Annotated in this window: 49 protein-coding genes (1 of these 49 running past the window's edge); 19 read left to right on the forward strand and 30 right to left on the reverse strand. The window is 68.7% G+C overall.

Annotated features, from left to right (window positions below; all coding sequences use genetic code 11):
* Window positions 1-153: 153 nt before the first annotated feature.
* The 5 genes from LLH23_17115 to LLH23_17135 form a co-directional block, all read right to left on the reverse strand.
* Window positions 154-1,062: an alpha/beta hydrolase gene (locus tag LLH23_17115; protein ID MCE5240185.1), complete on the reverse strand. Its 909-nt coding sequence runs from the start codon at window positions 1,060-1,062 to the stop codon at window positions 154-156.
* 16 nt (window positions 1,063-1,078) lie between these two features.
* Window positions 1,079-2,119 carry a Gfo/Idh/MocA family oxidoreductase gene (locus LLH23_17120; protein ID MCE5240186.1) on the reverse strand — a complete coding sequence of 347 codons (1,041 nt, stop codon included), beginning with the start codon at window positions 2,117-2,119 and terminating at the stop codon, window positions 1,079-1,081.
* Between the two features lie 288 nt (window positions 2,120-2,407).
* Entirely contained in the window at window positions 2,408-3,601 is a 1,194-nt protein-coding gene (locus LLH23_17125) for a hypothetical protein (GenBank protein ID MCE5240187.1), read from the reverse strand.
* A 79-nt stretch (window positions 3,602-3,680) separates the two neighbouring features.
* On the reverse strand, window positions 3,681-4,277 hold the full coding sequence (locus tag LLH23_17130) for a DUF1559 domain-containing protein (protein MCE5240188.1): 597 nt from the start codon (window positions 4,275-4,277) through the stop codon (window positions 3,681-3,683).
* Between the two features lie 257 nt (window positions 4,278-4,534).
* On the reverse strand, window positions 4,535-5,125 hold the full coding sequence (locus LLH23_17135) for a DUF1559 domain-containing protein (protein MCE5240189.1): 591 nt from the start codon (window positions 5,123-5,125) through the stop codon (window positions 4,535-4,537).
* 161 nt (window positions 5,126-5,286) lie between these two features.
* On the opposite strand from LLH23_17135, the gene LLH23_17140 reads away from it, so the two are divergent.
* The 5 genes from LLH23_17140 (at window position 5,287) to LLH23_17160 (ending at window position 10,952) form a co-directional block, all read left to right on the forward strand.
* Complete coding sequence (locus tag LLH23_17140) at window positions 5,287-6,360, forward strand: discoidin domain-containing protein (protein MCE5240190.1); 1,074 nt, start codon at window positions 5,287-5,289, stop codon at window positions 6,358-6,360.
* Window positions 6,361-6,495: 135 nt separating this feature from the next.
* Window positions 6,496-7,161, forward strand: coding sequence for a LysE family translocator (locus LLH23_17145; protein ID MCE5240191.1), 666 nt, complete (start codon window positions 6,496-6,498; stop codon window positions 7,159-7,161).
* 108 nt (window positions 7,162-7,269) lie between these two features.
* Window positions 7,270-8,148 (forward strand): ATP phosphoribosyltransferase, encoded by an 879-nt coding sequence (gene hisG, locus LLH23_17150; GenBank protein MCE5240192.1) that lies wholly within the window; start codon window positions 7,270-7,272, stop codon window positions 8,146-8,148.
* 10 nt (window positions 8,149-8,158) lie between these two features.
* Window positions 8,159-9,532 (forward strand): sulfatase-like hydrolase/transferase, encoded by a 1,374-nt coding sequence (locus LLH23_17155; GenBank protein MCE5240193.1) that lies wholly within the window; start codon window positions 8,159-8,161, stop codon window positions 9,530-9,532.
* Between the two features lie 40 nt (window positions 9,533-9,572).
* Window positions 9,573-10,952 (forward strand): sulfatase-like hydrolase/transferase, encoded by a 1,380-nt coding sequence (locus LLH23_17160; protein MCE5240194.1) that lies wholly within the window; start codon window positions 9,573-9,575, stop codon window positions 10,950-10,952.
* A gap of 94 nt (window positions 10,953-11,046) precedes the next feature.
* Here LLH23_17160 and LLH23_17165 read toward each other — a convergent pair whose 3' ends face one another.
* Both LLH23_17165 and LLH23_17170 read right to left on the reverse strand, forming a co-directional pair.
* Window positions 11,047-12,681: a B12-binding domain-containing radical SAM protein gene (locus LLH23_17165; GenBank protein ID MCE5240195.1), complete on the reverse strand. Its 1,635-nt coding sequence runs from the start codon at window positions 12,679-12,681 to the stop codon at window positions 11,047-11,049.
* Window positions 12,682-12,767: 86 nt separating this feature from the next.
* The gene (locus tag LLH23_17170) at window positions 12,768-13,835 is read right to left on the reverse strand and encodes a hypothetical protein (GenBank protein MCE5240196.1); all 1,068 of its coding nucleotides are present in this window, start codon (window positions 13,833-13,835) and stop codon (window positions 12,768-12,770) included.
* Between the two features lie 239 nt (window positions 13,836-14,074).
* Between LLH23_17170 and LLH23_17175 the strand changes: the two genes are divergently transcribed.
* Window positions 14,075-15,121, forward strand: coding sequence for a Gfo/Idh/MocA family oxidoreductase (locus LLH23_17175; GenBank protein MCE5240197.1), 1,047 nt, complete (start codon window positions 14,075-14,077; stop codon window positions 15,119-15,121).
* A 205-nt stretch (window positions 15,122-15,326) separates the two neighbouring features.
* Here the strand turns inward: LLH23_17175 and LLH23_17180 are convergent, their stop codons facing one another.
* From LLH23_17180 to LLH23_17200, 5 genes are all read right to left on the reverse strand, one after another.
* Window positions 15,327-16,526: a hypothetical protein gene (locus LLH23_17180; protein ID MCE5240198.1), complete on the reverse strand. Its 1,200-nt coding sequence runs from the start codon at window positions 16,524-16,526 to the stop codon at window positions 15,327-15,329.
* Window positions 16,527-16,688: 162 nt separating this feature from the next.
* On the reverse strand, window positions 16,689-17,465 hold the full coding sequence (locus LLH23_17185; GenBank protein MCE5240199.1) for a methyltransferase domain-containing protein: 777 nt from the start codon (window positions 17,463-17,465) through the stop codon (window positions 16,689-16,691).
* Window positions 17,465-18,460: a response regulator gene (locus LLH23_17190; GenBank protein MCE5240200.1), complete on the reverse strand. Its 996-nt coding sequence runs from the start codon at window positions 18,458-18,460 to the stop codon at window positions 17,465-17,467. Before LLH23_17190 ends, LLH23_17185 begins: the two co-directional genes overlap by 1 nt.
* A 19-nt stretch (window positions 18,461-18,479) precedes the next feature.
* Window positions 18,480-18,761 (reverse strand): acylphosphatase, encoded by a 282-nt coding sequence (locus LLH23_17195; protein ID MCE5240201.1) that lies wholly within the window; start codon window positions 18,759-18,761, stop codon window positions 18,480-18,482.
* Between the two features lie 21 nt (window positions 18,762-18,782).
* Window positions 18,783-19,169, reverse strand: a complete 387-nt coding sequence (locus LLH23_17200; protein ID MCE5240202.1) for a hypothetical protein — start codon at window positions 19,167-19,169, stop codon at window positions 18,783-18,785.
* A gap of 291 nt (window positions 19,170-19,460) precedes the next feature.
* Here LLH23_17200 and LLH23_17205 point away from each other — a divergent pair, with 291 nt between their 5' ends.
* The 6 genes from LLH23_17205 to LLH23_17230 all read left to right on the forward strand — a co-directional run bounded on the left by LLH23_17205 (window position 19,461) and on the right by LLH23_17230 (window position 25,808).
* Complete coding sequence (locus LLH23_17205) at window positions 19,461-20,243, forward strand: hypothetical protein (protein ID MCE5240203.1); 783 nt, start codon at window positions 19,461-19,463, stop codon at window positions 20,241-20,243.
* 62 nt (window positions 20,244-20,305) lie between these two features.
* Complete coding sequence (locus LLH23_17210; protein ID MCE5240204.1) at window positions 20,306-21,259, forward strand: DUF4382 domain-containing protein; 954 nt, start codon at window positions 20,306-20,308, stop codon at window positions 21,257-21,259.
* A 224-nt stretch (window positions 21,260-21,483) separates the two neighbouring features.
* A complete protein-coding gene (locus LLH23_17215; protein ID MCE5240205.1) occupies window positions 21,484-22,203 on the forward strand; it encodes a DUF1559 domain-containing protein in 720 nt (239 codons plus the stop codon).
* 91 nt (window positions 22,204-22,294) lie between these two features.
* Window positions 22,295-24,034, forward strand: coding sequence for an ankyrin repeat domain-containing protein (locus LLH23_17220; GenBank protein ID MCE5240206.1), 1,740 nt, complete (start codon window positions 22,295-22,297; stop codon window positions 24,032-24,034).
* Window positions 24,035-24,123: 89 nt separating this feature from the next.
* On the forward strand, window positions 24,124-24,999 hold the full coding sequence (locus LLH23_17225) for a PDZ domain-containing protein (protein MCE5240207.1): 876 nt from the start codon (window positions 24,124-24,126) through the stop codon (window positions 24,997-24,999).
* A 26-nt stretch (window positions 25,000-25,025) separates the two neighbouring features.
* The gene (locus LLH23_17230) at window positions 25,026-25,808 is read left to right on the forward strand and encodes a hypothetical protein (GenBank protein ID MCE5240208.1); all 783 of its coding nucleotides are present in this window, start codon (window positions 25,026-25,028) and stop codon (window positions 25,806-25,808) included.
* 98 nt (window positions 25,809-25,906) lie between these two features.
* Here the strand turns inward: LLH23_17230 and LLH23_17235 are convergent, their stop codons facing one another.
* The 13 genes from LLH23_17235 to LLH23_17295 form a co-directional block, all read right to left on the reverse strand.
* Window positions 25,907-28,690, reverse strand: a complete 2,784-nt coding sequence (locus LLH23_17235; GenBank protein ID MCE5240209.1) for a right-handed parallel beta-helix repeat-containing protein — start codon at window positions 28,688-28,690, stop codon at window positions 25,907-25,909.
* 251 nt (window positions 28,691-28,941) lie between these two features.
* Complete coding sequence (locus LLH23_17240) at window positions 28,942-30,864, reverse strand: hypothetical protein (protein MCE5240210.1); 1,923 nt, start codon at window positions 30,862-30,864, stop codon at window positions 28,942-28,944.
* Between the two features lie 142 nt (window positions 30,865-31,006).
* Window positions 31,007-32,155 (reverse strand): hypothetical protein, encoded by a 1,149-nt coding sequence (locus LLH23_17245; GenBank protein MCE5240211.1) that lies wholly within the window; start codon window positions 32,153-32,155, stop codon window positions 31,007-31,009.
* Between the two features lie 2 nt (window positions 32,156-32,157).
* Window positions 32,158-33,732 carry a family 10 glycosylhydrolase gene (locus tag LLH23_17250; GenBank protein ID MCE5240212.1) on the reverse strand — a complete coding sequence of 525 codons (1,575 nt, stop codon included), beginning with the start codon at window positions 33,730-33,732 and terminating at the stop codon, window positions 32,158-32,160.
* Window positions 33,733-33,836: 104 nt separating this feature from the next.
* Window positions 33,837-34,514 (reverse strand): hypothetical protein, encoded by a 678-nt coding sequence (locus LLH23_17255; GenBank protein MCE5240213.1) that lies wholly within the window; start codon window positions 34,512-34,514, stop codon window positions 33,837-33,839.
* Between the two features lie 38 nt (window positions 34,515-34,552).
* A complete protein-coding gene (locus tag LLH23_17260; protein MCE5240214.1) occupies window positions 34,553-36,550 on the reverse strand; it encodes a hypothetical protein in 1,998 nt (665 codons plus the stop codon).
* Between the two features lie 33 nt (window positions 36,551-36,583).
* Window positions 36,584-37,357: an SDR family oxidoreductase gene (locus LLH23_17265; protein MCE5240215.1), complete on the reverse strand. Its 774-nt coding sequence runs from the start codon at window positions 37,355-37,357 to the stop codon at window positions 36,584-36,586.
* Between the two features lie 37 nt (window positions 37,358-37,394).
* A complete protein-coding gene (locus LLH23_17270) occupies window positions 37,395-38,519 on the reverse strand; it encodes a HigA family addiction module antitoxin (protein ID MCE5240216.1) in 1,125 nt (374 codons plus the stop codon).
* Entirely contained in the window at window positions 38,512-38,847 is a 336-nt protein-coding gene (locus tag LLH23_17275) for a killer suppression protein HigA (protein ID MCE5240217.1), read from the reverse strand. The genes LLH23_17270 and LLH23_17275 overlap by 8 nt, the downstream gene beginning before the upstream one ends.
* A gap of 108 nt (window positions 38,848-38,955) precedes the next feature.
* A complete protein-coding gene (locus LLH23_17280; protein MCE5240218.1) occupies window positions 38,956-39,291 on the reverse strand; it encodes a hypothetical protein in 336 nt (111 codons plus the stop codon).
* 346 nt (window positions 39,292-39,637) lie between these two features.
* The gene (locus LLH23_17285; protein ID MCE5240219.1) at window positions 39,638-40,630 is read right to left on the reverse strand and encodes a hypothetical protein; all 993 of its coding nucleotides are present in this window, start codon (window positions 40,628-40,630) and stop codon (window positions 39,638-39,640) included.
* 27 nt (window positions 40,631-40,657) lie between these two features.
* On the reverse strand, window positions 40,658-41,344 hold the full coding sequence (locus LLH23_17290) for an HAD-IA family hydrolase (protein ID MCE5240220.1): 687 nt from the start codon (window positions 41,342-41,344) through the stop codon (window positions 40,658-40,660).
* 5 nt (window positions 41,345-41,349) lie between these two features.
* The gene (locus LLH23_17295; protein MCE5240221.1) at window positions 41,350-42,315 is read right to left on the reverse strand and encodes a GNAT family N-acetyltransferase; all 966 of its coding nucleotides are present in this window, start codon (window positions 42,313-42,315) and stop codon (window positions 41,350-41,352) included.
* 155 nt (window positions 42,316-42,470) lie between these two features.
* Here LLH23_17295 and LLH23_17300 point away from each other — a divergent pair, with 155 nt between their 5' ends.
* Both LLH23_17300 and LLH23_17305 read left to right on the forward strand, forming a co-directional pair.
* Window positions 42,471-42,953, forward strand: coding sequence for a hypothetical protein (locus LLH23_17300; protein MCE5240222.1), 483 nt, complete (start codon window positions 42,471-42,473; stop codon window positions 42,951-42,953).
* A gap of 108 nt (window positions 42,954-43,061) precedes the next feature.
* A complete protein-coding gene (locus LLH23_17305) occupies window positions 43,062-43,784 on the forward strand; it encodes a hypothetical protein (protein MCE5240223.1) in 723 nt (240 codons plus the stop codon).
* 75 nt (window positions 43,785-43,859) lie between these two features.
* Here LLH23_17305 and LLH23_17310 read toward each other — a convergent pair whose 3' ends face one another.
* On the reverse strand, window positions 43,860-44,669 hold the full coding sequence (locus LLH23_17310; GenBank protein MCE5240224.1) for an AAC(3) family N-acetyltransferase: 810 nt from the start codon (window positions 44,667-44,669) through the stop codon (window positions 43,860-43,862).
* 154 nt (window positions 44,670-44,823) lie between these two features.
* On the opposite strand from LLH23_17310, the gene LLH23_17315 reads away from it, so the two are divergent.
* The 5 genes from LLH23_17315 to LLH23_17335 all read left to right on the forward strand — a co-directional run bounded on the left by LLH23_17315 (window position 44,824) and on the right by LLH23_17335 (window position 52,775).
* The gene (locus LLH23_17315; GenBank protein ID MCE5240225.1) at window positions 44,824-46,812 is read left to right on the forward strand and encodes a beta-galactosidase trimerization domain-containing protein; all 1,989 of its coding nucleotides are present in this window, start codon (window positions 44,824-44,826) and stop codon (window positions 46,810-46,812) included.
* Between the two features lie 63 nt (window positions 46,813-46,875).
* On the forward strand, window positions 46,876-47,241 hold the full coding sequence (locus tag LLH23_17320; GenBank protein ID MCE5240226.1) for a hypothetical protein: 366 nt from the start codon (window positions 46,876-46,878) through the stop codon (window positions 47,239-47,241).
* A gap of 83 nt (window positions 47,242-47,324) precedes the next feature.
* On the forward strand, window positions 47,325-48,722 hold the full coding sequence (locus LLH23_17325; protein MCE5240227.1) for a hypothetical protein: 1,398 nt from the start codon (window positions 47,325-47,327) through the stop codon (window positions 48,720-48,722).
* 186 nt (window positions 48,723-48,908) lie between these two features.
* A complete protein-coding gene (locus tag LLH23_17330; GenBank protein ID MCE5240228.1) occupies window positions 48,909-49,829 on the forward strand; it encodes an amidohydrolase family protein in 921 nt (306 codons plus the stop codon).
* Window positions 49,830-49,856: 27 nt separating this feature from the next.
* Window positions 49,857-52,775: a hypothetical protein gene (locus tag LLH23_17335; GenBank protein ID MCE5240229.1), complete on the forward strand. Its 2,919-nt coding sequence runs from the start codon at window positions 49,857-49,859 to the stop codon at window positions 52,773-52,775.
* Between the two features lie 15 nt (window positions 52,776-52,790).
* On the opposite strand, the gene LLH23_17340 is transcribed toward LLH23_17335, so the two are convergent.
* The 4 genes from LLH23_17340 to LLH23_17355 all read right to left on the reverse strand — a co-directional run.
* Window positions 52,791-55,022 carry a DUF5060 domain-containing protein gene (locus tag LLH23_17340; protein ID MCE5240230.1) on the reverse strand — a complete coding sequence of 744 codons (2,232 nt, stop codon included), beginning with the start codon at window positions 55,020-55,022 and terminating at the stop codon, window positions 52,791-52,793.
* Window positions 55,023-55,051: 29 nt separating this feature from the next.
* Window positions 55,052-55,582, reverse strand: coding sequence for a hypothetical protein (locus LLH23_17345; GenBank protein ID MCE5240231.1), 531 nt, complete (start codon window positions 55,580-55,582; stop codon window positions 55,052-55,054).
* 410 nt (window positions 55,583-55,992) lie between these two features.
* Window positions 55,993-56,733, reverse strand: coding sequence for a hypothetical protein (locus tag LLH23_17350; protein ID MCE5240232.1), 741 nt, complete (start codon window positions 56,731-56,733; stop codon window positions 55,993-55,995).
* Window positions 56,734-56,762: 29 nt separating this feature from the next.
* Window positions 56,763-57,455, reverse strand: partial view of a hypothetical protein gene (locus LLH23_17355; protein MCE5240233.1) — the 3' portion only. Its footprint extends 1,572 nt past the window's final position; only the last 693 of its 2,265 coding nucleotides appear in the window; its start codon lies off the right edge, out of view; the stop codon is at window positions 56,763-56,765.

Here is a 57,455-nt window from a genome sequence, read left to right on the forward strand (position 1 = left end):
CGACGCCGTACCCACGGCCCCGACAACCCGGCCGGAAGACATCATGGGCGCCAATCGGTCGTGGGGCCCCGCCCCCAGTCGTGGGGCCCGTCGCACACGACGCGACACCCACGACCTATCTCCCGTTAGTGCGCGAACTCACGCAAGTCAGTACTAGACGCTGGCGGCACGCGACCGCACGAACGCCGCCAGGTGCTCGATCGCCTCGCGTGCCTCGGGCACCAGCGGCTCGTGCGACTGGAACACGTGCCACATGCCCTCCCAGATCTCCAGTGTGACGTCCACCCCATCAGCCTGCGCCCGGGCTGCCACTCTGACGCTGTCATCCCGAATGATCTCGCGCTCGCCGACCTGGATGAGCAGGGGAGGCAGATCGGTGTAGTCGGCGAACACCGGTGAGACCAGGGGGTCGTGCGCCTGTGTCTCCGGGACGTAGCAGTTCACGAAGTCCGGAAGACAGCGGGGGTTCATGATGGGGTCGAGGCCATCCTCTGATCGGATCGAGTCGCCCGACAGCGTGCAGTCGGCAAAGGGCGACAGTGGCAGGGCGCCATCCGGCGGGCGCTGCCCCCGGTCGCGCAACACCAGCAGCACGGACAGCGTCAGGCCGCCGCCCGCCGAGTCGCCCCCGATGAACATGGCGCGGGCTGGCGTCGGCCCGATGGGACCGTGGGCCGCAAGCCACTCATACGCCTGGACGCAGTCCTCCAGGCCCGCCGGGAAGGGATGCTCAGGGGCCAGACGGTAGTCCGGCAGCAGCACGGCACATCGCGCCGCCGCCGAAAGGTGCGCCGCGAGCGGGAGATAGAAGGCTCCCGACCCTGAGACGAAGCCGCCGCCGTGCAGGTACAGCAGCCGCACCTCCGGGTCCGCTCCGGGGGCCAGCACCCATGTGGCGGGCACGCTCCCCGCGGCGGTCGGCACGCACTGGACCGCTGGGTCAACGGGCTCGCGTCGCGTCGCCATGCCCTGCCGCAACCCCTGCAGGTCGAACCCGTTGGTGCCAAAGGGAGTGCCCTCGCGCAGAAGGCGGTAGCGTTCGCGGCTCTCACTCGATACCATGGGTGTTGCTCTCTCCTCAGTCGCGACTGAAGTGCGGCACCGTTAGCACCTGCCCCGTCTCCACCGCCTCGGTCGCCACGATCATCGCCGCCGCGCTGTTGGCGCCCTCGAAGGCGTCCACCAGCGTCGGCTTGTCGTGGATGATGCAGTCCAGGAAGTGCTCGATCTCCGGCTCGTACGGATGGCCGGCGATCTGCTTGTCGGCAATGTCAAACTCCTCGTCCACGTCGTGCCCGTGGCCCAGCATCACCTTCGCCCCGCGCACCGTGCCCTGCGTGCCGTAGACCTCCAGGTTGTTGAAGGCCGGTCGTGGGCCCACGATGCCGTACGCCCCCGTGAGCTTGCACACCGCGCCGCTGGCGAGTTTCACCACCGCGCACATGCAGTCCGGGTGCTTCATCGCCGGGAAGGCGATGCTGTTGCCATAGCCCATGGCCTCGATCGCATAGGAGTTGGCGAACCAGCGGAGTAGGTCGAACTGGTGGCTGCACCCGCCGACGAGTACCTTCTCGTGTTCGAGGTACCAGTTGATGTTGCCGATGAAGGGATTGAGGCGCGCGGGGTCGGCCTGGCCCTGCAGGGCGTGGATGTAGTCGGACTCCAGATAGAAGATCTCCCCGAGCTTCCCCGAGGCGCACAGGTCGTGGACGGCGTTGTAGTAGGGATTGAAGCGCAGGATCTGCCCGACCATCGTCTTGCGGTCGGACTGGCGCGCGGCCTCCGTCATCGCGTACAGGTCGTCCAGCGTGTTGCCCATGGGCTTCTCGACGATGACATGGCACCCGGCCTCCAGGCCCTGCACGAACGGCCCGGCGTGCAGATGATCGGAGGTGTTGACCGACAGGGCATCCAGGTTCGCCTGGTCGAGCATCTCCTCCAGGCTGGTGTACATCCCGACGCTGTCGTCGAGGCCGAGGGAGTCCTTGGCCCACTGCAACCGCTGGGGGTTCAAGTCGCAGATACCGACCAACTCCGCGTTCGGGCTATGCCAGTAGCTCTGGGTATGCCCCGAGCCGTTGCCCCCAAGCCCAACGACACCGACGCGCACCTTGCTCATCTCGCCCTCCGTAGGAGCGCCAGCTTCCAGCTGGCAGCCGTTGTCGTTCCTGGGACCGCGGGCTTCCAGCCCGCGCCTTGGCCGTTCCGTCATTCGTGACAGGGCGCACCCGCGCCAGCGTGCCCAGGGCCAGCAGCCCCTCGCGGAGGCTCCGGCGGCCCCTGCGGGGCGCGCGATGAGAAGAGGGCTGTGCCTCCCCCCGGCGGGCTCCCGCCCGCCGCTACACACGTCGGCGCCTTCGGCGCGCACGGCCCCCATCACCTGTCACCTGTCACCTGTCACCTGCCGCTACAGCCACCCATACTCGTCCGAGAACTCGAAGTACCACTTCACGCTCTCGGCCGGGACGTTCCAGGGGATGTGGTTGCCGATGCACATGAAGTAGCCGGGGCACTCGCGGCCCAGTTGGCACATCCGCTGGGTCATCTGGCGGATGGCTTCGCGGTCGTGGGTCTGCAGGATGCGGTTGTCGCCCTCGCCGGCGAGAATCTTGTCCGGGTGGCGGCGGTTGATGTCGTGGTAGTCGGCGAAGGGCTCGGAGATCAGGCCATCGGCGCCGCAGGCGAAGATGTCGTCCACGATGGTCTCGGGGTTGCCGTCGGTCATGAAGATGACCTTGATCCCGCTGGCCTTCATCAAGCTCCAGAACTCTTCGTAGTACGGGTAGACGAACTCGTGCATCCACGCTGGCGAGCAGACCGGCCCGCGCGCCATGCAGACGTCGTCATGGCAGACGCAGTAGTTGACATCGGTGAGCGTCACCGCGGTGAAGTACTTGCGGGACAACTCGGAGAAGTCACGCATCAGGCGCCTGAGTTCGGCCTTGTGGCCGCCGGCCAGCTCCAGGAAGACCTCCCACCCGAAGGTCAGCAGCGGCCACATGAAGATGGTGTTGTAGAAGCCGGCGCCCTTGAGGTGGTCGGCCCGTGGCGGCGGCGCGTAGGCGGGTGCCGGGCCAGCGGGGGTCGCGTGGGCGGGCGTGTCCTCACGCCCGCTGCCGGCGTGGGGACACGCCGGCCCACGCGGCACTTCCCCCCGCGGCAACTCCCCACCCTGGATCTCCTGCGCCCAGTCCTCCACCGACTTGCGGAAGTCGAAGTTGCACACCACCTGCGCCTCGCGCAGGTCCAGGTGCTCCAGGGGCTGATAGGCGATCGCCTGCTCGACGCTGGTGAAGGCCTTGCCCCATTCCCAGTGGCTGGTCATGCCCCCGCCCCAGCGGACGCACTTGCGCCCATCGGCGTTGACGAACGACGACTCGCCCTCCGGCAGGCGCTCGATCGGGTCGTCGGTGGCGGGGATGCCCACGCCCATGTCGAGGGGGTACAGTTCGGCGACCTTCTGCGCCGCCAGGCGCGGGTGCTGCCAGGCGTCAATGCCAGACAGCAGCGTGAAGGCGTCGGGGTTGGAGAAGTGCTCCCAGTGGGGGATGCGATCCACGGGCTGCAGGCGGATGCGCTTCAGGGCGCGGTTGGGGTCCATGGCGCGGCTATTCGCCGCATGGAGAAAGGGCTCCTCTTCGCGCGAAGAGGAGCCCCCGGGAGAGCCCGCGACGACGCGGCTAGTCCGACTGGTACGTGTAGAGGTTTGCCTTCAGGAGGCTCTGGCGGTTGAGCCACTTGGCGTGGCCGTCGGTGAAGGCGACGTTCGAGCCGCCGTTGTGGCAGGCGAAGCGCCCGAAGTCATCGGTCGGATAGCCGGCTGCGTCATCGCACTGCGATTCCTCGAACAGCGCCGTGCCGGACACATCATCCAGCACGGCCAACGTCACCGCTGAGACCAGCTGGTTCATCTCGTAGCTGCAGCCCGGGTAGGCCTCGCTCTTGCGCGACGGACACACGAACAGCTGCGCGTTCCTAACGTAGGGGTACAGCGATCCGCCACTGGGCTCCCAGACCCCAACGGTCTGCGTCGTCATCCACGCTCCGTAGCCGAGAGGGGCCAGTCCCGCGTTACCGGGGTCGGCCCTGGGCAGCATCTCGTCATAGTCCTGGCCGTACGCGAGGGCGGCCAGGCCGAGTTGCTTGAGGTTGGACATGCAACTGGTCTGGCGGGCCTTCTCTCGGGCCCTGGCAAACACAGGGAAGAGGATGGCAGCGAGTATCGCGATGATCGCGATCACCACCAACAACTCAATGAGTGTGAAGCCTCTACGCATGGTCGAGCCTCCCCTGCTCGCATGGTCTCGGCGAAAGCCGAGGACGCCCATATGCTATATACATTCCTCGTGCCCTCGCCGGAATCCCCCTCTCATGTTCCAGAATCGTCACCAGCCTCGATCTCGCCACTGCGTCGGGTGTACACCGGGCCAAAAGAAAGGCTCCCTTCCGCATGGAAGGGAGCCTTCACGACTGCCCGAGGTCATGACTCGGAGGCATGCCCCGGCCAAACCCCTGGGCCGCTGAACCGCCGATCCTAGTCGCTGGCCGGCGTGAACAGGCTCGGCAGCATGTTGGTGCTCTTGAGCCACTTGGCGTGGCCGTCAACGAAGCAGACATTCGAGCCGTCGTTGTGGGTCGAGTAGCCACCGCCACCGTCGGTCGAGGTGCACGAGCCGTCATCGTTGACGGCCTCGGTGACCAGGGCCGTGCCGGAGACATCGTCTATGGCGCCCAGCGAGGCCCACGACACGCTGCCATTCATCTCATAGGTGCAGTTCGGCCGCGGGTCCGCCCGACGCGACGGGCAGATGTAGAGCTGGGCGTTCTTGATGTACGAGTAGATGGCGCCATTGGCGACATCCCATGAGTTCGCGCCGTTGGTCTTGACGATCCAGTAGCCCCACGGATACGGGTCAGCGAACGTCGCGCCCGAACCAGGGAACCTCTCGTCATAGTCCTGCGCGTACGCCTGGAACGCGATGCCGAGCTGCCGCATGTTGGAGTTGCAGCTCGACTGACGCGCCTTCTCGCGGGCCTTGGCGAACACCGGGAAGAGAATGGCGGCGAGGATCGCGATGATCGCGATGACGACCAACAACTCGATGAGCGTGAAACCCCTGCGCATAGACGTACCTCCTGATCTGTGTGCCCCGGCCCAAGCCGGGGTGGCGAACCACCATTATACGGACTGCTACCAATCAGGGGAAGCACTTCTGCACAGCATCGGAGGTGATTCCGTACCCGCCACCGAAGTGACGCCCCACACTCTCTGCCGGCAGGTGCCCCATGCGCTTTCTGACGATTCTGTGCTGCTTTCTATTCCTTACTGCCGCCTCTGCGGCTGGCCTGTATGCCGCCAGCTTCACTGGCCCGGTCCTGCTGCAGTTGCCCGGCTGCGGTGAGGCGAAGCCGCAGGTGTTCATCCGCGCCGGCGCGGGCAAGTGGCAGCCGGCTGACGTGGAGAGCCAGGATGGTCGCCTGCTCTTCCGCCTCGATCCCGCGAAGCTGGGATCATCCGAGGTGATGTTGCTGGTCAACCCGCCGGCCGGGCTGGTGATGGACGACTTCGCGGGCCCGCGCCTGATGGGGCTGAAGGTGGACGGTAGGGCCCGCAAGGTGGCGCCGGTGATGGACCTGGGAGCGATGGGGACGCCGCCGCGGCGCATCATGGCCGGCTTTGGCGACAGCCAGAACGCGCTGCAGCCGCAGGGCTGGCAGGCCCGCCTGGACGGCGTCGCGTGGCCGTCCCCGATGGCCGCCAGCACCTCCAACCCCCGACAGGTCACGCTGACGCTGAACCTACCGCCGCTGGAGTATGGCGCCCACGAGATCGCGCTGTCCGCGGCCGATGCCTCGCCGCAGCGCAACGTCGGCCGCTACCTGGTGCGGCTCAACTACGTCGAGAAGGGCAACGTCGCCCTGGCGGCGCTGGGGGCGACGGTGAAGGTGGACAGCAGCTTCCCCGGCTACGAGTCGCTGGTGTGCGTCAATGACGGCATCGCCGCTCTGTCCGGCACCAGTTGCGGCAATGATGTCACCTGGGCCTCGCTGGAGGTCCCGGCCGACCACTGGGCTGAGGTGACCCTCCCCAAGCCCGCGCCGATCAAGGAGGTCACCGTCTACTGGGCGGCCTACACCGACGTGGCGCACACCGCGACGCAGTTCCAGGTGCAGATCCCCGACGGGGAGGGCTGGAAGGCGGTCTACAGCTCCCCGGCCGAGGGGGAGAAGCCCGGGCGGGTGACGACCGCCCGCTTCGCGCCAGTCACCGTCAGCAAGTTCCGGGTCTTCACGCCCGCCGGCAAGGGCTCCGCGACGCGCCCGAACCTGCTGTGGGTGGCGGAGATCAAGGCGCGCTGACCGCGCCCGATTTACCTTCCGTGCACTTTGTGCTACACTCCTCATGCCGTCACTACGGGACAGGCCGCCGGCCTGTCCCGTGCTGTTGCCGTTCACTATCAGCTATCAACTCTCAACTTCTGGCTCTCAACCGCCGTGACACGCATCTTCGGCCTCGCCTTCCTGACCGGCTTCTCCGGCGCCATGATGCCGGGACCGCTGCTGGCCTTGACCATCGGTCAGGTCGCGGCGACCGGCTTCATGGCGGCGATCTGGCTCATCACCGGCCATGCCCTGCTGGAGCTGCTCCTGATGCTCCTGCTGGTGCTGGGGCTGCGGATGGTCCTGGCACGACCCAGAGTACGCGGCGGCATCGGTTTGATCGGCGGGGCGGCCCTGCTCTATATGGGCATAGACATGGTCCGCAACGCCGCCGCCGTCCGGCTGGGCGTGACGCAGGACGAGGCCATGTCGGTGCCGGTGCTGCTGCTGGCCGGGGCGGCGGTCAGCCTCGCCAACCCGTACTTCACCGGCTGGTGGGCCACCATTGGCGTGGGGCAGTTGGCGCAGACCGGCCCGCAGACCCGGCGCGAGTACCTGGCCTTCTATCTGGGCCACGAGTTGTCCGACTACACCTGGTATGCCTTCGTCGCGGTGCTGATCGTCGCGGCGCGTAGCTGGCTGGCGGGGGCCTGGTACAACTGGCTGGTCGGCAGCTGCGGCGTGGCCGTGGCTGTACTGGCCCTGTGGTTCCTGTATAATGGGGTCAGATTGCTGCGGCCCGCACGCGGCGCCGCGCCGCCCACAAGCAGCAGTGCGTAACCTGTCACCTGTCACCTGTCACCTGTCACCTGTCACCTGTCACCTGTCACCTGTCACCTGTCACCTGTCACCTGTGACCTGTAACCCGATCCGTAGGAGTGACATATCGTGCCCGAACTCAGAATCGGCCTGCCCAAGGGCAGCCTGCAAGAAGCCACCATCGCCATGTTCGAGAAGGCGGGTTTCCGCATCTCGGTGGACGAGCGCCAGTACAAACCCCACATTGACGACGAGGACCTCTGGAGTGTGCTGCTGCGCGCCCAGGAGATGCCCACCTACGTGGCCGACGGGGTGCTGGATTGCGGCCTGACCGGCCTGGACTGGATCAAGGAGCGCGGCGTCGAGGACCGCATCGTCGAGGTCGCCGACCTGATCTACGCCAAGCGCGGGATGCGGCCGTACAAGTGGGTGTTGTGTGTCGCCGAGGACTCTCCCTACCAGACCGTGCAGGACCTGCAGGGCAAGCGCATCGCCACGGAGCTGACCCATGCGGCCGAGACGTACCTGAGCAGCCACGGCGTGACAGCCCAGATCGAGTACTCGTGGGGCGCCACCGAGGCCAAGTGCCCCTCGCTGGTGGATGCCATCATTGAGGGCACGGAGACCGGCAGCACCATCCGCGCCAACAACCTGCGCATCATTGACGTGCTCTTCGAGTCCACGACCAAGTTCATCGCCAACCCGGACGCCTGGGCGGACCCGTGGAAGCGGCAGAAGATTGACAACATCGCGCTACTGCTGCGCGGGGCTCTGGCCGCGGAAGAGAAGGTCGGCCTGAAGATGAACGTGCAGCAGAGCGATCTGGACACGGTCATCGGGCAGCTCCCGGCGCTCAAGAACCCGACCATCTCGCCCCTGGCGGGCGGGGATTGGGTCGCGGTGGAGACCATCGTGGACAAGAGGATCGTGCGCGACCTGATCCTGCGCCTCAAGGGCGCCGGCGCGCAGGGCATCATCGAGTACCCGCTGAACAAGATCATCCTCTAGGAGGCCAGGCATGCCCGGGTCAGGCATGAATGTCCTCCTGGTCATGATGGATTCTGTGCGCACCGACCGTCTGGGCTGCTACGGCGGGCCCGGTGCACGCACCCCGAGCCTGGATGCTCTGGCCGCACGCGGCGTGCGGTTCGCCAGCGCCATCAGCGAGTCCACCTGGACTCTGCCGATGGCGCTTACGCTTTGTACGGGGCTAACTCCGCGCGAGCACCGCGCCGAGAGCCACCGCCACCTGCCCGATCATCTCCCTACCCTTGCCTCACTCATGCAGGAGGCCGGCTACGCTACCTTCGGGGGCAGCGGCAACCCCTTCGTGGGCGCCGGCACCGGACTGGCGAGTGGGTTCGAGGTCTTCACCACGCCGCGCCAGGGCGAGTCGCCTGCCGGCCGCCTGAGGCACAGTCTTCGCGAGGCGCTGGGGCGGGGCGACCCCGGGGGCGCGGTCCTGGTTGAGTGCTTTGCGGAGTGGGTGCGCGGCGTCAGCCGCCCCTGGTTCGCCACGTTGTGGCTCAACGACACCCACCACCCGTACCGGGTGCCCGGCTGGCTAGGGGTCCAGCCCGAGACGGCGCCTCTGTCGCGGTGGCAGCGCCTGCGTCTGACCGACGACCTCCGCCACCCGCGCCGGCTCGCGCTCGAGGCGCCCCGGCTGGGCGGCTACTTCGCCCGGCTCCATGCCAACGCCACGACCTATGTGGACGCGCTGGTGGGACGGTTGGCCGAGGCGCTGTCGCAGGGGAACCTGTGGGACAGTACGCTCGCCATACTGGCCGCAGACCATGGCGACATGCTCGGCGAGCGCGGGCTGATGGGCCACGGCCCGGCGGCCGGCATGTACCAGCCGTTGATCCACGTGCCTCTGTTGCTGTGCGCCCCCGGGCTCGACGAGACGGTGTCGCCGGCGCTGGTGCAGGTGGCCGACCTCACCTACACCGCCGCCGCCGCGGCAGGGATGGCCGACCGCCTGCCGCCAACTGCCGCCGAGCGCGTAGACCTGCGCGACGCGGCCTGTGGCCTGGGGCGCGCGGCGGCGCTCTGTGAGCGCGACCAACTCAGCGGCGCGCGTCTGGAGCGCGAACGGAAGAAGACGCCACACTTCGACTTTGCACCGCACCTGTGCGAGATGACTGCTGTCGTGGCCGATGGCTGGAAGCTCATCACCCGGCGCCCCGGTCCCAATGAGTTGTACCGCCTGGCGGACGACCCTGGCGAGACGCGGAACCTGCTGGCCGAACGGCCTGACCGCGCCGATTTCCTCGCCAGTCTTGTCGCCGACTACCACACTCGCGCTACGCCGCACGCAGCTACCGTCGGCCTTGAGCGCGACGACGCCGCGATCGTGGACCGGCGTCTGCAAGACCTGGGTTACCTGTAGGAGGGAATCGGGCGGCCGTTCGCCCGGCGGAAGACACCTGATGTCGTCATCGTCCCCCAACATCCTGTTGGTCGTGCTGGACTCCGTGCGTGCCGACCGCGCCTCCTGTACCGGGGCAGGGCCGGACGTGACGCCTCATCTGGCTGCCCTGGCGTCCGAGGGCGTGCGCTTCAGTCGTGCCACCGCCGAGTCCACCTGGACGCTGCCGACGGCGCTTTCGCTGCTCACAGGCCTGACCCCGCGCGAGCACCAGGGCGAGATCGCCCGTCGGTTGTCCCCGGACGTGCCTACCCTCGCGGAGTTGCTGCGTGAGGCGGGCTACCAGACCTTCAGCGCCACGAACAACCTGTGGGTGACGGCCCGCAGCGGCCTGGACCGGGGCTTCGACAGCCACCGCTTCCCGCCGCAGGACCGGCGCGTAGCCTCCTCGGTGGTGGTCAACGTGCTGCAGCCGCTGGGGCTGATGCGGTCGGCGGGGGGGAAGCTGGTGGGGAGCTTCCGGCGCTGGCTGCGGCACACGGACGGGCCCTGGTTCGCACTGCTGTGGCTCAACGACGCCCACCACCCGTACCCATGCCCGCCCGAGTTCCTGCAGCGCTTCCAGCGCCGGCCCCTGCCGCGCTCGCGGTTGCTGTCGCTGGCCCAGCGGATGCGCCGCCCCCGCAACTTTGCCGTCACGGCCACCGTCGAGGACCTCCAGGACGTGCAGGCCCTGTGCACCGGCGCGACCGCATACGTGGACAGCCTCGTCGGGGAGATCGTCGCGGCGCTGGCGCCTCGGCACGTCGCGGAGAAGACGCTACTCGTCGTGGTGTCAGACCACGGGGACATGCTGGGCGAGCATGGTCTCGTCGGGCACGGCGCTCCGTCGGGCATCTACCAACCGCTCATCCACGTGCCGCTGGTCGTGCGCGGCCCGGGCTTCACCGGGGGCAGCGTTTGCCCGGCGCTGGTGCAGCACACGGATGTGACGCAGACGCTGGCGGAAGCGGCCGGCATCGCCGACCGCTTGCCGGCGACAGCGGGCCAGCGTCTGAGCCTGCTCAAGGCGCTGGGAGGACAAGGGCGCGAGACGGCCATCTGCGAGCGGGAGAAGCTGGGGGCCAGGAGCCTGGCGCGCAACCGCGAGGATGCGCCGGGGTTCGACTTCGACCGCTTCGACTGCCACATGGCTGCGGTCATCGCGGACGACTGGAAGCTCATCACGTGCGACAACGGCCACTCCGAGCTGTACCACCTGCGCGAAGACCCGGACGAGGCACATGACGTGCTGAGCGCCCACCCCGAGCAGGCTGCGGCGCTGCGGATGCGCCTGGACGCCTTCCGCACCCGTTGCCACCCCCACGCGGCCGCCGACGATCTGAGCGACGCCGAGGAAGAGATCCTGGATCGCCGCCTGCAGGACCTCGGGTATCTGTGAGGCAGATCGCGTAGGCGGGTTCGTCCTCGAACCCGCGGACACGAATGAGCCAACGGTGCGGGTTCGAGGACGGACCCGCCTACGCGATCCGCAGCTACCGCACGATCATCGAGGCGTTCGCCCGCGCCACCATCCGCCCCACCGCCTCGGCGTCCCCCGTCACAAACCATAGCTGCGCTGCATCCCGCAACTGCCGGGACGGCATCCCCGCCGACTGGGCGATGGCCGCCAGCGTGTGCGACAGGTTCGTCAGGATCCCCGCCTGTTCGAGCTGCCCGGCGAACCGCATCGTCACCCCGGTCAACTCCTGGAAGCCCATGCCGTTCACCTTGTACGGCAGCGGGGTCCAGAACGGCGGCGGGAACAGCAGCTTGATGCGGTAGTCCATGAAGGCCGTCAGGTAGGCCTCGACGTCCTCGATCTCGATGTTGTACTTGTCCGGCTCCTGCGCCCACCGCGTGCCGGGCATCAGGCCGGGGAACTGCAGCGGCACCGCATCGGGCTTCACCTCGGTCACGAAGGTGAGGCTCTCGGCCAGAGTCTCCGGCGTGTCGAAGGGTAGCGGCACGATCATCGAGGCGGCGGTGAAGATACCCGCGGCCTTGCAGGCCGCGATGTTCTCGCGGACCCGCTCCAGCCTGATCCCCTTGTGCACCGCCCTGTTCAGGATCTCCTGCGACCCGGACTCGAGGCCGAAGAAGAGCGAGTACAGGCCCGACTGCGCCAGCGTGGCGAAGTCCTCGGGCCGGGCGTTGCGGAAATGGCCGAAGGAGTTGTACTGCACCTTCAGGCCACGCTGGAGGATCTCGCGGGCGATGTCACGCAGCAGCTCGCCCGGCGTGGACGCCCCGCACAGACGGAAGACGCCCATGCCATAGCGCTCCTGCAGTTCCGCCATCGTGTCCACGACGCGCGCGGCCGGCGCGAGGCGCTGGTGGTCACCGTCCTCGTAGGGGTGCAGGCAGAAGGCGCAGCGATTGGCGCAGCCCCGACTCTCGGTGATGATCCCCATCTTGATCTTCTCATCACCGGCCATCGCGGGGTAGACGTCCGCCGCGTAGACCGGCACGGGGAGATCGCCCAGGGCGTAGTCGGCCCGCTCGGCCTCGATGGCGGAGGCGCCGTCCTGGTACGAGATGCCCGTGACCTCGGGCAGGGACATCTTCCCGGCGGCCACCTCGGCCAGATCGTAGACCGCATCCTCGGGGTCGCCGTGGATGATCGCGGTGAACTGCGGGGCAGCCCGGAGAACGCGGCCGCGGAACCAGGCGGCCTTGCGTCCGCTGGCGGCGATGATGAGGTCGGGGAACCGCTCGCGCAGCGCCGCGGCCATCTGCAGCGTGCCGGTGAAGCCGTCGCCGTCCCCCAGCTCCAGGACGACGACCTGCGGGGCGAAGCCCTCAACGGCGGCCACGACCTCGGCCACCAGCTCCTGCTCCACCTGCGCCTGGTGGGCTTCCAGTCGCGCCGACAGGTCGGTCAGCACCGCCAGGGCCTTCTCGTCCAGGCCGGCGGCGACGTTCATGCCGCCGACTATGCCCTTAAGCTGCGCCGTGAGCGCCTCGGGGAAGAGCCGGCGCATCATCGAGACCGTGCCGAAGTCCAGGGCGAGGGGCTCGTGCCCGGCCTCCAGGAGCGCCCCGGCCAGATGCGCGAGCCAGGGATTGGCGACCAGTTGGGCAGGTGTGGAAGGGTACCCCGGGTAGCTGAGAAGCAGAACGCGCGACATGACGAGCCCTCAAATTCGGAATGTCTGTGGCAATAAGGACCATTCTATCACTGATACGTCCTATCGTGAAGCGCCCCTTGTCAGGACTACTCCAGCAACTCCACCTTCACGTCATCATACCACAGCGTGCCCTCGCCCCGCTGGTACAGGATGATGTCCACGCGCATGACACCGGCCTGCCGGGCTTCGTCGGGCACCGCGATCTCCTGGCTGAACTGCTGCCACCCCGGCAACAGTGGCGGCGTTCCGGTGATCTCGCCATAGCCGATGCCGCCGCCGGGCTTCTGCACCCCGGCCGGAGTTAGCAGATGCATCACGAGCGCTGCCTGGCCCGTGCCCTTGTACCAGAAGGACAGCCGCACCTTGGCTGGCGGGGCGAAGACCGGCGTGGCCTGCACGTAGCACGAGCGGTCCCCATGCTCCTTCGCACCGGTCAGACGCGCCGAGGCTCTACCCGTGTGGGCCACGGTGTCGTCCCGCTTCAGCTCAAAGCCTCCGCCATAGGCAGCCGGTCCCCAGCCCTCCGGGTGGCCGTCCTTCGTCGGGCCCTGCTCAAAGCCGGGGTTGCTGACCAGGGGCGCCGGGAAGGCCCCGGTCCGCCAGCGGGCCTCGTCCACCCAGGCCGTGCCCGCCGGGGTCTGGCCGTTGCCCACGACGATGGCCACGAGCGCCAGGTCGGCGGTAGCGGGCTTGGTGCCCGTGGCGGCGAGGTCCGTCCAGTCGGCGGCATCGCCCAGGGTCGCCGAGGGCGCCTCCGAGGCGACGAGGCGGATGCGCCGGGGCCATTCCACCGTCTGGAACCACTCGATCTGCAGTTGGGCCACAGTCGTGGCCGGCGACGGCATCCGCACCCGGCAACTGAAGGTGTACGTGCCCGGCTGCGCCACGGAGAAGAGCTGGCTGACCGCACAACGCGTCTTCTCGCCGACCTGCACCCGCAGCGCCGCCTGCCCCTCGCTCTTGACCTGCCGGTCCAGGGCGAGGTCGGCATGGCCGAACGAGGAGACGTACCGGCTCCAGACGTCTGGAACGCCATTCCTATCCGCGTCCGCCTCAAAGCCGGCGTTGGACAGCGCCGCCGGGGGCGCGGCCAGAAGCGGGGCCAGGGCGGCGAGCAGCAGGGCCGGGCTCAATGCTGCGAGTAGCTTCATCATAGGTGAACCTCTCCATGCGCAGGGCAATGAAGCGCATTTCCCTCCCACCGGACGCTCTCCTGCCTGCACGCCGTTCCGGCGGGGCCCTGCGCCGGTACGCCCGACACTCTTGTCGGGCGATGTACCCGTGCGCCGGACACTCCTGCCCTCGTGACAGAACTCTTCACGACACCCTATCAAACATGATATGATAATTGCCCTTGCCTTCCCGGCAGGGCATCAGCAGGAGAGTGATGGGCATGACTGGGCGCAAGTATGGCTTCGGAGTAGTCGGTTGTGGAGTGATCTCGGATACGCACCTGAGCGCGATCCAGTCGCTACCCAACGCCGAGGTCATCGCCGTCTGCGACACACGCGAGCCGGCCGCGCAGGCCAAGGCCGAGCAGTTCGGCTGCGCCTGGTACACCGACCTGGCGGAGATGCTCAAGCGTGATGACATCCATGTGTGCAATGTCGTGGTGCCTTCGGGGCTGCACGCCAAGCTGGGCATCCAGTGCGCCGAGGCCGGCAAGCATGTGATCTGCACCAAGCCGATTGACATTACGCTAGAGCGCATTGATGCCCTCATCGCCGCGGCCGCGGCCAACCACGTACTCGTCGGCGCCACCCACCAGTCCCGCAGCTATGCCGTCTACAAGCGGCTCAAGCACGCCATCCTCGACGGGCGGCTGGGCAAGCTGCTGTACGGCAACGCCATCGTGCCGTGGTACCGCTCCGAGGAGTACTACAGCGACGGCTGGCATGGCACCAAGAAGCTGGACGGGGGCGGGGCGCTCATCAACCAGAGCATCCACACCATTGACCTACTCCTGTGGATGATGGGCAAGCCCGTGCAGGTCTTCGGCCTGGCGGACAACCTGGGCCACCGCAGCATCGAGGTCGAGGACTGCGCCAGCGCCGTCATCCAGTTCGAGAACGGCGCTCAGGGCGTGATTCAGGGCACCACCTGCACCTACAAGGGCCATCCCCAGCGCCTGGAAGTCCACGGCACGCAGGGAAATGTCATCATCGCCGGGGACGAGCTGCAGCTCTGGGAAGTCGAGGGCGACGAGACGGAGTATCATCCGGGTGAGGGACGCACCGGCGGCTCGGCGGACCCCAAGCAGGGCATGGGCGCGGAGGCGGTACAGGCCCATGCCGAGCAGATTGGCGACCTGCTGGCCGCAGCCGAGGAGGGACGCCAGCCGGTGCTCAACGGCCAGGAAGCCCGACGCGCCGTCGAACTGATCCTCGCGATCTACCGCGCCTCGGAGACACGCCAGGCGGTAACGCTGCCGCTCCGGTAGGGCCGTGTCTCCCTGAGCAACGATCAGGCCGCGCTCGTGGTCGAGCGCGGCTTTCCCTTGGCGTTGTCCACACTCTCCACCACCTCGCCGGCAAGTTGTCCACATCCCCGACGGCCTGTCAGACGGTTATCCACACGCTTTTCCACAGGGGGTCCAGGGAGTGTCCCACACTGGCCGGTAGGGCGGGACGCTCTGGCTACTCAGGTCAGGGCAACTCCACGACCCCTCGCCGCACGGCCCGCCAGTACGCCGCCAGCGGGTAGAAGAGCCCGTAGCCCACGGACGCACAGTAATCCACCTGGCACAGCGTCCGGGCCAGCAACGCCAGCCACTCGTCCGACGGCTGCCAGGTTGGGCACATGAGCTGCGCGAGTTGGGCCTCGCCCGGCTGGCGCACCGTCGCGTCCTCCTGCCGTAGGGCCTCTGGCCAGCGCGGCACGCTATAGCCGCTCTGACACGCGAACTCCCAGTGCCGCCAGTCCGTGTCCAGCGCCGCCACATCCACGGGGACATACTGCTGGCATTGCCGGGGGAACGCCTCCATCCAGCCTGCGACGAACTCCAGCGCCTCCCCCCAGGCCGTCCGCAGCGGCGACTCAGCAGCAGCCAACTCGTACAGCGCCTCGAGTGAGACCTGCTGCTGCAGGAAGGCGTACGCCAGCCTCGTGGCTGGAGGGAGCACCGACTCGCGTGCGGCCTGGTCGGCATACTCCCGGCACTTGCCCGCCCAGTGCGCCTCGCCGGTAAGGTCCGCGCCGATGGCATAGAGCATGGGCAGGCGCGCGATCTCGTGGGGGTCAACCAGCCACATCTTGTCCACCAGTCCGGGCTTCCCGTCCTCGCGGCAGATGTGGTAGTCGGTCTCACCCGGCCGGACAGTGCGCTCCAGGCGCTCGCAGACGGCCGTGATGATCTCGCGGATCGTCGCGCGTTGCGTCTCGTCGGCCAGCTCCGAGCGGCTGAAGCGCCATAGGCCGTAGGCGTGCCAGGTGTACTGGTCCCGCGAACTCTCCATGAAGTGCGACGTGCGGTCTGCCGGGCTGACGCTGCGCGCGACGAATCCCGCCGAGGGGCTCACGGTCGCGCACAGGACCATGCCCTGGTAGACGCGCGTGGCCGCCTCGCGCAGGTGCTCCTCTCCCGTGACGGCAAAGCGATCGCAGACCATCCCCATCCACACGCCGGCGTTGATGGAGCTATCCTCCATCCCCGCGCCCCAGCCGTTGGGGTTGGGGCACTGGCGCGCAATCTCTTCGGGGGTGGGCAGATAGCGGAAGCGCTCGGCCGGGTCCGTGCTGCACAGGTAGTCGTAGAACAGGCCGGTGGCGGGGTGGAAGTACCACTCCCACGACCGAACCCAGGCCGCTTCGGCCGCGTCGTAGAGTTGCTGGGTGCTGAAGTCCATGGCTTGGCTCCCGTCCGCCTTCCTGTCCTGTCTGTCGTTCCTCAGTAGCGCGGGCGGCCTCGCCCGCGCGGCTCGGGGACGGGCAGGCGAGGCCGCCTGCCCTACTGGAGTACCGACGCCGCCTGCCCTACTGGGGTACCGAGGCCTTCAACCAGGCGCGGTCTAGCTGCGCCTGTGGCACAGCAACAGCAGTTCCCGCTCCCAGCCCTCGAAGTCGTGGCCGTCATAGGCGCCGTACTGGGCCACGACCTCGAACCCCGCCTCCTCCAGCATCGCGGTCAGCTCCTCCAGCCCGTAGAGGCGAATGGAGGCGTGATGAACCCGGCGGGTCTGATCCTGCGCGTCGTACCAGTGGGAGTCGAGCCGGCGGCCCTGCCGGTCGTACGTGCAGCGCATGACGTACTCGTGGCGGCGGCCGACGCGAACGACCTCGCGGTAGGGGGCATACAGGATCTGGTGGGTGCTGTTGCGGGTGTCGAGGAAGAAGCGCCCGCCGGGCTTCAGGCAGCGGGCCGCCTCGCTGAGCACCTGCTGGTTCTCGCCGTCGGTCGGCAGATAGCCGAAGCTGTTGAACAGGTTCAGGACCACGTCGAAGGACCGGTCGGCGAAGGGCAGGGCCTGGGCGGCGCCCTGGACGAGCCGGAGCGCGGGCTTTGTCTCGCGGGCTGGGAAGCCCGCGGTCCAGCCCTCCTGCGCCAGGCGCAGCATCATCGGCGAGAAGTCCAGGCCCACCAGTTGGTAGCCCTCGGCCAGGAGCGGCAGCAGGTGCCGCCCCATGCCGCAGCAGATGTCGGCGATGGCGTCCTCGTGGCGCAGGGGCACGAGCCGCTGCAGTGCCGCGACCTGTTCGCGCGTCTCCTCGGGATCAGGAAAGCGGGACAGAACGAGGGAATCGGCGTGGTCGAAGAAGACCTGCCACCAGGGCTGATCCACAGGCATCACGAACCCCGGCCCAGGAGATCTTGCAGGTCTACGAACTCGTCGTTGGCCGCCATGGCGGAGCGGGGAGCGGCGCTGACGGCCGGGATGATCTCCGCGGCATGGGCCGCCATGACCTTCACCAGGCTGGCCTGGCGCTCCGTGAACTCCTTCTCGCCGTCCAGCAACACCAGGGCGCCGGTCGTCTCGGCCAGGCCGGGCAGCGGCACGACCAGCGCAGCGGCGAAGCCGGCCAGGGCCAGCGGACCGGTGGCTGTCGCCGGGTCGCCGAGGAGATGCGACTGAATGACCGGCTTCTCAGTCGCGAGAGCCTCCTGGACTATGCGCTCTTCAGACAGCTCCAGGGGTTTGAGTTCACCCGCCCGCTCGCCCACGGCACTGAGGCACGTCACGCGCCCGTCGTGGCCGCGCTGGAAGAGCCCGCAGTGGGCCGCGCTGGTGAGCTGGGCCGCAGCCCGCAGGACGCGCTCGAGCATGTGCAGCGGCGCGCCGGCCTCCTCGAACTCCCGCCCCAGCCGGACGAAGGCCGTCAGCTCATCGGTGGCCAGGCTCACCCGCTCCATCAGGTCACGGTTGATGGCGTTGAGTTCGTCGAGCAGGCGGCGGTTGGTGAGGGCGAGTCGGCGCTGCTCCAGGCCGCGCTGCACGATCCGCACCAGGTCGGCGTTGGCGAAGGGCTTGCGCAGGTAGTCGTAGGCGCCGCAGCGCAGGGCCTCGATCGCCGTATCGAGGCTGGCATAGCCGGTGACGAGCAGCACGACGACATCGGGGTCGGTGGCCTTGATGGCCTTGAGGACGGTGAGACCGTCAGTGTCGGGGAGGACGATGTCGAGGATGGCGGCCGCGAAGGGTTGCTGCTCCAGCAGGCGCAGGCCCTCCTGGCCGCTGCCGGCGGTCACGATCTCATGGCCCTGGCGGTGCAGCACCTCCGCGCTCACGCGGAGCAGGATGGGGTCATCGTCAATCAGGAGAATGCGGTCGGCCGACTGCGACATGCCGTGACCCCTCTTCGGGCTAGGCCCAGGCTGACGGCTGGACGGAGAAGCTCGTGAAGCTCCCGGTCGGCTCACCCCACGACACCTGCACATGGGTCACTCGCGCCGCCGGCGGCCCCTGACGCAACGCTGCGGCCAGGCGCTCGAGTTGGGCGCGCTCACCCTCGGCCACGGCCTCCACCTGGTCGCCACGCAGGTTGCGCACCAGGCCCCTGACGCCAAGCCTCCGGGCCTCGCTCAACACGAAGGTGCGGAAGCCAACCCCTTGTACCCTCCCGGATACAATGGCATGGAGGCGCATCTGGCTCGCGGGGGCCACCTCCTAGGCGGCCGGTGGCGTCGCGGCTCGCGGCGGGCCGGTCGCCAGGCCGATGCCCTTGCTGGCAATCAGCCCGCCAATCCACCCCATCACCAACAGGACCAGCAGTTTGGCCACCAGCACGAGCGCCAGCGGGGAGAGCGCCATGCGCGCTTCGGGCTTGGCGGTAAGGGTGCCCGACGGTAAGGGCGCGGTGGGAGTCAGGCCCGACACAGCCGGCCGGACCTGCCCTGCCTGCACCCCCAGCAGGTTCGCATCGAGACCATCGTACAGGCGGTATGCCCACCAGAACACCAGGGCCAACAGGGCCACGCCAGCCAGGAAGACCAGCAGGCCCACGGCCTGATTGAGCACGTGCGAAGGCTGGTTGACGGCAGCGTCCTGCCCCATCGCGTCACTCCTCTGTTGGGCGGATTATACCATGCGCCGGGAGGAGCGGCAACGGCGAGACGTCGGGGGGCTGACATGGGGTCTGCCTCGGCCGCCGACGGCTCCGCGGTCGGCGCTACGCTCCGTAGCGCTGACCATGAGTGAACCCTGAGATTGCCCTGAACGCCTCGACGGGTATGTTCACAATGTGGCTCCCCCTTCACGGGCGGGGCCGCACACATCCAGCACCTGGCGTCGCGGGAGGGCCTGACCATGGGCGACGCCGTTGGTCAAGGCGTCGAGGTGATCACTGTGAGACAGACTCTCCCGCTTGCGCTGCTTATCATCATCGCCCTGAGCTTGCTGCCCGCTCCCGGCACCGCGGCCGTCAACCTCGCCGTGGGCATGAGCGCCTCTGATGTCAGTCTGGGCGAGGCGCTGCTGGTGGCCGGCATCGCCTCCTTCCTGGGCTTCGACACCACGGTTGTTGTGCACTACCACAGCGACGTCAGACTGCCGCTGTCGGGTGTTCTGACCACGCTCCTGTTCTCCCGGATGCTCGACGCCGACCACCATCGGCTCGCGGCCTGGCGGTCGCAGGGACGCGGCTGGGGCCAGATCGCCCACGACCTGGGCGTCCATCCCGGTGCCTTCAACAAGCTGCGCAAGGGCCTGGACATCGGCTCCATGCGCGATGACGACTTCGAGCGCCTGGTGGTGGTGTGGACCCTCTCGCGGTACTACGGTGTCGGGGAGGACCGCGTGCGGGGCTGGCAGCAAGCCGGCACCCCCCTCCTCGGTGTGCTGATTGCGCTGGACCTCGGCGCCAAGTCACACCGTTCCGTGAGCGATCTGCTCAAGGCGCGTCGGTCGCTGCATTCCTGGAATGCGGTGGCCGACAAGGTCGGGGTCGGCAAGAGCGCGCGCAAGCGCCCGCAGAAGCCCAAGGGCGGCCAGGAGTTCCGGGGCCATGCCTCCGGGGCCACGGCCGGTGGCGGCCAGGGCAACGCCGCGGGCCAGGGCCATGGTCAGGGTCAGAGCCACGGGCAGGGCCAGGGCCACGGACAGGGCAAGGGCAAGGCCAAGGGCCACTGACGACGGGGCACTCACGCACGCAACATCAGACGCGCCTATCCTAGCTCAAGAGGAGACAAGCCATGACACGAGTACACCGCCTTAGCGTCCGGGACGCCACTTGCGGAGGCAGTAGAGGGGGAGGAACCCGGGGGTGGCGAGGCGGGCTATGGGCCGCAGTGCTGCTGGGCGGCGGCCTGCTGACGCTGGCCCTGAGTGGCTGCGGGGGCGGCGGTGGTGACGAGGACAGGGGGACCCTGAGCGTGGCCCTCACCGACGCCAGCGGCCCCTACGCCAATGTCGTCGTGAGCATCACGGCTGTGTACGCAGTGCCTGCGGGGGACGCGGGCGAGGAGACAGGCCCCGGTCTGCCCCTGGTGGTCGCCTTCGATACCCCGCAGGTCGTGGATGTGCTGACGCTGGGGTTCATCCAGCAAGTGCTGGGGACGGCCTCGGTGCCGGCCGGTGACTACGAGCAGATACGGCTGGTCCTGGCGCCCAATCCAGCGACCGGGGAGCCGGTGAACTACGTAACACTCGCCGCCGACCCGACGGCCAAGTTGCCACTGGACACCCCGAGCGGGCAGCAGTCGGGCCTGAAGATTGCCGGGAAGTTCACGGTCCAGCCCGGTGAGCTGACGGCGGTGGCCCTGGACTTCGATCCCTCGCGGGCAATCGTCAGCGCCGGCGCCAGCGGCAAGTACCTGCTGAAGCCCACCGGCATCCGCATCGTGACGATGGCCGACCGGCTGAGCACCTACGGCTCGCTGAGCGGGACGGTGGGGCCCGCCGAGGCGTGGCCGACCGCCCTTGTGTCCATCATGCCGGAGGGGAGTTCAATCGCGGTAGCCTCTGGTACGGTCAACCCGGAGGACGGGTCGTTCCGCGCCTTCCTCCCGGCGGGCTCGTACGCAGTGCGCGTGGACGCGACCGGCTACACGAGCTACGACTCGGCCACAGTCCCGTTGTTCTACACCGTGACCATAGGGGCCGACACGGTGGTGGGCGCCATCACGCTCTTGGCCCCCACGCCATAGCACCGCGCGTTCGTCTGAGAGGGTAGGGGCGGTCGTCCGCCCCTACCCTCCGTCCGCCGTCTGCGGTGCAGCGCCAGGAACACCCGCAGGAAGCCGGCGGGGCCCCGAAGGAAAAGGCACACCCGCAGAAAGTGCGCAAACCGTACTGCTTCCGCTCTCCCTTCTCTCGTGGCACTCGGGTACAATTCCCTCATAGCATCCATGCGTGTAGAGGAGCGAGTGCCATGCGGTCCATCTCACGAGGGTTCACGCTGATTGAGTTGCTGGTCGTCATCGCCATCATCGCCATCCTCGCGGCCATCCTGTTTCCCGTCTTCGCCCGCGCCCGGGAGTCGGCGCGCAAGTCCAGTTGCTCCTCGAACGTGCGGCAGTTGACGCTCGCATGTCTGTCGTACGCGCAGGACTACGACGAGTTGCTGCCCTGCGACTACTTCCCCGTCAACCCACATACGCGGCTCATCGGGGAGATCCTGCCCTACATCAAGAACACTCAGATCCTGTACTGCCCTTCGGCCTCGAAGATGGTCAACACGCCCGACGTGGCCGCCACCGCCACCAACTTCGGCTACGGCAACATCAGCTACTACTACTACAGCTATGACAACAACCTCGTCACCGGCGCGCCGTGGGGCACGGTGCCAACGACCATCCCGGGCGGCAGCACCGACGGGACCTCGACCTGGCTCGCCAAGGCCAGCGGCGGCTTCCTGACCGGCGGGGCCTTCGCCGGCGAGACGTACTACAAGAACGGTCCGCGCATACTGTCAGTGGCCTCGGAGGGAACCAGCATTGCGGCTGCTGACATCTGGGTCTGGTCCGACCCCTTCTACGGCTCAGGCAACTCCGTCAAGATCCACTCCGCCGCCTTCGGCTCCGTCAACGTCGGCTACCTGGACGGCCACGTGAAGTTCCAGCCGGGCCAGTCCAAGAATGTGTTCCACTAGGCGCAGTCGTCCCGGAGGCAAGAGGGAGCGCGGCGCCGGCAGCCGCGCTCCTGTCCTCTGGCGCGCATCCCGTCGGCACAGGACACTTGCCATGCACCCTCGTTCCCTGTTCCCCCTGGGCCTCGCCCTCAGCCTGGTCGTCGCCGCCGGCATGGGTCACGCCGCCTCGCTGAGCGACGCGGCCCGCCGCGGCGACACGCGCCTCGTCGCGCGGTTGCTCGCGAGTGGCCGGCCCGTGGACTCGCGCGACGCCGACGGCATGACGCCCCTGCTCGTGGCGGCACGAGGCGAGCAGCCTGCTGTCGTGGCGCAGCTTCTCGCGGCGGGGGCCGACGTGGCGGCGACGGACCCGGCCGGCATGACCCCGCTCAACTGGGCCGTACGCGAGAACTGCCGCGCGGCCGCTGCCCTGCTCCTGGAGCACGGCGCCAAGTCGAGCGCCGTGCTGGCCGCGGGCCTGGGCGACCTCGCGGCGCTGCAGGGCTACCTCGCCGCCAGCCAGGCGGTGGACAGTCGCGACCCCCACGGGTGGACTCCGCTCATCATGGCCTCCCGCAACGGGCACACCGAAGTCGCGCGATGGCTCCTGGCGCACGGTGCCGCTGTGGACGCGCAGGACGACGCCGGGGAGACGGCACTCGCCAAGGCGGCCCGGCAGGCCCACCCGGCCGTCGGCCGGCTTCTACTCGCCCATGGCGCGGCCTACACCATTCACGCCGCGGCAGCCTTTGGGGACCTGGCGCGGGTCAAGCAGCTAGTCGCCAGGGGTACGCCCGTGGACGAGCAGGACGGGCGCACCTGGACCGCCCTGATGATGGCCTGCCGCAACAACCGCCCGGAGGTGGCCGCATATCTCCTGTCGCGCGGCGCGGAGGCCAACATCCACTGTTACCACGGCGACAGCCCCCTGCATCAGGCGGCCGGGCAGGGCGCCGTGCCGACCGTGCGCCTGCTACTGGACCACTGGGCGCAGGTCAACACCCGCGATGAGGTCGGGCTGACGCCGCTGCACTGGGCGGCGCGGACCGGCCGCGGGGACGTCGTGGCGTTCCTGCTGCAGCATGGCGCCGACCCTCTCGCCCGCGGCCTCGGCGGGCTCTCGCCGGCCCGCGCGGCCCAGGACAACGGCCACCGCGAGGTCGCCCACCTGCTGCGCCAGGCGGCCGCCTCCCCGCGACAGCCCGCCGCGGCCGAGGACTACAAGGCCCAACTGATCGGGCAGTACTCCTTCTACAAGACAGCGGTCGGCAGGTTCGCCCCGGTCTACCCGGCCCTGGCGCGCCAGATCGTGATGGACTATGGCGTCAAGGACGGCATCTGCGTAGACCTGGGCGGGGGCTGCGGCTCGCTCTCGACGGCCCTGGTGAAGATCACGAACCTCAAGTCCTATGTGCTCGACATTGACCCGGCGGCCGTGCGCCTGTGCGGACTGTTGGCCGTCGAGAACGGTCTGTCCGACCGCGTCATCCCCATCGAGGGCGATGCGATGGCCCTGCCCTTCGTGGACAACTTCGCCGATATCGTCATCAGTCGCGGCTCCATCTTCTTCTGGCCCAGCCAGGTGCAGGGGGTCAAGGAAGCCTACCGCATCCTCAAGCCCGGCGGGGTGGCCTACATCGGCGGGGGCTTCTCGCGGCTGATTGACAAGCAGATCCTCGACGGGCTCAAGGCTGACATCGTGGCCAACCGGGGCAAGGGCAGCGGCGGGTGGGTGCCACTGGAGCAAGACATGGTGGAGCAGTGCCGCAAGCTCGGCATCCAGCAGGTCCGCCTGCTGCACGAGCCGGACAACCTGCCTGAGCGCGGCTGGTGGGTCGAGGTGCGCAAGTAGCCGCTCCGCGGGCGTCGTGGGAACGAAAGTGGGAAGGCCGTCGTTCTTGCCTGTAAGTGCCACATCAGGCCCACGCGAGGTGGACTCCCATGCGTCTGGCAGCCCTCTGTAGTCTCAGCCTCCTGATCGTTGTCTTCCTCATTCTGGCGTTGACCTCAGGCGCCCTGGCCCAGCCGGCCGAGGGCAGCTACGGTCCGTGCTGCCCGCTGGTCAAGGGGCAGAAGGCCCCGACCGCGCAGACCTCGGCGACGGGCACGACACTGACCGGCCCCCGCTATGTCTGTGTGACCAAGCCCGTGCTGCTCACCGTCAACGGTGCCACCTACGGGGTCCAGGCCCTGGAAGTCACCGGGTCGCTGCTTACGCCTGTACGCCTGCTGACGATGGCCGGCGCCAACCTGGAGTGGGGCGGCGACCGGCATGTCGTGCTGACCCGCGGCGCACGTCGGGTGGAGCTGATGCTCGGCAGCCACGCGGTTACCATCTACGACGGCACGGACTCGCAGATGGTCTCCTGGCCGCTGTGCCCGCGGCTCATTCGCGGCATCAGCTATGCGCCGTTGCGGCCGCTGGCCGAGGCCCTCGGGCTGGTCGTGGCGTATGACAACGGGGCGGTGGCCATCACCGCGTCCGAGACGGGGGGTGGCCCCGCCGTTCCGACCGGATCGTGCCCCGCTGACCGTGTGGACGCGGCGTTGGCAGTGACGGTGGTGCGCTCTCCCGCCGATAGCGCCTTCGGCGTCGGCGCCGGCATCGTTGAGGTCAAGCCCGGTGGCCTGGCCGAGAGCTTCGGCGTCCAGGCGAAGGATGTCATCATCGGTTGTGACGGCAAGCCGGTCAAGTGCCCCAAGGACCTGGATGATGCCCTGGCGCGACTGAAGCCCACGGGCGGGACCATCCAGACGCTGACTGTGGCCCGAGGCCAGGAGAAGGTGACGCTGCAGGCGAAGGCGGCGGGGCAGTAGGCGCCACACAGACGCGAGGAGTCGCCATGGCAAGCAGAGCATGGGTCAGCGCGCTGGCGCTGCTACCGGCGCTGGCGTGGGCCGCGCCACAGCAGCAGGTCGCCATCCGCGCCTACATCAACGTCAGCAGCGGTTGTCAGGCCGAGACCGTGGACTTCCTCAACGCGCTGAAGGCCAAGCACAGACCTCATGTGTCACTGGAGATGGTTGACTTCGGGGACCGGGGCAAGGGCCTCAAGCGCTGGCAGCAGTCCGGCCATCGCTGCCTGACCATCGAGCTGAACGGCTCGGCGCTGGTGAAGTTCCCGTACGCGAGCAAGACACACGCGGTGGCCTTCCAGATGCCGGTGGGGTTCAACTGGACGCACGCCGATCTGGAGCATGCCGTGCAGGCAGGGCTGCAGGGGCAGTTGCGGCCGGCCACGGCCGCGGAAGTCGAGGCCGCCGCGCCGCCGCGCCAGATCCGGGCCACCGTCACCACGGGTGCGACGACCGTCAACGGGCGGCGTTGCGGCGTCGTCGCGATCAACGGCAACATTGCCATGTACATCCCCGGCGCACCGACCGCGGCCGCCAAACGGGCGCAGGCCGCCGCCGCCGCGCTGAAGAGCTGGCTGGCCAAGCCGGTCAAGATGTCGCAACTCACGACGCAGCCGGTCACGGGGGGATGGAAGTTCCTGGCCGGGGGCAAGGGCGTCATCACGGCCACGGCCGCCGACGGCAAGGCCTTCGGTCAGTCGGCCCAGGCCGTGGCCGCCAAGTGGGCCTCGGGTGTGAAGTACGCCCTGGCGCGCGCGAACATGCAGTAGGCGGGTTCGTCCCCGAACCCGCAGGTCGTGTGCCTGGAGGACGAACCGGCACGTCGTGTGGGTCCGAGGACGAACCCACCTACGCGGCAGCCCCGCCGCTACTCCGCCAGCTCGATGATCCCCGCGCGGCTCACGTCGTACGAGTGGGCGCGCGTCCCCTCCCACATCAGCCACAGGTCGTCGAGGGCCTTGCGGACGCTCAGACTGAAGGCGAAGCGCGCGCCGGGCGTGGGCTCGGCTTCCAGCATCTTCCAGGGGATGCTGAACTCCGCCACCCACGTCCCCCGCTGGGGCGACTTCGCCGCGTAGACGATGCTCGCCGACTCCATCGTCAGCGGCTCCTCGTCACCGTTGGGGGCCCGACCGAACTGCAGGTGCCCGTTCGGGTAGCCCCGCAGCACGTAGATCGGCTTCCCCTTGGCGGCCTGCAGCGCCACCTCCACCGCATCATTGGTCCCCCACTGGTTGCCCTCGAGCTTCGTGTCCGGGTTGATGTCGCTCGTGATGGCGACAACGAGCGCATCGGCGCTGTAGGCCAGCCAGGCGCGGCTGCGGCGGGAGGCCGGACTGCCGTTCACATCCTGGGCCAGGAGCATCGCTGCCTCAGGCTTCGCGCCGCCCCACTCGGCCGGCTCGATCACCCCGTCCACAGTGACGGGAGCCGTCGCTCGAGACACGACGAACACCGGCGGCGGGGTCGTCTTGGCCGGCGTGGCCGCAGCCCGCGTCGCGGCCAGCGGCGGGAGCTGCTGGGGCGGCGGGTAGGTCCACTGCTCGACCGGCAGCACCGGGCGCAGTTCGCTCTTGACCAGGCCCATCTGCGCGAACGGGATGGGCTGGAAGCCGGGAAGGTGCTTGAAGACCGGGGCGTCGGCGCGCAAACGGAAGTCGCCCCGCGCCGCGTTCACGAAGCCCGGGTCCTGGTCGGTGATCCAGTTGTCGGTCTCGGGCACCTGCCAGCTGCCGCTGCTGACCGCCGCGCACATGGCGCGCACATTGCGCGTGGCCTTGCTCACGCGCGGTCGGGTCTCGGGCATGTCCAGGAAGCCCACCAGCTCCGGGTAGCGCTTCGTGTAGGTCTCGCTGGTGATGTCCACGTCCTGCACGAGCAGCTTCCGGTAGCCGGGGTCCTTCAGGAAGTCCATGTAGCGCTTGTACGGCCAGGGGGCCGACCCCAGGGGGCGCTTGCACTCCAGGAAGATGTTGTTGTCGGCCAGCAGGTCGAAGCCGCCGTGGGAGAAGACCGAGCCGAAGGAGCCCCTCCCCGGGTCGCCGCAGCGGAAGAAGATGTTGCCGATGACGAAGTCGCCGCCATCGCCGTCGTCGAAGTACACCGCGGCATTGCCGTGGCCCATCGGGCTGCCGATGTTGTGCCAGAAGTTGTACCGCACGATGTTGCCCCGGCACGACGGGTTGCGGCCCTTGTAGTAGGCCCCACAGTCGTCTGTCTCGGTGCAGATGTGGTGGACGATGTTGTACTCGAAGATGTGGTCGTTGCCGTGCACCCCGATGGCCTGGTGGGGCGCGTCGTGGATCAGGTTGTGGGCCATGCGGTGGCCCACGCCCTGGCACAGGAAGGCGTTCGCGTAGGTGAGCTGGTGGATCGAGTAGCGCCAGATGTGGTTGTTGACGGCCTCGTGGCCACCGGGGGTGAGGGTCTTGCGGTCGCCGCCGGCGAGGATGACTCCGCCGGTGCCGGTATCGTGGATGTCGCAGGCCTCGACGCGGTGCCGCGTGCCGCTCCCGATGTTGACGCCAACCTGCCGCACGTTGCGCACCTCGCAGGCCAGCAGAGCGTTCTGCGTGCCGCCGGAGATGGCCACGCCGTCGCCCAGGCCGGCCTCGATCGTGAAGCCCCGGAAGGTCACGTAGCTGGCGTCCTTGAGTTCGACGATCGGCGCGTTCAGCGTCGAGAGCACGAGCCGCGCGCCGGCCAGCTTCGCCGGCGGACAGAACAGCAGCCTGCCTGCCGCACGGTCAATGAAGTACTCGCCAGGTGAGTCGAGTTCCTCCAGTACGTTCAGGGCCCGGTAGCGTCGCGGCGATGGGTTCCCCTGCTTCACGCCGTAGACAGTGGGCTGGGCCAGCTCGATCCGTTTGGTCTGCGGGTCGAGGGACTTGATGCGGATCGTCTCGTCGAACCAGTCGAAGCACCAGTATCCCTGCAGCCAGACGCCGTCGGCGATGCGCCAGCGGCCGGGCGCCTCGCCGCTGTACTCGAAGATGCCGCCCTGCGAGCCCGTCCCACCGGTGCGAGGGATCGTGCCGGTCTCGATGATCTTGGCGATGGTCGTCCAGCCCGTGTTGGGCCAGCGGGCCAGTGTCATGCGCTCGTCGTTGCAGAACAGCTCCGGTACGGCGGGGGCGCCCCGGTAGCGGTCCGGGAACTGGCCGAGGTCCGTGAGGCCCAGCGTCCTGAGGTCGGCGACGAGCACATGGGAGCGCGCCTCCGACGTCAGCCGCTGCAGCACCGCCTCGTCCTGTAGGGGCGTCAGGGCGTCGGTGGGGATGGGGCAGCCGCCGGTCAGGCGTGGGCGGGTCTTCGCGGTGGCACGGTAGGCAATGGGGCTATCGGCGGTGCCGGCGTCCTCGGCGGTGAGCTGGAGCGACTGTGTCTGCCGATAGACGCCATCAGCGACCCAGACTGTGACGCCGCCTTTGGGCAGGCTGCCCTTGCCCTTCAGGTCGCGAATGGCGTCTCGGGCCCGGGCCAGCGTGGCGAAGGGGCCGTCGGTCTGCGCGTGGTTGGGCTTCTCGAGCTTCCCCGACCAGTTGTCTCGTCCCTGCGGGGAGACATGGAAGGCAGCGCCGGCGGCGCCGGCCTCGGCCATCGCCAACACGAGCAGCAACGCAGGCAGGATGAGGCGCATGGGTGCGTCCATGGGTGGAGCCTCCGTGAGTGGCGACCGACGGGGTGTGGGTGGCGCCGAGACCGCAAGCGGTCTCACGTGTGCGCCGGGCCCCACGGCCGGCGGCGGGGTCGAAGCCGTGCCGCTGTAGGGCGGGGGCTTGTACCCCGCCACGAATGGCACTAACCGACCGGATTGGGCGGGGTACAAGCCCCCTGAGACCGCAAGCGATCTCTACGCCCTACAGGCGCCCGACAGGAGTGTCGGGCGTACCTGACGTGGCGCTACTTCGTCACCTGCCAGCTATACATGTGTGAGCCGCTGCCGAAGTAGATGCGGCCGTCGAGCCAGTCGCCGCCGGGGCCGATGGACACCGGGGACTGGGCCAGCATCGTGATCGCGAACGTCTCCGGGTTCAGTAGCGCGATGCCCTTGTTGAGCAGCAGGTAGATCTTGCCGTCCGGGGCCGGGATGAAGATGCGCACCTGCTGGCTGCCGCTCGTGCGGCCCAGCTCCGCCTCGATGTTCTTCTCCATGACGATCTTGCGGGTCTTGGGGTCGAAGACGAAGAACCGGTTGCCGTCCACGAAGCCGAACACCAGGCCGTTCGGCCCCATGTACATGTCAGAGTAGCTAGAGGCCTTCTCCAGGAGCGGCTCGTGCCACTCGACCTGGTTGCTGTCCAGGTCCAGGATCGCCAACTCGGCAACCTTGGCCTTGACCTGGCCGCCCGTGCCCGCGGCGATGGTCGTGCCGATCAGCAGCTTGCGATCCGGCAGCGCCACGAGGCTCATCGGCGCGTGGTCGGGGATGAGCTGCGTGTGCTTCAGGACCACCGGGCTGCGCGCCTCGCGGTCCCAGATCAGCAGCCCGCCGCCGGTGAGGCCATAGCCCGGCGTGCCGGCCAGGATGACGGTCTTGCCGTCCGGGTGGGACAACAGATCGTGCGGGCGGTTGATTTCCGGGTTGGCGATGCCGACGATGTTCGGGTTGCACTCCTTGCCCTCGACGGTGTTCACCCAGGCCTTGGTCGGGTCCCACTGCTGCAGCACCCCATGGCCATAGCCACCGGCATAGAAGAAGTCGCCCTGGCGGACAACGGTGTTCCACTGGTTGTAGGCCGGGTGCCGCACCCACTCATCGGTCTTGGGGTTGTACGAGAAGAAGCGCATGGGGAAGGCCGTGCCGCCGCACATGGTACCGTCCGGCGCGGCGCACATGGCCATGATGTGGGCGCCCTCGCTCTTGTAGGTGAACTTGAACTCCTGGCTCTGCTTGGTCTTGGGGTCCTCGACGACCATCACTTGCTCGATGGTGTCGAGCTGCTTGAGCAGCCTGCCGTCGGGGAACCGCTGGTGGAAGAGGCTCTGGCTGGCGGCGATGTACGGCTTGGGCTTGAGGGCGGGCTTGTCGGCCAGGTCGGTCCGCTGGCCCTTGTACAGCTCCATCCACCGGCCGCCCTCGCCGCCGCTGAAGCCGTACACCTTGCCGTTCTGGTCGCGCACGACGGTGCCGCTGCCGTGCTTGCGGTCGGCCTCGGCGACCAGCGGCGTGGCCTGGCCGGTGGCGGGGTCGAGGACCACGATCTGGCTGGCGGTGCTGCCGATGCCCAGGTAGACCCAGCCCGCGTCATCGCAGGCGACGTAGCGCGGGTACTGCGCCCACGTCTGCTTGTAGATGTAGCCGTAGTCCTTGAACTCCCCCGTCTTGGGGTTGTAGGACACGACGCCGCTCTGGGGGTAGGTCGCCGACCAGATGACCCCGTTGTCATCCTCGGTCATGGCCATGGCCATGTTCGGGGTGGTCTGGCGGGTGAAGGTGAACTTGCGCTGAGCCGGGTCGAACTCCATGAACTGCGTGCCGAAGTGGGTATAGAACTTGTTCGCCGAAGACAGGATCGAGGCGAAGGGCGAGTCGCCGGCGGTGGGGACGGGAATGGGGTACTCCTCCGCCTTCCCGGTCTCGGCCTCCACCAGCAGCAGTTCGTAGCACCCGCGGCAGTCCATCAGCCAGGCCAGTGCGACGTTCTTGCCACTGCCGTCCTTCGTGGCCACGATACCGCGGTGGTTGGACAGGGGGGTGCAGACCCCGTGATCGGAAAAGCCGTTGCCAAGGTCCTTGGAGGCGGCCGGGGAGGGGCTGTTGGACATGAGCGCAAACACCACCATCAGAAGTAGAGTGAGCACGGCTGGTCGGGCAGTGTGCATGGTGCGGCCTCCGGTCGTGTGTAGGGTGGGTCTGTTCGTGGCCGGCGGGGCACTCCCCTCCCCCGTCGGAGCGCGGCTCTCCAGAGCCGCATGGCCACCCGGCGGAATGCGGCTCTGGAAAGCCGCGCTCCAACGCCGCCCCCTAACCCGCACCCCCGGGGCCCTGCGACCAGCCCAGCAGGCGCTTGATGTTACCCACCCGTCGGGTCGGCGACTGCCCCACAGCGCCGATCCACAGGCTCTCATTCCTCTGCTTGTCCTGCACCCACAGGGCCAGGCGGGACCCGTCGGGCTCGAAGAAGCTGCTGATGGCCGCCGCGGCGATGGTCCCCTGCCACAGCGGACGCGCCGTGGCCCGAGGGGTGGGCAGGAGCTTCAGGTAGGTGGGGTGCTTGCTGCGCTCGCCGGGGCTGTTGATGACCAGCAGTCGCCCGGAGGGCAGCATGTCGAAGGTGACGTTCTTGCCGCTGATGATCGCCTCCGGGCGTCCGAGGGACCCGCACCGGTACACGCCCAGCGTCTCCACCTCGTTCTCCATGGCCGTATACACGACGGCCGAGCCGTCGCGCAGCCACTTGGCCGGACCGAAAGCCGCGCCGATGTTGGCGCGATAGCCCGTGCCATCGGCGTTGACGAAGCACAGCGCCCCACCCTCCCAGGCATGCATGAAGGCCAGACGGCGGCCGTCCGGCGACCAGGAGATGTCGGCGACGCCATAGATGTCGTGGGTCCCCCTGACCAGTTGCTTCGGCTGGCCTCCGGCGGCCGGAATGACGAACAGCCCGAGGTCCTGATCGTTCTCGTCGCGCCGCCCGTACGCAATCCGCTTGCCGTCGGGCGACCACGACATGTCGCTTACGCGCTTGTCAGCCACCAGCACGCGGGCCGTCCCGCCCACCGGCAGAACGCTGAGCACCCCGCCCTGTACGTAGGCCAGCGCGTTGCCGTCGGGCGACCAGGCCAGTGGCCCGGGATCCCTGTCGGCGGCCCACACCGGCGTCCGGACGCCGGTCGCCAACTCGATGATCTCGCAGGTCCAGCCGCCGCTGATGATGGCGAGACGCTGCCCGTTGGGGGAGATGGCGAAGTCGTCCACCGAGTTGTCCGCGCCCTCGAGCCTCAGCACCTGCACCGGCACCGCCCCGGGCGTGGCGCTCAGCCAGTAGACGCCACCTTCACCTTCATACAGGCAGCCCCAGTGGGCGGCGGGGGCCGCCCAGGGGACGCCGCCCAACGCAGAGAGAGCCAGAACCACCAATGACGGCAGCCACAGACGAGACAGGCGGCACATGGTCAATCCCTCTTTCCGTAGGTGAGATGAACCTCCAGCCTCTCCAGCACGATCTCCTGGCAGCAGTAGGGGAGCCGGTTGACGATGCTCAGTTCGGCCTCGTTGGGGCCGACGCGACAGGCCTCCGGCGGGACGGCGAAGTCCAGGCACAGCAAGCGCCGGTCGGGGTCCGCTGCGTAGCGGCCGCTGCCACCCGAGGGCGGCTGGGGGCGGGGCGAGAAGACCTGCGGGTCCTTCCAGGCGAAGTCCACAGTGGGCTGCGGCAGGGGCACGCCGTTGAGCGAGGCGGCCAACGTGTCGCCCTCGCGCGCGCCGAACAGCACCGCGCGCAGCCGCACCTGCACCGCCTGGCGAGACAGGTCGTCGGACACGCGGATCGGCAAGCACGCCGGCGTGCCGTCGTGGCGCAGGGCCAGGGGCAGCGGCGCGTCGTCATTGCGGTTGAAGGCCCCCTCGGCCCACGGGTACCCGCCGCGGCGCTCGACCGCGAAGACCTTGTCCCGCCCCGCCATGGCCCGCGCGTCGCCCACCTCCAGGTAGGCCTCCGCGTGCGTGGAGGGCGCCTCATTGAAGGTGCCCCGGCCCCAGCGCGCCAGCGCCGCCTCGGCCACCTCGGCCGGGGCATTGCCCCAGTTGAAGGTCACGACGCTGTCCGCGCCCTGCTGCCACCAGTTGGCGAACACGCCGCGCAGGAACTCGAGCGGCTGGAAGCGGTAGCCGTCGGTCGCGTGGTGGTCGTCGCAGCAGGGCTGCAGCTTCACTGTGTCGCCGACGACGGCGCGGAAGCCCTCGATGTCCACACTCATGGAGCGCGTACCGAGCGTGAGCATGTCCACCAGCCCCTCCCGTGCCCATGCCCACACATCGAAGCCGTCCGCGCGACAACTCGCGAGCGTGTTAGGGATGCGTGCCCCCAGCAGCAACGGCCTGCCGCGTCGCGCCGCGGTCTCCTGCAGCATGGCGCGGACCAGGCGCAGGAACTCGGTCACGCCCTCGCGCAGTTCCCACTGCCGCCCCACCGGCAGGCACGGGATGTGGCGGGCCAGATCCAGCTGGAAGCCGTCGAGGTCGTACCGGTCGGCCAGCTCGCGCACAATGGCGAGGTGGTGCTCCCGCACCTCGGGCACGGCGTAGTTCCACAGGCCCTGCCACCACCAGGTCTTGAGGACCCAATCCGGGTGCGCGGCCTTGACCGGGTTCATGTGGTCCATCATCAGCTCGGTCTCGCGGTCGAGGCCCGCGAGGGGGTTGATGTCCACCTCGCTGACGCGGTGGTTCCAGAAGCACTCGAGCCCGCGCTTGTGGGTGGCCCGCACCAGCTCGCCCACCCACTCGGTGCCCCGGTCCCACCAGAGCTTGAGGCCGGGATGCTCGAAACGCGGCAGGACCTCGCTAGGGTACGCGGCCCAGCTCCCCCAGCCGATGTCCCAGATGATCGCGTCTATCATGCTGCCGGGCGTGTCCATGCAGTGGAAGCGGAAGGCGAGCCACTCGTCGAAGGGGGCGCCAAGCTGGCCGTGGGCGTCGTACTGAACGACGAGGCGGCGGGGGCGGTTGAGGGCGTCGAGGTGGGTCATGGGTGGCTCCTACGGCGAACGGCTTGCCGGCTGGAAGCTGGCGCTCCTACGGCGACGGCTTGCCAGCAGGATGCTGGCGCTCCTACGGCCACGGCCTCCTACGGCTAGACGAGAGCCAGCGCCCGCCGCGCGATCTCCTGGCGCCGCACCGCGTACACGTCGTCGGGCGGGACGATCCGCTTCAGGGCGCGCTCCAGGCGCGGGGCGGCGTACTGCAGTTCGTCCCGGACCAGGGCCGGCTCCATCTCCGTCAGCGCCCAGACGGTGTACCAGGAGGGAAAGAAGCGCCACGCGCCCTTGCCCAGGCGCGCGCGTTGCAGGTTCTGCAGGCCGTTGGCCAGACGCCGTTCCTGATGGTCGAGGCCGCCCACGAGCAAGTGCCGCCAGAAGGCGACCGTGCACGAGCCGCAGCAGTAGTACCCGCCGCGCGGACCGTCGGCCGGGTCGAGGCGCGCGGTCATGTGCTCCTCGGCGCGCTGGAGAGCGGCGGCGATGGGGCGCGTGGTCACGCCGAGCACAAGGAGCGCCCGACAGCCCTCGTGGCCGAGCTTGCAGGCCGTGCCGCCGCTGGTGGTCAGGGGCTCGCCGGTAAAGAGCCGGGCGGAGCCGGAGAAGTCCTGTGCGGTGGGCGCGGGCATGAACTCATACGAGCGCGGCTCGCCGCAGCGCCCGGCCAGCCACTTCGCGACGGCGGCGCGGTCGCGCTGGCTGATCTTGCGGCCGAGGAAGAGGGCCTCATTGACGGCATCGAGGGTGGACGCAAGGCTGGTCTCGTCGAGCATGGTACCGACCTCCGGGGCAGATGTCCCCTGGCAGAGGCTCAGGCGCCGGAAGCGGCGTCCTGTAAGACCAGAATGTCGGTATTGCCGAGCAGGAAGACCGTGTCACCATCCATGAGCAGGCGTCGTCCGGCGGCGCGGGTAGAGAGCGTCGCGACCGGGTGGGCCGCCCGGGACGCCCGGCCCCACGTGAAGCGCCACAACTCCACGCGCTTGCCGATCTGGATCACGAACCGGCCGGCGGTCGTCGTGGGGCAGATGGCGCCCCAGCCGGCGGGGACGGGCCAGGCCTCCGAGAGCGGCGCCAACGTCAGCGGCTCGCCGCCGATCTCCAGCAGGATGTCCGCGGCCGTGGCCGCGCCGAGGTTGAAGCTGCCCTGCAGGCGGCATAGCCACCGGCCGCGCCGCACCGGCCCGATGATCTGCACGGCCCGCGTGCCCGGCGGTGCCTCGAACTGGTCCAACACTCGCAGATCATCGGCCGCCAGCGCCGCCAGGAAGCACTTGTCACTCGTGGCCGGGCAGGACTGGCAGTCGGCGTCGAAGTGTGTCGCGGCCAGTAGGCGCTTCCCCGTCTTGTCATATGCGAGGCTGACGATGCGCTGGTCGGGAATGGGATTGACGGCGGTGACGTTCTCGCCGGTGACGGTGTCGTAGCGCGTCACGGCCGAGCCCAGGTGGCCGTAGTGGGCGCTGCAGGCGTAGTACAGGCAACGGCCGTCATCGGCCGCGGCGAGGGGCCGCATCGAGCCGGGCGGGTTGGCAACGGTGCGCGGGTTCTCGGGGAAATGCGGGTGGACCTGCGGGTCATACTCCACGAGGCGGCCGCCGCCATACTCGGCCATGTAGACCTTGCCGCCCAGGCGCCAGGTCTGCAGGATCTCGCCGCCGCCGGGGGCGGCACGGCCGCAATCATAGCCCCGCCCGGTCTTCAGGTTGATCTCATAGAACCGCTGGGTGATGAAGGGCGTGCCCAGCAGGCGGTCGCGGTCAATGAGCCGCAGGCAGTCAGTGTGCTGGACGGCCTCGGCCGGCAGCAGGCGGCTGACCTCCAGGCGGCCGGTCTGCAGGTCGTGGCGCGTGAACTCGCCATACATGCTGACGCTGACGAGCTTGCCGCCGGCGGTGAGGTTCACGTTCTGCAGGCCGCAGTTGGCGCACCGCGCCGTCTCCCGCACGTGGCCGGTCGCGAGGTCCCACAGCCCGACGACCGCATCGCCCTCCGCATAGGCCACGCCGGCGAAGGCCTGGCCATGGCGGGCGAACCAGGTCATCTCGCGGTCCGGTCGGGGACCGCCCCGGGCGAAGCGCCGCCGCAGCGGGTCATACCAGCCCCGGCTGGGGAAGTACACGCGGCCCGCGTCGTCGCGCACCAGGGAGTAGTAGGACGCTGCAGACATCTCGGCATGCAGGTCCACGGTGTCGCGCAGGCGCTCGGGGGCAATCGTGTCGGCCTGCGGGTCCCAATGCAGCAGCGAGGTGCCCGGGCATTCGGCCAGGACGGTGTAGGTGCCGTCGCCATTGGCGAAGTGGCCGTGCAGGCACCAGTCCGGCGCGACGTGCTCGTAGACGCGCGCCGTCTCCCGCCGCCGCGTGTCGAAGGAGACCGCTGTCGGCCCCGCACCCGCGTAGGTGTTGGCCACGGCAAGCAGCTTGCCGGTGGCGGGGTCGTAGGCCATACCGTGGAAGACGAGGCCGTAGGGAGCGCCGGTGGGGAAGCTCTCGTAGCGGCCGGTCTGCAGCTCCAGGCGCGTCACCTCGGTGAGACTGCCCCACAGCCAGAGCGTGTCGAGGTCCTCGGCAGCCACACTGTAGAAGCCCGGCTTGAGCGGGTCGGCGAACTGGTAGAGGCGGAAGGCGCCGGTCTCATCCACCAGCGCGCCGGTGCAGCCCGCCACGGAGTTCCAGGTGGTGATCCAGAAGCGCTCCGGCGCGCCGGGCTCCTGGCCCACAGGGAAGAGCAGGTTGTTGATGAACGGGTCGCGGCATGGCGGGATGGCGACCCGCCGCACACGGCGAGCGCCCGGGCGCGTGGGCATGGCAGCGATCATCTCCGGAAGCGGGCGGCCCGCCTACCAGGGCGGCAGGGGCAGCGTCCCGCCGTCGAGCACGAGAATCGTGCCGTCAATGTAGCTGGCCTCGTCGCTCATCAGGAAGGCGGCGGCGTTGGCGATGTCCAGCGGCTGGCCGAGGCGGCGCACCGGGATCTTCTGGGCGACTTCGGCGTAGATCTCTTCCTTGGACTGCTCCCACCCCGCGCATGTGGCCGCCAGCATCGGCGTGTCAATCGTCCCGGGCGAAACACCCACGACACGCACCTTCCCCGCGTGGTCGTTGCACATGCAGCGGATCATGGCTTCCAGCGCGGCCTTCGAGGCGCAGTACATGGCGTGCTGGGGGAAGCCGATCTGCGAGGCGACCGAGGTGGTAATGACGATGACGCCAGGCTTGTCCTGCTGCTCCATGGCGGCCACGACGTGCTTGGCCAGCAGGAAGTTGCCCTTGACGTTCACGCCGAAGACGAAGTCGTAGTCCGCCTCGGTGAAGTCGGTCACTTTGCCCTGCCGCCAGACGCCAGCGTTGGAGTGGCAGCAGTCAATCCGCCCGTGCAGGTCGAGCGCCTTCTGCACCAGCGCCTTGACGCTGTCTTCGCAGGTGACGTCGCAGTACACGAAGTCGGCGACATAGCCCTGGCCCTTCAGTTCGGCCTCGAGCGCCTGGCCCTCGGCCTCCTGGACGGAGGCGAAGACGACCCTGGCGCCCAGCTCGGCATAGCGACGGCTGCAGCCCTCGCCAATGCCGGAGGTGCCGCCAGTCAGCAGGATGACCTTGTCCTTGATGTTCATCGGGTTCACCAACTCTCTTGCAGTGCTGTACGAGCGGTCACCGACCGCGATAGCCGGCGTCCCCGGACGCCTCCGGGGGCCCCCAAGTGAACTTGGGGCGCAACGCGTTGTGGTGCGACGGAGGCAAGTCGCCATCGTGCTGCAGGCGTCCCACAACGATGCCGGGCCCCACCCCGGCCTCCGTGGCGAAGTGGAGCACGCTCTGGCGGCTGAGGCGGTAGGGACGCTGGCGGAACTGCCGGAGGGCGTCGGACCGAATGAGCGTCTCTTGCGCGAAGAGATCGGCCTCCTGTTCCTCGGGAGCCTCGGCGGGGTCGTCGAAGCTGATGTAGACCTTCTTCTTGCTGTGTCGCAGTAGCAGGTGGCCGATCTCGTGGAAGAGCGTGAACCAGAGCACATCCAGATACGCCCCGCGGAGGCTCAGCTCGATCACCGCCTTGTCGGGCCGGATCCACTGCGTCGCCCCGTGTGCGTAGGTGTGCGACAGGTGCGGCACGAGACACAGGGCCACCCCACAGCCGGCCAGGAGGTCGCGCAGCGTATGCTGGAAGGAGGCGTCGGCGCTGCACGTCAGTTGCCGCAGCAGCGGCAGGGCGGCCTTGAGCGCCTGCTCGTCGTAGGCGGCGGTGGACACCTCGGCCGCCGTCAACTCGCCCATGCGCAGCCAGGCGGCGAGGGCATACGGCGAGGGCTGCCTGTGAGCCGCGACGCGCAGGTTCGCGGTCAACGGGTACTGCCGCAGCAACGACTCAAAGGAGGCCACGCCCATGAAGCTGAGCAACTGCTCGGCTCGCCGACCTACCTGGGTGGCGGCCGCGACATAGCCGTATCTGACCAGCTCGGCATACGGGAACTGCCGCACGATCTCGGCGGCCTGCGACAGCTCATCCGCCTCGGCGGCTCGCTGCCGGAGTTCCTGGTAGGTGCTCTCCATGCCCACCCAGAACGAGGCGCTGAGCTGCAGCACCCGCTCCAGAGCCAGGGCCGTGTCGAAAGTCACCGACGACACGCCGCGGATGATCCGGCTGATGTGGTCCTTAGAGAGCCCGGTGCGGCGCGCCAGCTCCGCCTGCGTCATTCCGCGCTCCTCCAGCAGTTCGGCCAGCACCTCGCCGGGGGGCACCGGCGTCTGTGGCGTGTACCGCAGGCCTGCCTCAACCATGGTAGTCAATCACCTCCAGCACCACGACAACAGTCACCCGATCCGTGTCCACGGCGCCGTCGCCGCGGACAGGTAGCGGATCGTTGGCCGGGGCGAATACCAAGCGGAGCCCCCCTCTGAGGTCCAGAGCGTACTGGCCTTGTCGGTCGGCCTTGAGGGGATGACAGCGCCCCGGGGCATGGAACACCTGCGCCAGGTTCTCAGCGTGCGCCAGCGTCTGCAGTCTCACCTCAACCTTGCGCGCCGCGTCCGCTCCGTACCTGCGCCCGCACTCCCGTGGGTCGCTGAGCAGCCGCTGGAGGCGCTTGTCACGAAAGTAGACCTCCATGCCCCACCTGGATACATCATATTATAGTAGACCAAATACGTCTACAGAAAGTTCCACATCGTCCCGGCGTGGGCGGGGACGCCCGCGCCACCCGGGGCCCGGGTGCGCCTACACGCCCCAGTCCATGCCCGGTGCGAACTCCATGAACTCCATGACCGCCCCGTCCTTGTTCACGAACACGACCCGCAGGCCCGGCATGGCCTCGAACGGCCCCAGCAGGACCTCACAGCCGGCGATCTCGTCGTCCATGCAGTCGCACGCGAAGGCGATATGCGGCATCGTCCGCACGGCGTTCGCGACCGGCGTATCGGGCTCATAGCGCAGGAACTCGATCCGCTGCGGGTGCTTCATGGGGTCGGTGACGGACACCTTGGTGGCCGGAACGTAGGTCTCGCCGGGCTGCTTCTCCTCGGTCGGCAGACCGAAATGGTGGAACTTGCGCATGACGTTCTCCTCGGTGTGACGTGCAGGTGTGAATGGCGGCAGTGACTTCTCGCCGGCAGCGGCGGGCACCTGCCGGCCGGGGTTGAGCCGGGGGGGCGGCAGGAGGTTGCGGAACACTTGAGCGTAATCCGGAATGCGGCGAGCCCGGGGCGGGTAAACCAGCGGTGTGGGCATCGTCCGGGCAATCCGCCCACGGAGATGACGACGTGACGCTCCTTGCCGGTATCGCGTTGGGAATTGCCATCATACTCGCCGTGTGCAGTCTCGCCGCCCTGTGCGCGGCCGGCCGTGCTGACAGGGCCCTGGAGCGCTCCCGGGCCGCCAGGTCGGCGGTCCACCGGCTCGGTCAGTATGCCGCGACTTCCAGGAAGGCCTCGTAGGCCCACTGCTGCTCGTCCTCGGTGATGCCCAGGGCGCGCCAGTCGCCGTAGTCCTTGCACACAAAGCCCCCGCCCTGGCCCCCCAGTGCGTATCGCATCCGCCTGGCGTAGTCCTGGATGGTCTGCTTGTCGCGGGTCTGGAGGACCTTCTGGATGTCCACCGGGCACCAGAAGGTGACTCTGCCGGCGAAGTGGTCGGCCAGGCGCTGGAGGGGGTAGTTCTCCTGCTGGTCGAACTGCAGCACGTCCACGCCCACGGCGATCAGGTCGGGGATGATCTCCCACAGGTAGCCGCAGGAGTGCATCCAGACGGTCAGGCCGCGCTCATGGGCCCGACCCACGACGCGCTCGAAGCTCGGCAGGAACAGCTCGCGCCACATCGCCGGCGACACCAGCAGCCGCTCCTGGGTGCCCCAGTCCTCGCAGGTGAAGAGGCCATCGGCGCCGGCGTCCGCGTAGATGTCAATGATGCGCTCGACCAGGCCCACAACCATGTCGTTGAGGCGCCGCACCTGGTCGGGCTCGGCAGCGCAGTCCAGCAGGAACTGCTCGAAGCCCCGCATGTAGCGCGTGACGTTGAAGGCGAAGCCGGGGAAGGTGCCCAGGTGATACCGATCGGGGTCGGCGGCCCAGTTGGCCTTGACCGTTTCGTAGCGCGCCGGGTCGGCCAGCGTCGGGGGCGTGTAGCTGTCCAGGTCATCCCACGACTGGATGACGCCACGGATGACCTCGCCGCTGTGCCGCTCATCCACCTTGGCCCAGACATTGCCCCACTCGTCGCGGGAGCACTGGTAGCGGCCCTCGGCCCACTGCTCCTTGACGAAGTTGGGGTCTGCGGCGGCGCCGCCGCCGTGGAAGTCGTTCAGGCGCGCCTGGCCCTGGTAGCCGGAGAAGGCGAAGCCAATGCGTTCGGGGCTGTCGAAGGCGACCACGCGGCGGATGATCTCGCGGCTGTTCATGGAGCCCTCCCGGCTCGGCCTGTGACGTTACAGGCGGTATTCCCTCTCGATGAGGTCCGGTATGTCGGCGACGCTGGGCAGCAGGTGGGTATGGCGCACGCGGCCCAGCGTCTCGGCGGTGCCGGTGCCGGTGAGTACGCCGACCACCGCGCCGCAGCCGGCGTTCGTGCCGGCCTGCAGGTCGCGCGGGGTGTCGCCCACAGCCATGGCCGCCGCCGCCGTGGGGACGCCGGTCGCTTGCATCGCGGCGTAGATCATCCATGGGGCCGGCCGGGCCTCGGGCACGTCGTCGCTGCAGATGGCCGCATCCACCAGGTCACGCGTCCAGCCGAGCAGCTCGCGCACCAGCAGCAGCGTCGGACGACTGAAGCCGGTGGTCAGGGCGACTTTGAGGCCCTGCGCGCGCAGCCAGGCGAAGGTGTCGGCCGTGCCCGGCACGGCCTGGGCCGTGCGGCGCAACTGTGCTCCCAGCTCATCCTCGAACTCGGCCATCAACCGGTCCGTCGCCGGCAAGCCCGGCGCGCCGTGGCGGGCGACCATGGTGTCGAAGATCAGGCGCTTGGACGAGCCGCGGAAGGGCACCAGCTCCGCCTCCGGCACCGGCATCCGGTGGGCCTCGAAGACGGCCATGAAGACGCGGTCCACCAGGTTGTCGTCCACCAGCGTGGTGCCGGCGATGTCGAAGGTGGCCAGTTGTAGTGTGTAGCGGCTCAAGAGGGTTACACTCCCACGACGGATTCGACCATGACGTACCAGGGCGTGGGCGGCCGAGACAACAGGTCCCGTGCCCGGTCGGTGAAGGGCAGGACCATCGCCACTTCGCCCACGGCGCTGGTGAAACCGGCCTGCTGCAGGGCCTCGTGCTCCGGGGCGCGCACATCGTGCAGGGCCATCAGGCGCTCCTGTGAGGCGGCGGCCAGGAGATCACGCAGGCAGGCTGCGCCATCGTAGACGGCGTCCGAGATGACGGTCACCTGCGTCTGGCGGCCGTCCAGCAGCACTGAGACCCCCGCCAGCGCCGCCGTGCCCACGGTCCGGCCGGCACGCTCGGCCACGATTACCTGCACGGGCAGGGCGGCCGGCCGGTCCACCCGGTGCCAGCGCCACAGGTCGCCATCCAGGCGGGCGAAGCCCTCGTAGGCGGCATACTTGTCGTTGACGAGGGTGCGGACGGTGGCTGCCTCGTCGGCAGCCATCGGTCGGACGTCGCAGTCTCCTGCCGGTGCCGGGCGTGAGCCGGTCAGCATGGCGGCCTGGGCCCGAGTGATGTAGCCCAGCCGCGTGTAGAAGTGGTAGGGATGGTTGGCGGGGTTGGTGTACAGGACGCCGGCCTCGACGCTCTGCCGGCGCATCAGGTCATGCGCCATGTCCATGAGCTGATGGGCCAGACCGTGCCGCCGGTGGTCGGGATGGGTCGCGACCGTGTCCACGATGCCGCAGGGGATGAACTCGCCGCCCAGGCTCAACTCCTGCACGGCCACCAGGACGTTGGCGACCATCTCATCCCCGTCCAACGCCGCCACGCACAATCCCGGGGTACTGCCCGGCCGCCGGGCGTACCAGCGCGTGAACTCGGCATCCACGGCCGGCGCGCCCTCGTATTCGGCGAAGGCGAGGTTCGACAGCGCCGTCAGCTGCTCGGCCAGACGAGGCGTCTGCTCGTGGGTAACCAGGCGGTAGGGCATGGCGACCTCCGGGCGGGGGAATTCGCCCGGACAGCCACCATCTCCTGCCGCGGCCGGCAGGATGGTCGGCCTGGCGCGGCGAACCTCTCATCGTGCTGATAGCGCCAACTGCAGGGACGGCGCGATAGCCTGTCTCTGGCGAGGAGGTATGTCTGTTGCGACGCGATAGATGTGTTTGGGTGGCAATGGCCGTCTTGGTGCTATGGTTGGTTGTGGGCGCTTCCGTCGCGATGGCGCAGACCGCGGCGGACCCCAACGATGGCGACACGCCGGCGCGCATCCTGGGCACGCCCCCGGAAGCCACGCCGATGGTGCTGGTCTCGCGCACCCACGCGCTGGGGGCCGGGCAGGCCAACGTCACCGTGACTGAGCGGCTCGGCGGGGTCAGACTGATGGTGAAGATCACCGACGCGGCGCGCCAGCCCGACCCGCTAGCGTCGGTGGGGGTCTACGGCACCGGGTTCTTCGGCAGCCGCTGCCTGCGATTGGCGCCGGTCAGCCCCGGCGTCTATGCCTGCATGGCGAACCTGGCGGACGTGGACGAGTTGGCCGTGCGCGTGACGCGCCCGGGCCTCTCTCGCGTGTACTATGTGGGTCTCCCCGGCACGCGCCTCGGCTGGCGCTGCGAAGAGCGCTGACGGGCACGGCCAGCCCGCTCACACACCGGGAACCTTCCGCGCCCCGCCTGCCGTTTAGGGCAATTATATAACGTGGTTGCCCAACGACGGTAAGGCAAGGAGACTCGGATGAACATGCGTAGGTTGGTCATTCCGCTGGCGCTGGTCATCGTGCTGGCGCTGGTCGTCACGACGGTCGTCGCACTCGCCCAATCGACTCCGGGGAAGCCCGGCTGCGGCATGAGAGCAGGCGCGGGTTGTGGCATGGGCGCGGGTGGCGGCTGTGGCATGAAGCCCGGCGGCGGCATGGGGATGGGACGAGGCTGCGGGATGCGGATGGGGGGCGGCTGCGGCATGATGGCCATGGGCCGGGGCCGGGTGGCCGCGACGACGCGGGCACTGGCGTCCGGGCAGGTCACCCTCGCCGCGACGCCACGCGGGCTGCTGCTGCTCGTGGCGGACAAGTCCCATCAGGGCGATGCCAATGCCTCGGTCAGCGCCACAGGCTCGGGCACGGGCAAGGATGTGGGCCTGAAGGCTGAGCGGATAGGCGCCGGGCGCTTTGCGCTGCAGGGCGATGTGTCAGGGGTCAACGAGATCGCCGTGCGTGTCACCAAGGGCGCGATCTCCGAGTTGGTCTACTTCGGCGTCCCGACTCTCGCGGCCCGTGGCGGGGGCTGCCCCGGCGGCCGCGCCGGCTGCAAGTGCGGCGATGCCTGCAAGTGCGCCAGCGGCGACAGGAGCGCCTGCAAGTGTGGCGCGGCGTGCAAGTGCGCGGCCTGCGGCAAGCAGGGCGCGGCGGCGAAGTGCGGCGCCGGCTGCAGGTGCGCGCGTTGTGGTGGCCAGAAGTAGCCTGATCGGCCACTGCTGATGTGCCGACGGCCCACCCGATCGCGGGTGGGCCGTCATGATTCTGGAAGGGCTTCGTCAGGCGTAGACCATCTGGCCCTCGACGCGCCCCACGGGGACCTGCAGGCGCTGCCCCCCGAGCTCCACCAGGGTCTCCGGGTCGCGCCGCACGGCCTGCACCGCGTGTTCGAACATGTCGCCGGCGTTCAGGTAGCGCACGAGGGAGTCGCCGATGAACGCCTCGCGCTGCAGCCCGGCCTCCCACAGGCTCGTGTTCATGCGGTTGAAGTCATAGCGCCGGGTAGGGGCGTGCAGCAGCGTGGGGAGGGGGTGCGCCTGGCCCTCCTCGTCAATGATCGTGACGCGGGGGTGCTGCCGCAGGGGGAAGTACGGCAGTTGCTCCTGCTCCTCGACGGCGTGGAAGGTCGTGTTGCTGTTGTGGCCCACGCCGAGCAGCAGGAGACCGCCGCCCCACGCGGCCAGCTTGCGGAAGGGGCTCGTGGCTCCGCAGGGGGCCGGGCCGTGGTCGGCGGTGAGGGCCGCGGCCTGCGGGCCCGCCGCGCAAACCGAATGGGTGGCATGGTGGCTGCGGTGGGTCGCGACCTCGGTGCGGAACAGCTCGTAGGTCCGGCCGGTCCAGCAGGGACTGTGGCGCACGTCGAAGACCGGGGTCGCCTCCTCGCGCAGGCCGAAGGTGAAGCCGGGCATGGCGAGGGTCCCGCTCGGCCCGATCGCCGCGAGCAGGGCCTCGATGACCGTGCGAGCCCCGCCCTCGACATGCCCAAAGCGGCTCAGCGAGGCGTGGACGAAGATGAGGTCGCCCGCGCGCACGCCCAGCCCGCGCAGGCCCGTGATGAGGTCACCCTGAGTCACCCGTGCTTGTGCCATAGCCGCCGGACATTCTCCCCCCGGCGGGGAAGGTCCTCCGCCACCTCAGGCGAACCCTGCATCCTCAGGAACACCGTGGCCGTCGCCGCTGCTGTTGCCCTGAACCCTTAGCCCTAGACCCTGAACCCTATCCTTGAGCCGGAGGCTCACCCCCATGCATGACCCCAAGTGGTGCATCTTCTTTGACTTCCACACCATGCCCGCCAACCCCGATGTGGGCAAGGGCTTTGACTTCGACGCCATCACCGGCCAGTTGGCCGACGCCGGCGTGGACTACATCGTCTTCCCGGCGCGCTGCAACCTGGGCACCGCCTACTACAACACGCAGATCGGCATCCGCCACCCGGCGCTGGAGTACGACCTGATCGGAGAGTTGGTCAAAGCCTGCAACAAGCGCAGCATCGCGCTGACGTGCTACATCAACATCGGCCTGAGCCACGAGGAGGGCCTGCGCCACCGCGACTGGCTGGTGCTCAACAAGGACGGCTACACCTACCAGCCTGACCGCCTCAACAGCTTCTTCCGCCAGATGTGCTACAACAGCGCCTATGGGCCACACGCGGTGGCGATGGTCAAGGAACTCGTCGCCATGCACCCCATCGCCGGCCTGTTCTTCGACTGCATGTACACCCAGCCGTGCTACGGCATCGAGTGCATGGAAGAGATGAAGAAGCTGGGCGTGGACTGGGAGGACCTCGAGGCGGTCCACGACTACAACTACATGAAGATGAACCGCATGGCCCAGCAGCTCACCGATGCGGCCAAGTCGGTCAACCCTGAGGTGCTGCTGTACTGCAACGGCATTGACTACGAGGCCCAGGACAAGATGGGGACATACCTGGACTTCGAGTGCCTGCCCACGGGCGGCTGGGGCTACGAGGCACTGCCGATGGGCGCGCGGTACCTGCGGACTCTGGGGAAGCCTGTGCTGAACATGAGCGGGCGCTTCCACAAGTCCTGGGGCGACTTCGGCGGCATCCGCACCGACGCGAGCCTGGAGTACGACCTCGTCTACGGCATGGCCAACGCCATGCGCCCGAACATTGGCGACCATTTCCACCCGCGCGGCGACATCAACCAGCCCGTCTTCGACATGTACAAGCGCCTGTACACCAAGCTGCGCCGCTACGACCCGTGGCTGGAGCAGGCCACGGCCGAAGTGGACACGGCGGTCGTGTGGCAGGCCCCGTATCCGGGCTACAAGTTCATGAGCCCGACCAAGCGCGCCCTGTGGGACAAGCAGTACAACGCCGTCAAGGGCGCGACGCGGCTGCTGTGCGAGCTGAAGTGGCAGTTCGACATCGTGACGGACTTCGCCGACTGGGACAAGTACGAGCTCTTGGTCCTGCCCGACCACATCGTGATGAACGAGGAGTTCACCAAGCGCCTCCGCAAGCACCTGGACAAGGGTGGGGCGGTGCTGTCGAGCGCCTGGTCGGGCCTGGACCCCGAGGGCAAGCAGTTCGTCTTCGACGAGTGGGGCTGCAAGTTCCTGGGCGAGGATCCGTATGACCCGGCGTTCTTCACCCCGTATCCCGAGCTGGACTACGCGATGCCCGCGATGCCCATCACGCTCTACCAGCAGGGCACGAGCATCGAGCCCACCAAGGGGCAGCAACTGGCCGAGATCATCGCCCCGTACTACAACCGGCACTGGGATGGCGAACACGGGTTTGTGTACCTGCCCCCCGACAAGCCGACCGGACGCGCCGCCGCGGTGCAGAACGGCCGCGTGGGGCACTTCAGCCATCCCGTCTTCACCAGCTACATCGCCGATGGGCAGGTGCCGATGAAGCAGTTCGTCGCGAACATGCTGGGCCGCATCATGCCGCGGCCGCTGGTGCAGACCAGCCTGCCGTCGTATGCGCGGGCGGGCGTGACGCGCCAGCAGGACGCCGGCGTCTCCCGGCGGATGGTCCACCTGATCTCCTACGTCCCCGAGCGGCGCGGCAACACGATTGACATGATCGAGGAGCCCATCGAGCTGCGCGACGTGCAGGTGGCCCTGCGCCAGGACGGGCAGACGCCCAAGCGGGTCTATCTCGCGCCCGAGGAACAGCCGCTGGAGTTCCAGATCGTGGACGGCTACATCCACACCGCCGTGCCCGTCGTGCCGGGCTATGCGATGGTGGTGTTCGAGTAGAAACAGTCTCGTCAACGTGTGCGCCAGTGGAGACCACTCTGCGGTTGCCAGGAGGGACATGCCATGGCGATCAACTGGGGCGTGGTGGGCTGGGCGTGCTTCGGCGGGTTCATTGCTGAGTTTCTCAGGTGGTATGGCCTGAAGGACTCGCCCAATCTGCCCGCCTACAAGGCGAGCGTGTTCTACTGGATCATGACAATTATCATGATCGCGCTCGGAGGGGTACTGGCGGTGCTGTACAAGGTGGCGCCTGAGAACCCGGTGCTGGCCGTGAACATCGGGGCCTCGGCGCCGCTCATCATCAAGGCCCTGGCCAGTGTCGCGCCGAAGCTGCCAGAGCCTGGCGGGGCGACCCCCTCGCCGGCGGCGGGGCGGGCGCTGTCCGGGGCCGGGGGGCCCAGGCTGGTGGACTTCCTGGCCGGTCGCTAGCGCTCGTCGGGACGGGGCGTGTCGTCACCGTGGTACAGTCCGTCTCGACCACGGCATAGCAGTACGCCTCAAGGTAGGTCAGCATGAACAAGGTCTACGTCCTCTTCTGGTTCGATGTCGAGGACTGTTCGGTTCCGCAAAGCGACGATTGCGCCAAGCGCCTGTGCCAGATCCTGACCCAGCACGGCGTCACCGGCACCATGAAGCTGGTGGGGCAGAAGGCGCGGATGCTCGAGCAGCGCGTGCGGTACGATGTCATTGACGCGCTGCAGCGCCATGACATCGGCTTCCACTCCAACTGGCACGGCCTGCGGCCGCAGATCGCCGAGTACCTCGCCCCGCTGGGCATGGTGGAGGGGGCGGCGGAGTTCGAGCGGCGCGAGGGGCCGGGGCTGGAGGACGTCAAGCGGCTCCTCGACAGGCCCATCGTGACCTATGGCCAGCCCGGCAGCAACTGGGCCCCGCAGGCGTTCCCCGTGCTGCGGCAGTGGGACATCCCCACTTATGTCAGCGGCTTTGGCTACATTGGCATTGACTGCCAGCCGTTCTATCTCGGCGGCATCCTGTGCACCTCGCACATGTACGGCCGGCGCCTGAACGGGCAGGAACAACGCCACCTGATGGGCCTGAACTTCGAGTTGGGCGGGCCCGGCGAGTTGGAGAAGCACCAGGCGCTGTTCTCCCGGTCACTGGAGGAGCTGTCCGACACCGGCGGCCTCATCAGTATCATCAACCACCCGTGCACGCTGGTGCTCGAGGAGTGGTTCAGCACCTACATGAAGCCCCGCGAGCGCATCGAGGCGGGCTACCGGCACTTCGAGAGCTTCGTGCAGTGGGTGCTGGGCCATCCCAACGTGGAGGCCATCGGCGCTGCGCGCCTGCCCGAACTGTACCCGGACCAGGCTGTGGGCCAGCAGTTCCCGCGCGAGGCGCTGCTGCACCTCGCCCAGGCGCTCAGCGAGGAGATCAGCTTCGTGCGCCTGGGCGAGGTGGCTGTGTCGGCGGCGGAGGCCTTCCACCTGCTGACCGAGGCCCTCGCCCCCTACTTGGAGCGCCGCAGCCTGCCGTCACAGGTGGAGTACATGCCGGTGGACTGCCCCGCCGCAGGCGCACCGGAACTCGCAGGTGAGTTGGCGGTGCCGTGGGACGAGTTCGGGCGCAACGTGCGGCGCGTCGCGCAGGAACTGCGCCAGACGCGCGCGGTGCCGTCGGCGGTGCCCGTGAGCCAGATGGCTGTGGACCCGGCGTCGTACCTGGCGGCGGTGGCCCGGTCCGTCGTGCAGGCCCTGCGCGACGGTTCGCCCCCGGAGACAGTCGCCATCCGCCCGGCGCCCCGGCGCTTCGAGGACTACGTGGACCCGGAAGCCGCCCGAAGCGCTGCCGGCAGCTCGATGGCCCCGCCGGGTGGCATCGCCACCTCCGGCCTGCACGAGCTGGCCAAGCTGCTGGCGTGGACGGCCAAGCCGGCGGTGCTGAAGTAACGGCCACGGCGGCCCACCCCTCCCTGCAGGGAGGGGTCGCGCCGCAGGCGCGGGGGTAGGAGGCCGTAGGGAACGGCGACGGCGTCCTCACCCCCTGCCCCTCTCCCTCGCTGCGCTCCGGAGAGGGGAACGGCGACGGCGACGGCGACGGCAACGACACCGGCGGAGCACGACTCGGAGGGGCGTATGATCTGGATAGATACCCACATTCACGTCTCGGACCTCAACCCCGATGGCAGCAAGCGGGAGCGCATGCTCGACGATCTGCTCGAGCTGCTCGACCGTTGCGACGCCGACCTCCGGTTCGTCATCAGTTGCGACGGGGCTTACAACAGCCTCGTCAAGCAACAGCCGGATGGCATGATGGCCGCCAACCGGATGGTGCACGAGCTATGCCGACAGGCGCCCGACCGGCTGTTCGGGAGCTGCATCGTCAACCCGCACTACCCGGACGAGGCGCAGCGGATGATGGACATCGCCTTCGCCGAGTGGGGCTTTGTGCAGCTCGGAGAGATGTTGCCCTACATGCTGGACTTCGTCATGGATAGCGACCCGGTTGAGGCGCTGGTGCGCCGGGCGGTGGACTTCGACGTGCCCGTGCAGGTGCATCTGGGGACATACTGGGGCCACAAGATGGGGGCGTCGGGGCACGGCATGGACCACATGGAGGACCTGCTCGGCATCGCCGAGCGCGTGCCGGAGGCCAAGTACGTCCTGGCCCATGCGATCGGCTGTCCCGGGGCTTCGGCGGCCGAGGCGCGCTGCATCTCGTGGGCGGACTGGTTCCTCGATGTCCTGGCCGGCTTCTTCGATGCGTACCCCGACAACTTCTGGGTCGAGATCCGCGACTTCCAGTGCCGGGCGCTGCCGCGCGCGGTGGCCGAGGTACCGGCGAACCGCCTGCTGTCGGGCACTGACTGGACCACCCGCATCGGCCCGCCCTTCCAGACCTATGGCACGCAGTTCAACGTGAGCGAGGCCGACAACCCCTTCCCGCCGAAGGTCGAGTCGTTCGTCGGCTTCCTGACGGCGGCCGGGGCCAGCGCGGAGACGATCGAGCGCATCGCGCACGGGAACGCCCGCGAACTGTACAAGCTGAACCTGTAGATGACACGCTAGCCAAGGAGCCTGCCCGTGCCTGCCGACCTGCCGCCCCAGCCTGACGAGAGCACCTGGAAGTTCGTGGACGAGCTGCGCACCAAGCCCGTGCACGAGCCCGTCAAGTGGACGCGCCGCCAGCCCTCCGATGATGAGGCGTACTTCCCCGACGGACTGCGTCTTCAGCCCGAGTTTCCGGATTCGCGGGGGCTGCTGGAGACCGCCTACGCGGACTTCGAGTCTTTTCTGCGGAGCGCGGGCCTCCCGGCCCGCGGGGGAAAGGCGCGGGCTGGAAAGCCCGCGCTCCATATCGTCTCCGCGCCTACTGCCGTCCGCGAGCAGTACACGCTCACCGTCACCCCTGAGGGCGTGACGCTGGCCGCGGCCGACACCGACGGCATCCGCCGGGGGCTCGTGTTCGTCGAGGACGAGATGCTGCGGCGCGGCGGGCCGTTCCTGCCGCTGGGGATGATCGCCCGCACGCCCGTCGTGCGCACGCGCATCTCCCGCTGCTTCTACGGGCCGATCAACCGCCCGCCGAAGCTCCGCGACGAGCTGACCGATAGTGTGGACTACTACCCGGACGAATACCTCAACCGCCTGGCCCACGAGGGCGCCAATGTCCTGTGGATGACGGTCAACTGGTATGAACTGGTCCCCTCCAAGCTCATCCCCGAGTACGGGCAGAACGCCGGGCCGCGCCTGGAGAAGCTGCGCCGGACCGTCGCCAAGTGCGAGCGCTACGGCATTCGCATCTGCCCGTTCTGCATCGAGCCCTGCGGCTTCTCGCGCAACGCGCCGGAAGTCGCGGCGGCCGCGGCGGCGCACCCGGAGTTGCTCGGCCACGGTCGTGCCTTCTGCACCAGCACGGAGCTGGGGCAGGCGTATGTTGAGGAAGCGGTGCGAACGCTGTTTGAGCTGGTGCCGGGCCTGGGCGGGATGATCGTCATCCCCGTCGGCGAGCGGCAGACGCACTGCTACTCCGGCGGTATCCCTGACGGTGGCTCATGGCCCACGCCCAACACCTGCCCGCGCTGCAGCCAACGGAAGCCGTACGAGGTGCTACGCGACACACTGGCCGCCATGCGCCGGGGGATGGATGCGGCGGCCCCGGAGGCCGAGCTGGTTGCCTGGCCGTACGGGCAGTTCATCGGCTGGGGGGCCGAGAAGACCATCGAGGCGGCCGGGCACATCCCGCCGGGCGTCATCTTGCAGCACAACTTCGAGACGGGCGGCGCCAACAAGCAGCTCGGCAAGCTGCGACCCACGTGGGATTACTGGCTCTCGTACGTTGGGCCGAGCGATCTGTTCGCCCGGGCCGCCGAGGCGGCCCGCGCCAATGGCACCCGCACCGGGGCCAAGCTCCAGGTCGGCTGCTCGCACGAAGTCGCCACCACGCAGGTCGTGCCCGCGCCGGGGCTGCTGTACCGCAAGTACTGTGAGATGCGCCAGCTCGGCGTCAGCGGCGCGATGCAGTCGTGGTACTTCGGCACGTACCCCTCGCTGATGACCAAGGCGGCCGGGGAGCTGTCGTTCGACCCCTACCCGAGGTCCGCGCGCCAGTTCCTGCTGTCGCTGGCCCAGCGCGACTGGGGCCAGCACGCGGCGCAGATGGCCGAGGCCTGGCACTGGTTCGAGCAGGGCTACGGCAACTACCCGACCGCGCACATCTTCGGCTACTTCGGGCCCATGCACGATGGTCCGGCCTGGCCGCTGTATCTCATTCCCCGGCGGCTGCCTCTGGCGCCGACCTGGCAGATCGGGTATCCGCCCAGCGGCGACCATGTCGCCGACTGCGTGACCAATGGCTTCACCCTCAACGAGATCGTGACCCTCTGCCGGCGGCAAACGGAGTACTGCGACCGCGCGCTGGCGATCTTCAAGCAGATCCGGCGGAACTTCGCCGACCAGCCGGAGCGCCTGCGCGACCTGGGCCTGGCCACGGCGCTGGGGCTCCAGTTCCGCAGCGGCTACCACATCCTGCGGTTCTATCAACTGCGCGAACGACTGGCCGAGGCGAAGTCGCCGGCGACCAAGCAGCGGCTGCTGGCGGAGATGAGGAAGCTGGTGCGGGAGGAGATCAAGGTCAGCGAGGAGCTGCTGCCGCTGGCCGAGGCCGACTCGCGGCTGGGCTTCCACTCCGAGGCCGAGGGCTACAAGTACTTCCCGGCGCTGCTGCGTTGGCGGATCGAGCAGTTGCGGGACCTGCTGGCCGAGGAGTTCCCGCGGGTGGAGCGGCAGGCGCAGGAGCGGGGGCTGCTGTGGCCGGAGTATGTGGGGGAAGGGGAAGAGGGGTTGGTCTATGGGGCGACGCGTTGCGCGCGTGGGGACACGCGCGCCCACGCGGCCCAGGGCAGTGCGGGCTTCCAGCCCGCCCCGGAGGACTGGGCCGCAGCCGCCGAGGCTGAGTGCACGCACTGGCTCCGGCACGTCTACAACCCCGAGCGCTGGCGCAAGTGCGCCTACGACCCGAGCGACCATCTCCCCGTGGACGAGGCGGAGAAGCAGGGGCGCACGACCACCTGGCAGGCGCTATGGGACGACCGGGCCGTGTACCTGCGCGTCGCCTGCCGGGGCGAGGGCGGCTCGCTGCAGGTGCTGGTCGAGCCCTGCCGCACGCAGCCCCGGCGCATCCTGTTCGTGGGCGCCGACGGCTCGGCGCGCGCCCAGCAGGACGACGGCTACATCCCGCGGGCGCAGGGGAACTGGGAGGCGGCGGTCGAGGCGGGCGAGGGCGAGTGGACGGCGACGGTGACGCTGCCATGGGAATGGCTGGGGCAGAAGCTGGGACGCCGCCCGAAGCCCTTCAGGCTGAACATCATCCGCCACCTGCCGATCAGCGCGCCACCAGGCGGGGCCGAGTGCTCATGGACGAAGCGCGAGCCGGCGAAGGCCCGCCTGGTCTGGGGCGACCTGAACCCGGCGACGGACTTCGGGTGGTTGAAGTTTGAGTAGCCCGGAGCGCCGCCGTCAGTACCGCACCTTGGCTGCCACATCGCTCGCCACCGTCGGCAGCTTCAGCGCCAGTCCGTCCTTCCCCGCCCGCAGCTTCTCCGTCGCCGTGATCTTCCCCGTCGCTGTGTCCCACCACTCTACGGTGCAGGGCCCCGGCGGGATGCCCGCCACAGTGAGGACCGCACCGCTGAGCGGCTCGACGGGCTTTGCCTCGGCCAGCGCGAACCAGTCGCTCGCCTTGTTCTGCACCCACAGCAGCGCCAGCTTCTTGCCCACCAGCCCCACGGCGAAGACGCCGGGTCGGTCCTCGGTCAGGCAGCCCGTGATCGTGACCCGGTCAATCGTGATGCCATCCCGGCCGGCGTTGTACAGCTCCAGAGCGTGTTTGCCGGCGGGCAGGTCGAAGGCGATGTCCCTGTCATAGTCCGACGCCCAGATCTTCCACTGCTCGCTGAACTCGGCTTTCTTCCAGGGTCCCGTGCCCGGCGGGCCGGCCGGCAGCACCTCACGCAGCACGGGCTGCCCGTCCAGCTTCGCCTCCAGAATGCCCGCGACCCACACCCGCCCGACGTTGATGATGAGCTTGCCCGCCTGGGGCAGCGTGACCTCGAAGCTGATCGGCTTCTGCTGGTCGCTCTGCGCGCGGCCGTAGAGGTAGACGCGACCCAGTTCCTCCGGCGGGTTCGCCAGGTCGAAGACATAGGTACCGGTCAGCTGCGGCAGACCGCCGCCCCCGCACGGCACGACCAGGTCCTGCGGCGTCGTCGGCGGCGGAGGCGTCAGCCAGCGCGCCGTCGTGCGCGCCGTGCGGAAGCCCTCGCGCGGCCAGTCTATCCCCCGACAGAACTCCGCCAGTGGCGTGAAGACGGGGTACAGGTTCAGCTTGTGGATGTAGAAGTCCCAGCACCACGTCAGGCCCGAGGCGCCGCCGCCGCCCAGCATCGTGGACCAGATGCCGTGCCGAACGTTCAGCCCGGTCGGGTCGGTCTGGGGCATGGGCCCCAGCTCAGCCATCTTGGGTCCGAACTCGCCGACGACGTGCGGACGGCCGTAGCGCCGGTGCATCTCCTGCGTGACGGCGGCATACGTCGCGCCCACCCGCCGGAAGCCGTACAGGTGCGACTGGACGAAGTCCAGGTCGGACACCTGCCAGATCGCGTCCTCGCCGTAGGCGGTGCCGAAGCTGGTGGTGATGAGGTGGCGGTTGGGGTCCAGGCGCCGCAGCTCAGCGGCCATCTCCTTGTGCCAGTCCACGATCTGCGGGATGAGGTTGGTCCAGCCGGGGAAGCAGTTCAGCTCGTTCCACAGTTCCCAGCACATGACATTGGTGTCAAAGCCCCAGCGGGCGACGATGTAGCGCAGTCGCCGCCGGATCAGCTCATGCCCGGCCTCGGTGGTGTAGAACTCCTCGGGGGTGTTCAGCGGCCCGCCGTTGACGGCGTTGTGGGGGCAGTTCTCCCAGGGCTTGCTGGTCAGCTTCCCGAGCCAGTAATGCTCCTTCTGGTAGGGCTCGGGCGAGTCGAGACAGAACAGCACGCGCACGCCGCTGTCGCGCGCCACGTCGAGGACGTGATCCATCCGCCAGGCGTTGCCCAGGTCATAGCGTCCCGCGCCGCTCTGCTTCGTCTCGATGCTGAGGGTGCTGTTCCACTGCAGCCAGATGCGGGCGAAGTTGATGCCGGCCTTGCCTGACTCGGTGAGCCACGGGTCGAAGTCGAAGCTGCCGCCCCTGCCGGCCCAGGCGATGTTCAGGCCGATGAGTGAGATCGGCGTGCCGTCGCCATACTGGAAGTAGCGCGGGTCGGGACTGCGGCGAATGAAGCCGTGGGAGGCGGACGGGAGGGCGGTGAACGAGACGGGGCCCGAGGTGGCCGTGCCGGTCTGGTCGGTGACGGTCAGGCGCGCCTGCCAGGAGCCGGGCTTCGTGGGGCAGAAGCGCACCATCCACACGGGCTGCCCGGCGGGCACAATCTGCTCGCGGCCGTCGGCATCGCGCGCGCGGGTGAAGTCCTGGTACAGGAAGCCGGGCGTGGTGAGCCTCAGCCCCCCGGGGCCGATGCAGGTGGCGTCGAGCGTCACCTGCGCCGGGTCGAAGGGGTTGTCGTATGTGGCCTGCAGGTCGCACCGCATCTCGGCGCGGCCGTAGCATGGGACTCTGTCCGCGGCGAGACGGAGATTGCCGATGCTCGGAGCGGCGAGGGCCGGTGTGACGGCAAGCAGCAAACAGAGCGCGACCAGCGCTTGCATGAGAACCTCTCCCTGTTCCCGCACGGCGATCACTCGAGCCAAACCCGGCTGACAACCACCTTGGATATGCAGCAGGCCATGAAGCCGTACGGCTGGTCCGAGGGGTACACCCTGATCTCGTGATAGAGCTGCTCTGGATCCGGTGCGAGCCACAGGATCGTCCACTGGTCGGCCCCGGTGGGGGCGTTGCCGTAGACGGTCAGGGGGGTGTCCTGTTGCCACACGCGGGGCTTGTACGGCGAGTTCGGCCAGATATCCTGCATGAAGAACGTGATCATGTACGCGCCGCGTATGGGCCACTGCGCCTCGAGCCGGAGCAAGGGTGCGCTGCTGGGCGCCCTCAGCCACAACAGCGGTGGGTTCTGTCCGGCGGCAGGCAGGGGGTTCGACCGGGAAAGGTACCCCGCCTCGGTCCCGAGGCAGACGAAGGAGGTGGCGGTGTTGGCGGCCGACCCCCAGGAGGGGTTGAGCGGCGTGATGGTGATGCCCGTCTCCCACGCGGGGTCGAGTGCCGGGGCCTGCGGGGCCTTCAGTGTCAGTCCCCGAAGCTTCTGTCTCATGGCCGGATCTGCCTGGAGCACTGACAACTGCTGCTGGGGAGTGATTGTGCCCGCCAGACGCTGTCGCGCAGCAGGGGACAGGCCCTGCTGGAGTTGGCGGAGCACTGCCGATGGCAGAAGCCGGGACTTGTCTGGCCGGGGGGGCCCGTCGGCCCAGACCTGGACGAGACACCCGACAACGACCCCCAGAACCCATAGGGTACGCATGATCTCGCTCCCTTCCTGGTGCGGCCGTCGTGCCGCACTCCCCGCCTCCGGAGCTCGCGTCATCTGGGAACAAGCGCCGGCGCGGCCGCCGCAGGTTCTTGATGGTTCGAGAGGCGCACCGGCATCCCTCTTCCGGGAACGTTGGCGCCCCGGCCAAGACCGGCCGAGGCGCTGGTTCACGGGTGGGCTGCTCGGGCCCGCCGCTACAGCTTGCGGATGACCACCTTCGACAGGCAGCAACAGGTGAAGCCGAAGCCGCTCTCGGCCGGGTACAGGCCGATCTCCTGGTGCTGGCGCTGGGGGTTGCTGGCGTCCCATAGGAACGTCCACTGGTCGCCGCCGGTCGGCGTGTTGGCGACGGGCGTCTGCATCCCATAGCCGTCGTGGAACACCCGTGGCTTGGCGGTCGAGTTGGGCCAGAGGTCCTTCAGAAAGAACGTGATGAGATAAGCGCCGGGCGAGGGCCACTTGGCTTCCACCCAGAACAGCGGGTCGCTGTTGGCGGCTACATTGAGCCACAGCAGGGGCGGGTTCTGGGCCGCGGAGGGCAGGGGATTGAAGGGGCTGAGCCAGGCGGCGCGCGTCTGCAGGCAGAGCGCGAAGCTGTCGTAGGTGGCGTTGGCCGGGTACAGGTACGACACGGGGGTCAAGGCGATGCCGGTGCTCCAGGCGTCGCCGCCCATCGGCTGGGTCATGGCCGCCGCACCGAGGCCGGCGAGGCGCTTGCTCAGGAGCGGGTCCGTGCGCAGGACAGCCAGTTGCTGCTCGCGGGTGATCGTGCCCGCGAGGCCCTGTCGCGCCGTGAGGGACAGGCCGCCCTGCAGTGTCCGCAGGGCCGTGGCCGACAGCCCCGGGCGCTTCACCGGGGTCGGGCCGCTGCCGCCCGCGGCGCAGGCCGCCGACAGGAATGCAACCAGGCAACAGATGACCAGTACGCTGCGCATGGGGTCTTCCTCCAACGATGTGGTCACGCCTAAAGCCCGGCTCGCTCCTCGGGGAGGCGGCGGTCGAGGAGGTCCTGCAGTCCCGTCAGCTTCTGCTCCACCAGCTCCGGGCTGATCATGTAGCCGTACGCTTCGCCGTGCCAGCCCAGGCGTGGGTCGGCCTGCATGAGCGGCAGGGCGGCCTGCGCGTTGTTGGCCTCGCGGCGGCAGATGGTCTCCAGGCGATCCAGCAGCTCGCGCTTCTCGGCCGCGTCTGCGGTGGCATAGTAGGCGTTGCGGGCCAGCAGGAAGTCCACGACATTGGCGCCGCTCTGGGTCTGGATGACGTGGAACTTGCACAGGCCGATCTCGCCCTCGAGCCGTCGCCGGTCCTCGCCCTGGGTGCGGTCCAGAGCCTCCTCCATCACGGCAATGGCCTCCCAGCCCTTGGCGGCTTCGGACTGGTAGCACTCCAACACCTTCTCCGGCCCGAAGGGCGAGGCCCAGTCGAGCAGATCGCCCTCGATGTCCTTGTCCAGCAGCCAGGAGTGCGGGAACTTCTTGTTGACCTGGTCGAACATGAACAGGAAGGCCGGGCCGCGACTGACCGGGCCGTAGTACATCACCGGGATGCTGCTGGGGAAATCGTCATGTGCCGCCGACAGCATGTCCCAGGCGCGCACCACGTCGTCGGCCGCGTCGGGGCCGAAGTGCCGCAGGGCGATCCGGCGCAGGGCGGCGTT

The sequence above is a fragment of the bacterium genome (assembly GCA_021372615.1).
In the GTDB taxonomy this organism is placed as follows: domain Bacteria; phylum Armatimonadota; class Zipacnadia; order Zipacnadales; family UBA11051; genus JAJFUB01.

What these genes read in the sequence shown, in the direction of transcription:
- LLH23_17115 (MCE5240185.1), bottom strand. Translation starts at nt 1,062, where the DNA reads ATGGTATCGAGTGAGAGCCGCGAACGCTACCGCCTTCTGCGCGAGGGC.
- LLH23_17120 (MCE5240186.1), bottom strand. Translation starts at nt 2,119, where the DNA reads ATGAGCAAGGTGCGCGTCGGTGTCGTTGGGCTTGGGGGCAACGGCTCG.
- LLH23_17125 (MCE5240187.1), bottom strand. Translation starts at nt 3,601, where the DNA reads ATGGACCCCAACCGCGCCCTGAAGCGCATCCGCCTGCAGCCCGTGGAT.
- LLH23_17130 (MCE5240188.1), bottom strand. Translation starts at nt 4,277, where the DNA reads ATGCGTAGAGGCTTCACACTCATTGAGTTGTTGGTGGTGATCGCGATC.
- LLH23_17135 (MCE5240189.1), bottom strand. Translation starts at nt 5,125, where the DNA reads ATGCGCAGGGGTTTCACGCTCATCGAGTTGTTGGTCGTCATCGCGATC.
- LLH23_17140 (MCE5240190.1), top strand. Translation starts at nt 5,287, where the DNA reads ATGCGCTTTCTGACGATTCTGTGCTGCTTTCTATTCCTTACTGCCGCC.
- LLH23_17155 (MCE5240193.1), top strand. Translation starts at nt 8,159, where the DNA reads ATGCCCGGGTCAGGCATGAATGTCCTCCTGGTCATGATGGATTCTGTG.
- LLH23_17160 (MCE5240194.1), top strand. Translation starts at nt 9,573, where the DNA reads ATGTCGTCATCGTCCCCCAACATCCTGTTGGTCGTGCTGGACTCCGTG.
- LLH23_17165 (MCE5240195.1), bottom strand. Translation starts at nt 12,681, where the DNA reads ATGTCGCGCGTTCTGCTTCTCAGCTACCCGGGGTACCCTTCCACACCT.
- LLH23_17170 (MCE5240196.1), bottom strand. Translation starts at nt 13,835, where the DNA reads ATGATGAAGCTACTCGCAGCATTGAGCCCGGCCCTGCTGCTCGCCGCC.
- LLH23_17175 (MCE5240197.1), top strand. Translation starts at nt 14,075, where the DNA reads ATGACTGGGCGCAAGTATGGCTTCGGAGTAGTCGGTTGTGGAGTGATC.
- LLH23_17180 (MCE5240198.1), bottom strand. Translation starts at nt 16,526, where the DNA reads ATGGACTTCAGCACCCAGCAACTCTACGACGCGGCCGAAGCGGCCTGG.
- LLH23_17185 (MCE5240199.1), bottom strand. Translation starts at nt 17,465, where the DNA reads ATGCCTGTGGATCAGCCCTGGTGGCAGGTCTTCTTCGACCACGCCGAT.
- LLH23_17190 (MCE5240200.1), bottom strand. Translation starts at nt 18,460, where the DNA reads ATGTCGCAGTCGGCCGACCGCATTCTCCTGATTGACGATGACCCCATC.
- LLH23_17195 (MCE5240201.1), bottom strand. Translation starts at nt 18,761, where the DNA reads ATGCGCCTCCATGCCATTGTATCCGGGAGGGTACAAGGGGTTGGCTTC.
- LLH23_17200 (MCE5240202.1), bottom strand. Translation starts at nt 19,169, where the DNA reads ATGGGGCAGGACGCTGCCGTCAACCAGCCTTCGCACGTGCTCAATCAG.
- LLH23_17210 (MCE5240204.1), top strand. Translation starts at nt 20,306, where the DNA reads ATGACACGAGTACACCGCCTTAGCGTCCGGGACGCCACTTGCGGAGGC.
- LLH23_17215 (MCE5240205.1), top strand. Translation starts at nt 21,484, where the DNA reads ATGCGGTCCATCTCACGAGGGTTCACGCTGATTGAGTTGCTGGTCGTC.
- LLH23_17220 (MCE5240206.1), top strand. Translation starts at nt 22,295, where the DNA reads ATGCACCCTCGTTCCCTGTTCCCCCTGGGCCTCGCCCTCAGCCTGGTC.
- LLH23_17225 (MCE5240207.1), top strand. Translation starts at nt 24,124, where the DNA reads ATGCGTCTGGCAGCCCTCTGTAGTCTCAGCCTCCTGATCGTTGTCTTC.
- LLH23_17230 (MCE5240208.1), top strand. Translation starts at nt 25,026, where the DNA reads ATGGCAAGCAGAGCATGGGTCAGCGCGCTGGCGCTGCTACCGGCGCTG.
- LLH23_17235 (MCE5240209.1), bottom strand. Translation starts at nt 28,690, where the DNA reads ATGGACGCACCCATGCGCCTCATCCTGCCTGCGTTGCTGCTCGTGTTG.
- LLH23_17240 (MCE5240210.1), bottom strand. Translation starts at nt 30,864, where the DNA reads ATGCACACTGCCCGACCAGCCGTGCTCACTCTACTTCTGATGGTGGTG.
- LLH23_17245 (MCE5240211.1), bottom strand. Translation starts at nt 32,155, where the DNA reads ATGTGCCGCCTGTCTCGTCTGTGGCTGCCGTCATTGGTGGTTCTGGCT.
- LLH23_17250 (MCE5240212.1), bottom strand. Translation starts at nt 33,732, where the DNA reads ATGACCCACCTCGACGCCCTCAACCGCCCCCGCCGCCTCGTCGTTCAG.
- LLH23_17255 (MCE5240213.1), bottom strand. Translation starts at nt 34,514, where the DNA reads ATGCTCGACGAGACCAGCCTTGCGTCCACCCTCGATGCCGTCAATGAG.
- LLH23_17260 (MCE5240214.1), bottom strand. Translation starts at nt 36,550, where the DNA reads ATGCCCACGCGCCCGGGCGCTCGCCGTGTGCGGCGGGTCGCCATCCCG.
- LLH23_17265 (MCE5240215.1), bottom strand. Translation starts at nt 37,357, where the DNA reads ATGAACATCAAGGACAAGGTCATCCTGCTGACTGGCGGCACCTCCGGC.
- LLH23_17270 (MCE5240216.1), bottom strand. Translation starts at nt 38,519, where the DNA reads ATGGTTGAGGCAGGCCTGCGGTACACGCCACAGACGCCGGTGCCCCCC.
- LLH23_17275 (MCE5240217.1), bottom strand. Translation starts at nt 38,847, where the DNA reads ATGGAGGTCTACTTTCGTGACAAGCGCCTCCAGCGGCTGCTCAGCGAC.
- LLH23_17280 (MCE5240218.1), bottom strand. Translation starts at nt 39,291, where the DNA reads ATGCGCAAGTTCCACCATTTCGGTCTGCCGACCGAGGAGAAGCAGCCC.
- LLH23_17285 (MCE5240219.1), bottom strand. Translation starts at nt 40,630, where the DNA reads ATGAACAGCCGCGAGATCATCCGCCGCGTGGTCGCCTTCGACAGCCCC.
- LLH23_17295 (MCE5240221.1), bottom strand. Translation starts at nt 42,315, where the DNA reads ATGCCCTACCGCCTGGTTACCCACGAGCAGACGCCTCGTCTGGCCGAG.
- LLH23_17305 (MCE5240223.1), top strand. Translation starts at nt 43,062, where the DNA reads ATGAACATGCGTAGGTTGGTCATTCCGCTGGCGCTGGTCATCGTGCTG.
- LLH23_17310 (MCE5240224.1), bottom strand. Translation starts at nt 44,669, where the DNA reads ATGGCACAAGCACGGGTGACTCAGGGTGACCTCATCACGGGCCTGCGC.
- LLH23_17315 (MCE5240225.1), top strand. Translation starts at nt 44,824, where the DNA reads ATGCATGACCCCAAGTGGTGCATCTTCTTTGACTTCCACACCATGCCC.
- LLH23_17320 (MCE5240226.1), top strand. Translation starts at nt 46,876, where the DNA reads ATGGCGATCAACTGGGGCGTGGTGGGCTGGGCGTGCTTCGGCGGGTTC.
- LLH23_17325 (MCE5240227.1), top strand. Translation starts at nt 47,325, where the DNA reads ATGAACAAGGTCTACGTCCTCTTCTGGTTCGATGTCGAGGACTGTTCG.
- LLH23_17330 (MCE5240228.1), top strand. Translation starts at nt 48,909, where the DNA reads ATGATCTGGATAGATACCCACATTCACGTCTCGGACCTCAACCCCGAT.
- LLH23_17340 (MCE5240230.1), bottom strand. Translation starts at nt 55,022, where the DNA reads ATGCAAGCGCTGGTCGCGCTCTGTTTGCTGCTTGCCGTCACACCGGCC.
- LLH23_17345 (MCE5240231.1), bottom strand. Translation starts at nt 55,582, where the DNA reads ATGAGACAGAAGCTTCGGGGACTGACACTGAAGGCCCCGCAGGCCCCG.
- LLH23_17350 (MCE5240232.1), bottom strand. Translation starts at nt 56,733, where the DNA reads ATGCGCAGCGTACTGGTCATCTGTTGCCTGGTTGCATTCCTGTCGGCG.